Origin of the sequence: Bacillus nitratireducens (assembly GCF_001884135.1) — a bacterium.
Classification (GTDB): domain Bacteria; phylum Bacillota; class Bacilli; order Bacillales; family Bacillaceae_G; genus Bacillus_A; species Bacillus_A nitratireducens.
On record NZ_MAOC01000051.1, the window covers coordinates 113,441 to 171,111 of the forward strand.

At 36.5% G+C, this 57,671-nt stretch carries 62 protein-coding genes, 1 pseudogene and 2 other annotated features (2 of these 65 running past the window's edge); of the genes and pseudogenes, 13 read left to right on the plus strand and 50 right to left on the minus strand.

From position 1 onward, the window contains the following. The 17 genes from BAU23_RS16505 to gpr form a co-directional block, all read right to left on the minus strand. A protein-coding gene (locus BAU23_RS16505) for a PhoH family protein (RefSeq protein WP_000840505.1) crosses the window boundary here: on the minus strand, positions 1 to 598 show its 5' portion. It extends 362 nt beyond the left edge of the window; 598 of the gene's 960 nt are visible here — the first part of the coding sequence; its start codon is at positions 596 to 598; its stop codon lies beyond the left edge, outside the window. A 3-nt stretch (positions 599 to 601) separates the two neighbouring features. Continuing rightward, a complete protein-coding gene (yqfD, locus tag BAU23_RS16510) occupies positions 602 to 1,801 on the minus strand; it encodes a sporulation protein YqfD (RefSeq protein WP_000792482.1) in 1,200 nt (399 codons plus the stop codon). Between the two features lie 278 nt (positions 1,802 to 2,079). Beyond that, positions 2,080 to 2,373, minus strand: coding sequence for a sporulation protein YqfC (yqfC, locus tag BAU23_RS16515; protein ID WP_000732268.1), 294 nt, complete (start codon positions 2,371 to 2,373; stop codon positions 2,080 to 2,082). 107 nt (positions 2,374 to 2,480) lie between these two features. Then, positions 2,481 to 2,924, minus strand: coding sequence for a GatB/YqeY domain-containing protein (locus BAU23_RS16520; RefSeq protein ID WP_000054578.1), 444 nt, complete (start codon positions 2,922 to 2,924; stop codon positions 2,481 to 2,483). Between the two features lie 15 nt (positions 2,925 to 2,939). Next, a complete protein-coding gene (gene rpsU, locus BAU23_RS16525) occupies positions 2,940 to 3,113 on the minus strand; it encodes a 30S ribosomal protein S21 (RefSeq protein WP_000048061.1) in 174 nt (57 codons plus the stop codon). A 337-nt stretch (positions 3,114 to 3,450) separates the two neighbouring features. After that, the gene (gene mtaB / locus BAU23_RS16535; RefSeq protein WP_000246646.1) at positions 3,451 to 4,803 is read right to left on the minus strand and encodes a tRNA (N(6)-L-threonylcarbamoyladenosine(37)-C(2))-methylthiotransferase MtaB; all 1,353 of its coding nucleotides are present in this window, start codon (positions 4,801 to 4,803) and stop codon (positions 3,451 to 3,453) included. Between the two features lie 6 nt (positions 4,804 to 4,809). Continuing rightward, on the minus strand, positions 4,810 to 5,559 hold the full coding sequence (locus BAU23_RS16540; protein ID WP_001190146.1) for a 16S rRNA (uracil(1498)-N(3))-methyltransferase: 750 nt from the start codon (positions 5,557 to 5,559) through the stop codon (positions 4,810 to 4,812). Between the two features lie 144 nt (positions 5,560 to 5,703). After that, positions 5,704 to 6,642 (minus strand): 50S ribosomal protein L11 methyltransferase, encoded by a 939-nt coding sequence (gene prmA / locus BAU23_RS16545; protein ID WP_000872116.1) that lies wholly within the window; start codon positions 6,640 to 6,642, stop codon positions 5,704 to 5,706. A gap of 28 nt (positions 6,643 to 6,670) precedes the next feature. Continuing rightward, on the minus strand, positions 6,671 to 7,774 hold the full coding sequence (gene dnaJ / locus BAU23_RS16550) for a chaperone protein DnaJ (RefSeq protein WP_000043943.1): 1,104 nt from the start codon (positions 7,772 to 7,774) through the stop codon (positions 6,671 to 6,673). Between the two features lie 193 nt (positions 7,775 to 7,967). Beyond that, the gene (gene dnaK, locus BAU23_RS16555) at positions 7,968 to 9,803 is read right to left on the minus strand and encodes a chaperone protein DnaK (protein ID WP_000034705.1); all 1,836 of its coding nucleotides are present in this window, start codon (positions 9,801 to 9,803) and stop codon (positions 7,968 to 7,970) included. Positions 9,804 to 9,829: 26 nt separating this feature from the next. Next, positions 9,830 to 10,396, minus strand: a complete 567-nt coding sequence (grpE, locus tag BAU23_RS16560) for a nucleotide exchange factor GrpE (protein ID WP_071734833.1) — start codon at positions 10,394 to 10,396, stop codon at positions 9,830 to 9,832. 114 nt (positions 10,397 to 10,510) lie between these two features. Further along, positions 10,511 to 11,527 carry a heat-inducible transcriptional repressor HrcA gene (gene hrcA, locus BAU23_RS16565; protein WP_000954960.1) on the minus strand — a complete coding sequence of 339 codons (1,017 nt, stop codon included), beginning with the start codon at positions 11,525 to 11,527 and terminating at the stop codon, positions 10,511 to 10,513. A 133-nt stretch (positions 11,528 to 11,660) separates the two neighbouring features. Continuing rightward, positions 11,661 to 12,800, minus strand: a complete 1,140-nt coding sequence (gene hemW / locus BAU23_RS16570) for a radical SAM family heme chaperone HemW (RefSeq protein ID WP_000249443.1) — start codon at positions 12,798 to 12,800, stop codon at positions 11,661 to 11,663. A 51-nt stretch (positions 12,801 to 12,851) separates the two neighbouring features. Continuing rightward, on the minus strand, positions 12,852 to 13,226 hold the full coding sequence (locus tag BAU23_RS16575) for a winged helix-turn-helix transcriptional regulator (protein ID WP_001293537.1): 375 nt from the start codon (positions 13,224 to 13,226) through the stop codon (positions 12,852 to 12,854). A gap of 134 nt (positions 13,227 to 13,360) precedes the next feature. Then, entirely contained in the window at positions 13,361 to 15,184 is a 1,824-nt protein-coding gene (lepA, locus tag BAU23_RS16580; RefSeq protein ID WP_001030965.1) for an elongation factor 4, read from the minus strand. Between the two features lie 210 nt (positions 15,185 to 15,394). Then, positions 15,395 to 15,757, minus strand: coding sequence for a YqxA family protein (locus BAU23_RS16585; RefSeq protein ID WP_000373336.1), 363 nt, complete (start codon positions 15,755 to 15,757; stop codon positions 15,395 to 15,397). Then, positions 15,757 to 16,860, minus strand: a complete 1,104-nt coding sequence (gene gpr, locus BAU23_RS16590) for a GPR endopeptidase (RefSeq protein WP_000662633.1) — start codon at positions 16,858 to 16,860, stop codon at positions 15,757 to 15,759. The genes BAU23_RS16585 and gpr overlap by 1 nt, the downstream gene beginning before the upstream one ends. A gap of 180 nt (positions 16,861 to 17,040) precedes the next feature. On the opposite strand from gpr, the gene rpsT reads away from it, so the two are divergent. Next, the gene (gene rpsT, locus BAU23_RS16595; protein ID WP_001274011.1) at positions 17,041 to 17,298 is read left to right on the plus strand and encodes a 30S ribosomal protein S20; all 258 of its coding nucleotides are present in this window, start codon (positions 17,041 to 17,043) and stop codon (positions 17,296 to 17,298) included. An 84-nt stretch (positions 17,299 to 17,382) separates the two neighbouring features. Here rpsT and holA read toward each other — a convergent pair whose 3' ends face one another. Continuing rightward, complete coding sequence (holA, locus tag BAU23_RS16600; RefSeq protein WP_071734834.1) at positions 17,383 to 18,393, minus strand: DNA polymerase III subunit delta; 1,011 nt, start codon at positions 18,391 to 18,393, stop codon at positions 17,383 to 17,385. 346 nt (positions 18,394 to 18,739) lie between these two features. Here holA and BAU23_RS16605 point away from each other — a divergent pair, with 346 nt between their 5' ends. Then, positions 18,740 to 18,874, plus strand: coding sequence for a YqzM family protein (locus BAU23_RS16605; RefSeq protein ID WP_001058627.1), 135 nt, complete (start codon positions 18,740 to 18,742; stop codon positions 18,872 to 18,874). A gap of 29 nt (positions 18,875 to 18,903) precedes the next feature. Here BAU23_RS16605 and BAU23_RS16610 read toward each other — a convergent pair whose 3' ends face one another. The 3 genes from BAU23_RS16610 to BAU23_RS16620 form a co-directional block, all read right to left on the minus strand. Further along, entirely contained in the window at positions 18,904 to 21,225 is a 2,322-nt protein-coding gene (locus tag BAU23_RS16610; RefSeq protein ID WP_071734835.1) for a DNA internalization-related competence protein ComEC/Rec2, read from the minus strand. A gap of 14 nt (positions 21,226 to 21,239) precedes the next feature. Continuing rightward, entirely contained in the window at positions 21,240 to 21,797 is a 558-nt protein-coding gene (locus tag BAU23_RS16615) for a ComE operon protein 2 (protein WP_000439791.1), read from the minus strand. Between the two features lie 62 nt (positions 21,798 to 21,859). Further along, positions 21,860 to 22,459 (minus strand): helix-hairpin-helix domain-containing protein, encoded by a 600-nt coding sequence (locus BAU23_RS16620; protein ID WP_000989946.1) that lies wholly within the window; start codon positions 22,457 to 22,459, stop codon positions 21,860 to 21,862. Positions 22,460 to 22,536: 77 nt separating this feature from the next. Here BAU23_RS16620 and comER point away from each other — a divergent pair, with 77 nt between their 5' ends. Further along, positions 22,537 to 23,364 (plus strand): late competence protein ComER, encoded by an 828-nt coding sequence (gene comER, locus BAU23_RS16625; protein WP_001020557.1) that lies wholly within the window; start codon positions 22,537 to 22,539, stop codon positions 23,362 to 23,364. 171 nt (positions 23,365 to 23,535) lie between these two features. On the opposite strand, the gene BAU23_RS16630 is transcribed toward comER, so the two are convergent. The 8 genes from BAU23_RS16630 to BAU23_RS16665 all read right to left on the minus strand — a co-directional run bounded on the left by BAU23_RS16630 (position 23,536) and on the right by BAU23_RS16665 (position 28,668). Beyond that, a complete protein-coding gene (locus tag BAU23_RS16630; protein ID WP_000873079.1) occupies positions 23,536 to 24,285 on the minus strand; it encodes a class I SAM-dependent methyltransferase in 750 nt (249 codons plus the stop codon). Then, positions 24,282 to 24,638 carry a ribosome silencing factor gene (gene rsfS, locus BAU23_RS16635; protein WP_000653209.1) on the minus strand — a complete coding sequence of 119 codons (357 nt, stop codon included), beginning with the start codon at positions 24,636 to 24,638 and terminating at the stop codon, positions 24,282 to 24,284. Before rsfS ends, BAU23_RS16630 begins: the two co-directional genes overlap by 4 nt. Next, complete coding sequence (gene yqeK / locus BAU23_RS16640) at positions 24,635 to 25,204, minus strand: bis(5'-nucleosyl)-tetraphosphatase (symmetrical) YqeK (protein ID WP_001078255.1); 570 nt, start codon at positions 25,202 to 25,204, stop codon at positions 24,635 to 24,637. The genes rsfS and yqeK overlap by 4 nt, the downstream gene beginning before the upstream one ends. After that, positions 25,194 to 25,763 (minus strand): nicotinate-nucleotide adenylyltransferase, encoded by a 570-nt coding sequence (locus tag BAU23_RS16645; protein ID WP_071734836.1) that lies wholly within the window; start codon positions 25,761 to 25,763, stop codon positions 25,194 to 25,196. Before BAU23_RS16645 ends, yqeK begins: the two co-directional genes overlap by 11 nt. A gap of 135 nt (positions 25,764 to 25,898) precedes the next feature. After that, positions 25,899 to 26,192 carry a ribosome assembly RNA-binding protein YhbY gene (gene yhbY, locus BAU23_RS16650; protein WP_000955223.1) on the minus strand — a complete coding sequence of 98 codons (294 nt, stop codon included), beginning with the start codon at positions 26,190 to 26,192 and terminating at the stop codon, positions 25,899 to 25,901. A 4-nt stretch (positions 26,193 to 26,196) separates the two neighbouring features. Further along, positions 26,197 to 27,030 (minus strand): shikimate dehydrogenase, encoded by an 834-nt coding sequence (gene aroE, locus BAU23_RS16655; protein WP_000812068.1) that lies wholly within the window; start codon positions 27,028 to 27,030, stop codon positions 26,197 to 26,199. A gap of 15 nt (positions 27,031 to 27,045) precedes the next feature. After that, positions 27,046 to 28,152 (minus strand): ribosome biogenesis GTPase YqeH, encoded by a 1,107-nt coding sequence (gene yqeH / locus BAU23_RS16660; RefSeq protein ID WP_000140802.1) that lies wholly within the window; start codon positions 28,150 to 28,152, stop codon positions 27,046 to 27,048. A gap of 3 nt (positions 28,153 to 28,155) precedes the next feature. Further along, positions 28,156 to 28,668 carry a YqeG family HAD IIIA-type phosphatase gene (locus tag BAU23_RS16665; protein ID WP_000765303.1) on the minus strand — a complete coding sequence of 171 codons (513 nt, stop codon included), beginning with the start codon at positions 28,666 to 28,668 and terminating at the stop codon, positions 28,156 to 28,158. Positions 28,669 to 28,914: 246 nt separating this feature from the next. Between BAU23_RS16665 and sda the strand changes: the two genes are divergently transcribed. Continuing rightward, the gene (sda, locus tag BAU23_RS16670) at positions 28,915 to 29,070 is read left to right on the plus strand and encodes a sporulation histidine kinase inhibitor Sda (protein ID WP_000850095.1); all 156 of its coding nucleotides are present in this window, start codon (positions 28,915 to 28,917) and stop codon (positions 29,068 to 29,070) included. A gap of 152 nt (positions 29,071 to 29,222) precedes the next feature. Here the strand turns inward: sda and BAU23_RS16675 are convergent, their stop codons facing one another. Together BAU23_RS16675 and sigK are read right to left on the minus strand one after the other, a co-directional pair. Beyond that, positions 29,223 to 30,011, minus strand: coding sequence for a phosphatidylserine decarboxylase (locus tag BAU23_RS16675; RefSeq protein WP_001254985.1), 789 nt, complete (start codon positions 30,009 to 30,011; stop codon positions 29,223 to 29,225). Positions 30,012 to 30,302: 291 nt separating this feature from the next. Further along, complete coding sequence (gene sigK / locus BAU23_RS16680) at positions 30,303 to 31,016, minus strand: RNA polymerase sporulation sigma factor SigK (RefSeq protein WP_000051382.1); 714 nt, start codon at positions 31,014 to 31,016, stop codon at positions 30,303 to 30,305. A gap of 425 nt (positions 31,017 to 31,441) precedes the next feature. On the opposite strand from sigK, the gene BAU23_RS16685 reads away from it, so the two are divergent. Then, complete coding sequence (locus BAU23_RS16685; protein ID WP_000456231.1) at positions 31,442 to 32,092, plus strand: GTP pyrophosphokinase; 651 nt, start codon at positions 31,442 to 31,444, stop codon at positions 32,090 to 32,092. A gap of 96 nt (positions 32,093 to 32,188) precedes the next feature. Here BAU23_RS16685 and BAU23_RS16690 read toward each other — a convergent pair whose 3' ends face one another. Then, the gene (locus tag BAU23_RS16690; RefSeq protein WP_001217966.1) at positions 32,189 to 32,653 is read right to left on the minus strand and encodes a hypothetical protein; all 465 of its coding nucleotides are present in this window, start codon (positions 32,651 to 32,653) and stop codon (positions 32,189 to 32,191) included. Between the two features lie 54 nt (positions 32,654 to 32,707). Next, positions 32,708 to 34,093 carry an alkaline phosphatase gene (locus BAU23_RS16695; protein WP_000714902.1) on the minus strand — a complete coding sequence of 462 codons (1,386 nt, stop codon included), beginning with the start codon at positions 34,091 to 34,093 and terminating at the stop codon, positions 32,708 to 32,710. A gap of 269 nt (positions 34,094 to 34,362) precedes the next feature. Between BAU23_RS16695 and BAU23_RS16700 the strand changes: the two genes are divergently transcribed. Beyond that, entirely contained in the window at positions 34,363 to 35,202 is an 840-nt protein-coding gene (locus BAU23_RS16700) for a GNAT family N-acetyltransferase (protein WP_000859602.1), read from the plus strand. A gap of 15 nt (positions 35,203 to 35,217) precedes the next feature. Then, complete coding sequence (locus BAU23_RS16705) at positions 35,218 to 36,102, plus strand: alpha/beta fold hydrolase (RefSeq protein ID WP_000819823.1); 885 nt, start codon at positions 35,218 to 35,220, stop codon at positions 36,100 to 36,102. Positions 36,103 to 36,138: 36 nt separating this feature from the next. Here the strand turns inward: BAU23_RS16705 and BAU23_RS16710 are convergent, their stop codons facing one another. From BAU23_RS16710 to BAU23_RS16720, 3 genes and pseudogenes are all read right to left on the minus strand, one after another. Next, on the minus strand, positions 36,139 to 36,639 hold the full coding sequence (locus tag BAU23_RS16710) for a DoxX family protein (protein ID WP_000586624.1): 501 nt from the start codon (positions 36,637 to 36,639) through the stop codon (positions 36,139 to 36,141). Positions 36,640 to 36,854: 215 nt separating this feature from the next. Further along, positions 36,855 to 37,247 (minus strand): annotated as a pseudogene (locus BAU23_RS30625) (hypothetical protein); the annotation flags it as partial. Beyond that, positions 37,248 to 37,823 carry a histidine phosphatase family protein gene (locus BAU23_RS16720; RefSeq protein ID WP_071734837.1) on the minus strand — a complete coding sequence of 192 codons (576 nt, stop codon included), beginning with the start codon at positions 37,821 to 37,823 and terminating at the stop codon, positions 37,248 to 37,250. It abuts the pseudogene before it with no gap. 169 nt (positions 37,824 to 37,992) lie between these two features. Between BAU23_RS16720 and BAU23_RS16725 the strand changes: the two genes are divergently transcribed. Together BAU23_RS16725 and BAU23_RS16730 are read left to right on the plus strand one after the other, a co-directional pair. Continuing rightward, complete coding sequence (locus BAU23_RS16725; protein WP_000871134.1) at positions 37,993 to 38,331, plus strand: hypothetical protein; 339 nt, start codon at positions 37,993 to 37,995, stop codon at positions 38,329 to 38,331. Between the two features lie 72 nt (positions 38,332 to 38,403). Further along, positions 38,404 to 38,526 (plus strand): DUF4023 domain-containing protein, encoded by a 123-nt coding sequence (locus BAU23_RS16730; protein ID WP_000071861.1) that lies wholly within the window; start codon positions 38,404 to 38,406, stop codon positions 38,524 to 38,526. Positions 38,527 to 38,568: 42 nt separating this feature from the next. Here the strand turns inward: BAU23_RS16730 and BAU23_RS16735 are convergent, their stop codons facing one another. Further along, the gene (locus BAU23_RS16735) at positions 38,569 to 39,807 is read right to left on the minus strand and encodes a TolB family protein (protein WP_071734838.1); all 1,239 of its coding nucleotides are present in this window, start codon (positions 39,805 to 39,807) and stop codon (positions 38,569 to 38,571) included. 230 nt (positions 39,808 to 40,037) lie between these two features. Here BAU23_RS16735 and BAU23_RS16740 point away from each other — a divergent pair, with 230 nt between their 5' ends. The 3 genes from BAU23_RS16740 (at position 40,038) to BAU23_RS16755 (ending at position 45,574) form a co-directional block, all read left to right on the plus strand. Continuing rightward, positions 40,038 to 42,785, plus strand: a complete 2,748-nt coding sequence (locus BAU23_RS16740) for a S8 family peptidase (RefSeq protein WP_071734839.1) — start codon at positions 40,038 to 40,040, stop codon at positions 42,783 to 42,785. A 69-nt stretch (positions 42,786 to 42,854) separates the two neighbouring features. Continuing rightward, positions 42,855 to 43,084 (plus strand) — a binding site (T-box leader). A 51-nt stretch (positions 43,085 to 43,135) separates the two neighbouring features. Then, positions 43,136 to 43,363: a binding site (T-box leader), on the plus strand. A 161-nt stretch (positions 43,364 to 43,524) separates the two neighbouring features. Beyond that, complete coding sequence (locus tag BAU23_RS16750) at positions 43,525 to 45,279, plus strand: aromatic amino acid hydroxylase (RefSeq protein WP_000163178.1); 1,755 nt, start codon at positions 43,525 to 43,527, stop codon at positions 45,277 to 45,279. Beyond that, positions 45,260 to 45,574: a 4a-hydroxytetrahydrobiopterin dehydratase gene (locus BAU23_RS16755; protein WP_000979550.1), complete on the plus strand. Its 315-nt coding sequence runs from the start codon at positions 45,260 to 45,262 to the stop codon at positions 45,572 to 45,574. The genes BAU23_RS16750 and BAU23_RS16755 overlap by 20 nt, the downstream gene beginning before the upstream one ends. A gap of 16 nt (positions 45,575 to 45,590) precedes the next feature. Here the strand turns inward: BAU23_RS16755 and BAU23_RS16760 are convergent, their stop codons facing one another. After that, a complete protein-coding gene (locus BAU23_RS16760; RefSeq protein ID WP_000009855.1) occupies positions 45,591 to 46,448 on the minus strand; it encodes a VOC family protein in 858 nt (285 codons plus the stop codon). A 21-nt stretch (positions 46,449 to 46,469) separates the two neighbouring features. After that, the gene (locus BAU23_RS16765) at positions 46,470 to 46,874 is read right to left on the minus strand and encodes a DoxX family protein (protein WP_001071557.1); all 405 of its coding nucleotides are present in this window, start codon (positions 46,872 to 46,874) and stop codon (positions 46,470 to 46,472) included. 156 nt (positions 46,875 to 47,030) lie between these two features. Here BAU23_RS16765 and BAU23_RS16770 point away from each other — a divergent pair, with 156 nt between their 5' ends. Beyond that, positions 47,031 to 47,576, plus strand: a complete 546-nt coding sequence (locus BAU23_RS16770) for a helix-turn-helix domain-containing protein (protein WP_001020690.1) — start codon at positions 47,031 to 47,033, stop codon at positions 47,574 to 47,576. 39 nt (positions 47,577 to 47,615) lie between these two features. On the opposite strand, the gene BAU23_RS16775 is transcribed toward BAU23_RS16770, so the two are convergent. The 11 genes from BAU23_RS16775 to BAU23_RS16830 all read right to left on the minus strand — a co-directional run. Then, positions 47,616 to 47,993 (minus strand): hotdog family protein, encoded by a 378-nt coding sequence (locus tag BAU23_RS16775; protein ID WP_000025016.1) that lies wholly within the window; start codon positions 47,991 to 47,993, stop codon positions 47,616 to 47,618. 111 nt (positions 47,994 to 48,104) lie between these two features. Beyond that, positions 48,105 to 48,563, minus strand: a complete 459-nt coding sequence (locus BAU23_RS16780; RefSeq protein WP_000276110.1) for a GNAT family N-acetyltransferase — start codon at positions 48,561 to 48,563, stop codon at positions 48,105 to 48,107. 71 nt (positions 48,564 to 48,634) lie between these two features. Next, positions 48,635 to 49,183: a GNAT family N-acetyltransferase gene (locus BAU23_RS16785; RefSeq protein WP_002077284.1), complete on the minus strand. Its 549-nt coding sequence runs from the start codon at positions 49,181 to 49,183 to the stop codon at positions 48,635 to 48,637. Between the two features lie 260 nt (positions 49,184 to 49,443). Further along, positions 49,444 to 49,839 (minus strand): ankyrin repeat domain-containing protein, encoded by a 396-nt coding sequence (locus BAU23_RS16790; protein WP_001192768.1) that lies wholly within the window; start codon positions 49,837 to 49,839, stop codon positions 49,444 to 49,446. Then, entirely contained in the window at positions 49,806 to 50,624 is an 819-nt protein-coding gene (locus BAU23_RS16795; RefSeq protein WP_000626523.1) for an ABC transporter ATP-binding protein, read from the minus strand. Before BAU23_RS16795 ends, BAU23_RS16790 begins: the two co-directional genes overlap by 34 nt. Then, entirely contained in the window at positions 50,611 to 51,639 is a 1,029-nt protein-coding gene (locus tag BAU23_RS16800; RefSeq protein ID WP_002094405.1) for a FecCD family ABC transporter permease, read from the minus strand. Before BAU23_RS16800 ends, BAU23_RS16795 begins: the two co-directional genes overlap by 14 nt. Positions 51,640 to 51,644: 5 nt before the next feature. Further along, a complete protein-coding gene (locus BAU23_RS16805; protein WP_000748447.1) occupies positions 51,645 to 52,592 on the minus strand; it encodes a helical backbone metal receptor in 948 nt (315 codons plus the stop codon). Positions 52,593 to 52,740: 148 nt separating this feature from the next. Next, a complete protein-coding gene (locus tag BAU23_RS16815) occupies positions 52,741 to 52,977 on the minus strand; it encodes a YrhC family protein (protein WP_000661438.1) in 237 nt (78 codons plus the stop codon). A 126-nt stretch (positions 52,978 to 53,103) separates the two neighbouring features. After that, positions 53,104 to 55,707, minus strand: coding sequence for a bifunctional acetaldehyde-CoA/alcohol dehydrogenase (gene adhE / locus BAU23_RS16820; protein ID WP_071734842.1), 2,604 nt, complete (start codon positions 55,705 to 55,707; stop codon positions 53,104 to 53,106). A 260-nt stretch (positions 55,708 to 55,967) separates the two neighbouring features. Beyond that, on the minus strand, positions 55,968 to 57,101 hold the full coding sequence (locus BAU23_RS16825) for a bifunctional cystathionine gamma-lyase/homocysteine desulfhydrase (RefSeq protein ID WP_001201901.1): 1,134 nt from the start codon (positions 57,099 to 57,101) through the stop codon (positions 55,968 to 55,970). A 3-nt stretch (positions 57,102 to 57,104) separates the two neighbouring features. Further along, positions 57,105 to 57,671: the 3' portion of an O-acetylserine dependent cystathionine beta-synthase gene (locus BAU23_RS16830; RefSeq protein ID WP_071734843.1), read on the minus strand. The gene runs 357 nt beyond the window's last position; the window shows 567 of its 924 coding nt (coding positions 358–924); its start codon lies off the right edge, out of view — the gene reads right to left on this strand; it ends in the stop codon at positions 57,105 to 57,107.

Consider the following 57,671-nt stretch of genomic DNA (forward strand, 5'->3'; position numbering starts at 1 on the left):
CGTGCAACGCATCATACAACGGACGTAAATACGGATCTACTTTTTCTTTCAAATCACCTGGTAAAAAGCCTAAACTCTCTCCAGCCTCTACAGCAGGTCTTGTTAAAATAATTTTCTTCACATACCCTTGCTTTAAAGCTCTCACAGCCATTACTACAGCTAAATATGTCTTCCCTGTCCCAGCAGGTCCTATCCCAAATACAACATCATTCTTTTTCATTGCATGAATATATCTTCTTTGTCCCATCGTTTTCACACGAATGGATTTACCTTTTGCTGTTTTAAAAATTTCCTCTTCATATAACTCTTCGAATTGAGCAATTTTCCCTTGTTTCCCAAGCTGAATTGCATACGCAACATCTCTTTCCGAAATTGATACACCTTTACGGATAACAACAAGTAGCTGTTGTAAGATTTTTTCTACGAGCACTACAGCTTCATCTGCCCCAGATACACGAACAGACTCTCCTCTAGTTATAATCGATACACTAAGTTCTCGTTCAATTACTTTTAAATGAGCATCATTTACCCCAAATAGAGCGATTGCCTCGTTGGGATTTTCCAATTGTTGGTTCATTTCTACTAATTGTTCTGCCATCACTCAGTCTCCTTGAATATCGGATTCAGATATTGGTTGCGGCTCTGCAATATTTTCAATCACTGTGTAATGTAACGTGACCTTTAAGTGATCCGCCTCAATCTCTTTACTCAAAATCTTATCACTTACAATCATAGCATGTTCATCCAATTTTTTCTTCAGTTCTTTTTCTGCCATCTCTTTCGCTACTTTCATTGCTTGTTTTTCGGTATATTCTCGGTTCGCTTCTTCCTCTTCTCGTACAATATCTTTTTCATATGCAACTGGTAATGTGAATCCAAATAATTTCACATCATGTTTTACACTTTCAGTACGAGAGCGTTTATACTCATCCTGTTGAAATCCCCATATTTTTATTTTAGCACTCCCAAATTTAAGAAAATATTCATTGTATGAATTACCAGTATACACTTGAAATTGCGTCTTTAACGGAACATCCACCTCAGATTTGTACCACGTTTCTCCATATACAATCCCTTTAGCCGAAACAATTGTCGGATCCTCCTCATTACCATACATCCCCGAGACGAGAAGTTGCCCCTTTTCTACATGGTCATTTTTCATAACAACAGGCTTCCCAACTTCCACAAATGTTTTTGTAATAATCCCTTCTTTTTTTGCTACTAAGTTTTGTGGCTGTTGTTCACTTTCTTTTTTCGGTTCATTTTTTTCAACAATCTTAAAATGATATGTTGTCCCTCTTATTTCTAACCCCGCCCAAGTAATCGCATTAATATTGTCCGTTAAATGCCGCTGAACATCTTCTACACTAGGCATTTGAAACTGTAATTTCCCTTTTTTAATACCCATTTTGTCCAATTCTTTCATCAATATATATTCCGTTTCAGGTTTTGCTCCTGTAATTTCAATTTTCCAAACCATATTTGATAATGCAATCATTCCGAAAAAAAATATTAAAAACCCAATTAAAAATCCACTATTCTTAATTAAACGCTTATTCCAAAATGGAAAACCGTAACGTCCAATAAAATATAATTTACATTCATTCTTTCTATAAATTGGTTTTATCTTTTTCACATCTCGTAATAACATGCAAAAAACTAACGTTTCATCCGCTATCTTCTTTACATCCCAAACTAATAATTTCCTACGTACACATTCGTTAACGAAGCGTTCCGCTCCTCTACCTTCAATTCGCACTTTTACATACCCAAGCCATTTTATAAACCATTTATTTTTCATCGACTACCTTCACTACCTTTCTAAAAGTAGATACAACACTTTTCACTTTAAGCATCAAATAGCTCGTACTAATCGAAGCTTTAATCGGTGAGGTTTTTCTCCTCACTAATCGGGCATATGCATAAGATGAAAGTTTAATAAGTGGAGGTTTTGTCCATACCCACTGATTATTAACGCACACCCATCGAGCTTTCACGCGCAGTGAATGCGGGATAAAGTGAATATTAAGGTCAGATCACTAAAATAAAGAAGAAAAACTTCACAAACGGAAGTTTCCCTCACTCCTCTTTCTTTTCATTTTCTAAAAACATCACTTGTTCGATAATCCCTTCAAGCAAAAGTTCTTCCGGGAGGATTGTTTTAATAACAAAGGATTGCCCCTTAATTAATAGTTGACCTTGTTTTAATAACAACCTTACTTCTTTATCTGAAAATACTAATAAGCCTCGATGATTTTCTATATAGATATGCACTTGCCCAACAAGCGTAATCCGAGGTAGATCCATTAGCACATCCACTGGCAGGTCTATTTGCTTCGTCAACCAATTCTTCATTTGTTCTAATTTTTTCATCTCAAAAGACCCCCTCTCATCCCATATGTATGAAAAAAGAGCTTGTAATATCACGTCCAAACTGAAAAAAGCATAAAAAAACGTCTCATACGAAATGAGACGCTTTTTTATGCTAATAGCTGGATAACCAGCTTATTCACAAGTGATCCGTCTGTTTTACCTTTTACTTTCGGCATAACAGCAGTCATCACCTTACCCATATCTGCTTTAGATGTAGCACCAACTTCAGAAATAACTTGCTTAATTATATCCGCTAGTTCTTCTTCTGTTAATTGCTCCGGCAAATATGCGCTTAAAATCTGAATTTCACTTTGCAGTTTATCAACAAGGTCTTCACGACCAGCTTTTTTAAATTCAAGGAGGGAGTCCTTATACTGTTTTACTTCACGAGCTAAAACTGTTAATTCCTCTTCTTCAGTAAGAGTATGTTGCAGTTTAATACCTTCATTTTGTAAAGCAGCCTTAACCATACGAATAACGGTTAATTTTTCTTTTTGTTTATTCTTCATCGCTTGTTTCATATCATCGTTTAAACGACCGAGAAGACTCATCACTTACACCCTCTCTTAGAACTTACGCTTTCTTGCCGCTTCAGATTTCTTCTTACGTTTTACACTTGGCTTTTCATAAAACTCGCGCTTTCTTGCTTCAGCAAGTGTACCAGTTTTAGAAACCGATCTTTTAAAACGGCGAAGTGCATCCTCCAAAGACTCGTTTTTACGAACGACTGTTTTTGACATTCTCTTTCCCTCCCTCCGAAACATCACACTTACATACTAACTTCAGCATGCAAAAAGAAACACTTCTTCAGCATGTCTTTTACGATTATAATACATTTTATCACTTCAGGTCAACTATTTGGCAGAATAAAAGAAGAATAGATGCTCTTCCTTTTCCAAAAATCTATGTAAACAGCCGTTATCGCTCCCAACTAAAAAAAAATATATTTTTATCACGAAAACTTCCCCATACAAAATTTGCTAAATAACCACTTATTTAACGGGTACTCCATTTCAATACTTAACTTCTCCACGAAAGAAAAAAGCATGCAAACCATTTTCGGTTGCATGCTTTTTATTATGCGCTTGCCGATTCTTTTTTTACATCATCTTCAAGAACACGAACAAACTGCGCTTCGTTATATGGATAACCAGCTTTCGTAATTTTCACTTTCACCAGCTTACCAATTAAGTCTTCTGATCCTTCAAATACAATTTTTAAGTAGTTATCTGTATAACCTACATATAACCCTTCACGGTCGCCCTCTTTAAATTGCTCTTCTGGAATGATTTCAAGTACTTCGCCTTCAAACTGAGACGCATACTCTTTCGCTAATTGGTTAGATAGTTCAATTAGACGGTGAACACGATCGTTCTTCACATCTTCAGGAACTTGATCTTCCATACGCGCTGCAGGTGTTCCTGTACGTTTTGAATAAGGGAACACGTGTAGCTCAGAGAAGCGATTCTCTTTAATGAAATTGTATGTTTCCATGAATTCTTCTTCTGTTTCACCTGGGAATCCAACAATTACGTCTGATGTAATCGCAAGGCCTGGTAACGCCTCTTTCAAACGATCTAAACGCTCTTGGAAGAATTCCATCGTATACTTACGGCGCATACGTTTTAACACAGTATTAGATCCTGATTGCAACGGAATGTGCAAGTGGCGTACAACTACTTCTGACTTATCTAATACTTCAATTACTTCATCCGAAATTTGACTCGCTTCAATAGAAGAAATACGAAGACGTTTTAATCCGCCTACTTCCGCCTCCATATCACGAAGTAATCCAGCTAAGTTATAATCTTTAATATCTTCACCGTATCCACCTGTATGAATACCTGTTAATACGATTTCTTTATAACCTGCATCTACTAATTGCTGCGCTTGTTTAATAACTTCTTTCCCATCACGAGAACGCATTAAACCACGCGCCCAAGGAATTATACAGAATGTACAGAAGTTATTGCAACCCTCTTGTATTTTTAAAGATGCACGTGTACGATCCGTGAAATACGGCACATCAAGTTCTTCGTATACACGTGTTTTCATAATGTTGCGGACAGCATTAATCGGTTGGCGCTCTTTACGGAATTCTTCGATGTATCCTAACATCTTCTCACGATCCTGCGTACCAACAACAATATCTACACCTGGAATTGCCATGATTTCTGCTGGAGATGTTTGTGCATAACATCCAGTTACACATATTACTGCATCTGGATTTTGACGTACAGCACGTCTAATGACTTGACGGCTTTTCTTATCTCCAGTATTTGTTACTGTACATGTGTTAATAACATATACATCGGATTTCTTTTCATATTCAGTTCTTTCATAACCACCTTGTTTAAACAATTGCCAAATCGCTTCTGTTTCATAGTGGTTCACTTTACAACCTAACGTGTGGAACGCAACAGTTGCCATTGATTATCACCCCATCAATTCAAAATGATAAGAAGCGGCACTTAACGCATAAAGCGGAGCCGTTTCTGTTCTTAAAATTCTCGGTCCTAAACTACATGGTACAAATTTATGTTCACGAAGCGCAGTAATCTCTTCCTCCGCTAAACCGCCTTCTGGCCCAAATACAATCAGTAGCTTCTGACCTGGTTTAATCGTCGCCAAAGCTTTTGCAAAATTAGATTTCTCACCTTGCTTTGCTTCCTCTTCATACGCAACAAGACATACATCATACTCGTTACTCATTGCAAGCAATTGCTTAAACGATGCGGGAGCATGTACTTCTGGAATTTCGCTTCTATGCGATTGTTCCGCAGCTTCTTTCACAATTTTTTTTAAACGCTCAACTTTTTTATCAGCTTTTTTCGCATCCCATTTTACAATAGATCGAGATGCTTGAAATGGTAAAAATGCAGCTGCCCCAAGCTCAGTTCCCTTTTGAAAAATTAACTCAAGCTTGTCTCCTTTCGGCAGTCCACTCGCAATCGTCACGAACACAGGAAGTTCACTCGACGCCTCTACCCATTCTACAATAGCGGTATCTACAAATTCACTGGTAATTTCAGCAATCGAACATTCTGCTGTTTTACCATTTACACAACAATAAATGTGGTCACCAGCTGACATACGCATCACTCTTCCGATATGATGTACATCATCACCTACGATACGAATCTTTGTTTCACTTACATGTTTTTCTTCTACAAAATAACGTTGCATATAATCACCTTAGTAGAGTTTCGTTCCTTTCGTAAGTCAACACTTACGAAAAGAACGAAACGTTATCATTTTTCATATAACAAACGGCAAGTCCCTCACCTTATAGTGAGAGACTCCCCTTTTCATTATAAACTAAAATCTATATTACGCATTTCGTGCAATAATTGCTACCCAATCTTCCATTCGTAACACTTCTTCAATTGTAAATCCAGCTTTTTCTAGCGCCTCAGAAATCACTTTTTCCTTCGCTGCAATAATACCAGATGTAATAAATAATCCGCCTGACTTCACAACTCTTGCTGCATCTTCAGGGAATAGAAGAATAATTTCTGCTAATAAATTCGCTACGATTAAATCAACAGGACCTTCAATACCTTCTAATAGACTATTTTGTCCAACAGACACAACGTCATCTGTTTTATTTAAACGCACATTCATTTCTGCGCTTTCCACTGCAACTGGATCTAAATCATATGCTTGAACAGAAGATGCACCTAATTTTGCCGCTGCAATACTAAGCACACCAGAACCTGTTCCAACATCAATGACAGTATCACCTGGTTGAACTGTTTTTTCTAAAGCACGAATACACATCGTTGTTGTTGGATGAGTTCCTGTTCCAAACGCCATACCTGGATCTAATTCAATAATTTTTTCTTCTGGAGAAGATGGTGTATATTCTTCCCACGTCGGTACGATTGTGAATGTATCAGAAATTTGTACTGGATGGTAATATTTTTTCCAAGCAGTAGCCCAATCTTCTTCATTGACTTCGTTAATGGTAATATCTCCAGTACCAATTTCGATGTCGTAAGATGGAAGCACATCAATAGATGATTTTACACCTGCAATTGTTTCCTGTAAAGAATCCGTTTGCGGGAAATATGCTTTTATTAATACACCCTCTGCCGGGTATTCATCTGGATTCAATGCATAAATTTCACCATATTGTTGCTCGCGCTCTTTCGTCAATTCCGCTGGATCCTCAATCGCAACTCCACTAGCACCAGCTTCATGTAAAATATGAGAGACAGCTTCTACTGCTTCTACTGTTGTATGAATACTAATTTCTGACCATTTCACAATTTACCAACTCCATTTTTTATTTCCATTATTCCCCTTTGAAAGCACGTTTAAGCTTTCCAAACAAACTATCATCTTGCTCTTCTTGCCCTGCAAATTCACGCAATAAATCTTTTTGGTGTGAAGTTAATTTCGTCGGCACAACAACACGAACGACTACATATTGATCTCCTTGACCATATCCACGTACGTTCGGAGCACCTTTTCCTTTTAAGCGGAATTCTGTTCCTGTTTGTGTTCCTGCTGGAATTTTCAGCTTCACTTTGCCATGAACAGTAGGAACTTCTACTTCCGCACCAAGTGCCATTTGCGCAAATGTTAATGGCATTTCGCAAATAATGTGATCTCCTTCACGCTCAAAGAATTCATGGTTTCTTACATGAACAACAACATATAAATCTCCTGCCGGCCCACCATTTACGCCTGCTTCACCTTTTCCAGATACACGAATTTGTTGACCATTATCGATACCCGCTGGAATTTTAACATTAATTTTTTTACGTTTACGAACTTTACCAGAACCGTGACACGTCGTACATTTCTCTTTAATCATTTGACCAGTTCCTGAACAATGACCACAAGCTTGACGGTTAACAATACGACCAAACGGTGTATTTTGTTCTACACTTACTTGACCTGATCCTGAACAGTGTTTGCATGTTTCTTTTGAAGTTCCTGGCTTTGCCCCGCTACCTTTACAAGTATCACATGGGTCTTCCACTGGAATCTCAACGTTTAATTCTTTACCAAAAATAGCTTCTTCAAACTCTAAAGTAACTTGATATTGTAAATCAGCACCCTGACGCGGAGCATTTGGATCACGACGTCTGCCGCCACCACCGCCAAAGAATGAACTAAAGATATCTTCGAAACCGAAGCCACCGCCGAAGTCTCCTCCACCGAAACCTTGATTCGGACCAGCGTGACCAAATTGATCATACTGTGCGCGTTTTTGATCGTCACTTAATACTTCGTATGCTTCTTGTACTTCTTTAAACTTTTCAATTGCATTTTCTTCTTTACTTACGTCTGGATGGTACTTTTTAGCCAAACGACGATAGGCTTTTTTTATTTCATCTTTAGAAGCGCCCTTGCTAAGTCCAAGGACCTCGTAATAGTCTCGTTTACTCATAAATTTGCAACCCCCGAATCTTTCACATAAACGTAATTTTAACACCGAAAGAAAGTGCTTTGCAACAAAGTTTCCTCACTTACAGTATGCAAAGTAAAAAACTTAAGAACCTCACACTTTTCTTCTCATTCATGAAAAAAGCCAAAGCCAAGGCACGCTTGACTTTGACTTTTTGTCATCTTACTTATTTATATTACTTATCTTCTTTTACTTCTTCAAACTCAGCGTCTACTACATTGTCTTTCTTCGCGCCAGCGTCTTGTGCTCCTTGTGCACCTTCTGCTTGCCCTGCAGCTGCTTGAGCTTGCTCGTATAATTTAACAGTTAATTGTTGTACGATTTCTTGTAAAGCGTCTTTTTTCGCACGGATTTCCTCAAGCTCGTTCTTCTCGATCGCAGCTTGTAATGCTTCCTTCGCTTCTGTTGCTTTTGCAACTTCAGCCGCATCCACTTTACCTTCTAAATCTTTTACAACTTTATCCGTTTGGAATACAAGTTGGTCAGCTTCGTTGCGAAGTTCCACTTCTTCCTTACGTTTTTGGTCAGCGTCAGCATTTGCTTCTGCTTCTTGTACCATACGATCTACTTCGTCATCAGAAAGACCTGAAGAAGATTGGATTGTAATAGTTTGCTCTTTGCTTGTTCCTAAGTCTTTTGCACGTACGTTAACGATACCGTTCGCATCAATATCGAATGTTACTTCGATTTGTGGAATACCACGTGGTGCTGGCGGAAGGTCTGTTAATTGGAAACGACCTAATGTTTTGTTGTCAGCTGACATTGGACGCTCACCTTGTAGTACGTGAATGTCTACTGCTGGTTGGTTATCAGCAGCTGTTGAGAATACTTGTGACTTACTTGTTGGAATTGTAGTGTTACGCTCGATTAGTTTCGTGAACACACCACCCATAGTTTCGATACCTAAAGAAAGTGGAGTTACGTCTAATAATAGAACGCCTTCTACATCACCAGTTAGTACGCCACCTTGAACTGCAGCACCTAATGCTACAACTTCATCTGGGTTTACACCTTTATATGGCTCTTTACCAGTTTCACGTTTAATTGCTTCTTGTACAGCTGGGATACGTGTAGAACCACCAACAAGGATAACTTTATCTAATTCGCTTGGAGCAAAACCAGCGTCTTTTAATGCACGACGAGTTGGCTCTAACGTTCTTTCAACAAGACCTGCTGAAAGCTCTTCGAATTTCGCTCTTGTTAATGTTAATTCTAAATGTAATGGACCAGCAGCTCCAGCACTAATGAATGGTAATGAAATTTGTGTTTGTGTTACACCTGAAAGGTCTTTCTTAGCTTTTTCAGCTGCATCTTTCAGACGTTGAAGTGCCATTTTATCTTGGCTTAAATCAATGTTATTTTCTTTTTTGAATTCAGCTACTAAATGATCGATAACAACTTGGTCAAAGTCGTCTCCACCAAGACGGTTGTCACCAGCAGTTGAAATAACTTCGAATGTTCCGTCTGCTAACTCAAGGATAGATACATCAAATGTACCGCCACCTAAGTCATATACTAGAATTTTTTGTTCTTCATCTTGTTTTTCTAAACCGTAAGCAAGTGCTGCTGCTGTTGGTTCGTTAATGATACGCTCAACTTCTAAACCAGCGATACGACCAGCATCTTTTGTTGCTTGGCGTTCTGCATCGTTGAAGTATGCAGGTACTGTAATAACAGCTTTCGTTACTGTTTCACCTAAGTACGCTTCAGCAGAAGCTTTTAAGTTTTGTAAAATGATTGCAGAAATTTCTTGAGGTGTATAATCTTTACCTTCAACTTCTACTTTGTAGTCTGTACCCATATGACGTTTAACAGACATGATTGTATTTGGGTTTGTAATTGCTTGACGTTTCGCAACTTCCCCAACTTGACGCTCTTCATTTTTGAAAGCTACAACAGAAGGTGTTGTACGGTTTCCTTCTGGATTTGGGATAACCTTTGGTTCTCCACCTTCCATAACAGCTACACAAGAGTTCGTTGTACCTAAGTCAATACCGATAATTTTACTCATGGCGATTCCTCCTACTTTTATGTAAATTATTGATTTACTTTTACCATTGATGGGCGAATCACACGGTCTTTTAGTTTATAACCTTTTTGGAATTCCTCCACAACCGCGTTTGATTCAAATTCACTGTCTTCCACTTGCATAATAGCTTGGTGCTCATTAGGATCAAACTGTTTACCAACAGATTCAATCACTTCAACACCTTCTTTAGTCAACGCTTCTAGTAATTGACGATGCACCATTTCCATACCTTGTAACAAGGATTTCGTTTGCTCATCAATTGTTTCCACTTGCATCGCTCTTTCAAAATTATCAAGAGCTGGCAAAATATCTGAAACTAAACTTTGAGCTCTATATTTTTCAGCAGCCTGTTTATCCATTTGGACACGGCGCTTATGATTTTCAAAATCAGCTTGTAGACGTAATGTGCGACCTTCCGTTTCCGTTAGTTTCGCTTGTAACTCGTCTACTTTTTCTTGTAAAAGAGCAGCCTCACTTTTTTCTTCTACAGTTTCTTCACTGTTTTCTGGCGTGACAGCTTCTTCAACTTGCGCTTCTTTTACTTCTTCTACCACTTGTTCGTTACGCTCTTCCACAATTTTCACCTCCTTAAAAGGTATTAGGTATCATGTATAACATGATTACCTAAGCATTATATATTACACACAGCAATGAAAATTTCATCACTTGAGCGAATGTATTACTCTCATTTACTTTTTAAGTCCGTCTGTAAATTGTCTTGTAAATAACTGCAACAAACTAATTACACGAGAGTATTGCATTCTCGTCGGACCTAAAATCGCAATTGTTCCTAGTTGCTCTTCTCCAATCGAATATGTTGCAGAAATTAAACTACAATCTTCCATAGCTATTGAAGAATTTTCCCTACCAATTTTCACTTGAATACCAACTTGTTTATGACGCAAAATATCATAAAACTCAGCTTCGTTATCAATCATCGTCAGCAAGGACCTTACTTTTTGAATGTCATGGAACTCTGGTTGCGAAAGCATATTTGCTTTTCCTCCAAAGTATATCTTTTCCGATAAAGGAACTTGAAATGTACCATCTAACATTTTTATTGCACTATCGTAATTATGAACATACCCACGCAATACTGTAACAATCTCTTTAAAGATCTTATTATGAAGTTCCAACATAGGTACACCCGATAGCTTTTCATTTAAAATATTAACCATTTTTTCTAAATCTGATAAATCAACAGATTCCGGAACGGTAATCGTTTTACTTTGTACATGCCCTGTATCCGTTACAATAATAGCGACTGCTGTTTGACGATCAAGCGGTACAATTTGCACGTTTTTAAGTTTATTTGTGCTTAACTTAGGCCCAAGAACAATAGCCGTATAGTTCGTAAGCTCTGATAAAATTTGAGCAGATTGCTGTGCAACTTTTTCTGCTTCAAAAATTCTTTCAGCAAACAAATCTTTAATTTGTACAATCTCATCGTTCGGTAAGTTTTGTGGTGCTAAAAGATGGTCTACATAAAATCGGTATCCTTTCTCAGAAGGAACACGTCCAGAAGAACTATGCGTTTTTTCAATAAAACCTAATTCTTCTAAATCAGCCATTTCATTTCGAATAGTAGCTGAACTAAATGTAATTTCCTCTTTTTTAGCCAACGTTCTAGACCCAACGGGCTGCGCTGATCCAATAAAGTCATCAATAATTGTTTGTAAAATTAAGAGCTGACGTTCCGTAAGCATCTCATCATCACCTCTGTTAGCACTCTTTGTCTTTGAGTGCTAAATCTATTAATAACTTACCAAAATTGACATTCAATTGTCAACGGAAACGTCACGAAATAATGAAACTTTTTCACGTTTATGGAACATTTAATTAGTCAATCAAAAATGACTGGAACACTTCATTCCCCAATAATTTTCCTTTTCGTGTTAAACGCACATATCCATCTCTCTCTTCAAGCAATCCTTGTTCTTGATTGCTTTGTAACTGCTTCGCGAAAACTTGATCCATCTCCATATTAAATTTCTTTTGGAACTCTATCTTGGAAACACCTTTTGTTTTTCGAAGCCCTAAGAACAACTCTTCTTCCATTTTTTCTTTCTCCGTCACTACGTGAACGTCTAAATATGGAAATCCGGTTTCATCAATTTTATTGAAATATTGCTTGAGCGGCCCTACATTTTGGATACGTTCTCCATTTACATAACTATGCGCGCCAGCTCCAAATCCATAATACTCTTCATTATTCCAGTATGTGAGATTATGTCTACTTTCATTATCACCTTTTGAGAAATTACTAATTTCATACTGTTTATAGCCATGTTTCTCCATTTCATCCATTACCATTTCATACATTTTCGCTTCATGGTCTTCACCTGGAAGTCTCAACTTCCCTTTATTCATTAAGTTATAAAATACAGTCTTCGGTTCCACAATTAATGAATATGCTGAAAAATGTTGTACACCAAGCGTAAAGGCAATGTCTAATGTTTCTTTTACATCTTCTATCGTCTGTCCTGGCAAAGCATAAATAATATCTACATTTATATTTTTAAAGCCCACTTCCTGCGCTTCTCTAATTGCTAAAAATGCATCTTCCCTCGTATGCTTACGCCCAATCTTCTCAAGTAGCTCATCACGAAACGTTTGCACACCAAAACTAATTCGGTTTACTCCACCTTCTAACAATAAGTTTAACTTCTCTTTCGGTAAGTCGCCTGGATTCGCTTCAAACGTTAATTCACAATTCGGCGCAAATGGACGCAAACGACGGTTAATGATATCGAGTAGTTTTTTTGTCTGTTCCATATTTAATGCTGTCGGCGTTCCTCCACCAACAAAAATCGTTTTCATACTATCAAACGGTACTTTTTGAACCGTGTTTATTATTTCTTTCTCTAGATACTCTAAGTATTGATCGACCGGCTGGCGTTCAATAAACACTTTATTAAAATCACAATAGTGACAAATATGCTGACAAAATGGAATATGAATATATGCAGCTTGTACCAAATATAACTCCTACCTTTCTAAAAAGAAAACCTCCGCGCTCCGGAGGATTCTCTACTTCTCTAATGTATTACGAATTTGTTCCATTCGCATTTTTCCCCAATCATACATCATTTCAACGATTGGTAAAAGTGACATACCTAGTTCTGTCATATAGTACTCAACACGCGGAGGAATTTCCGGATATACTGTTCGATCAACAATCCCGTCCTCCATTAATTCTTTTAATTGATTCGACAACACTTTATGAGAAATACTCGGGAACAGTCGTTGCAATTCACTAAAACGATGTGGACCTTCCACACCTAAGTGCCACAATATCACAACTTTCCACTTCCCACTAATAATAGAAAGTGTCAATTCCTTTTCACAATTAAAATTCCCTTTTTCTATTTTATCTTGAATATCTTTTCGAATATTTTCGGACATTAATAGTCTCCTAACTCTAGATCAATCACTAAAAAGCTCTCTCATCATTGTAAATGAGAGAAGCTAAGATGTCTAAAAAGTAATTATACAGAAAAAAAGAAGCCGCATAAACGACTCCTTTTTTATTTTAATTATTAGTTGTCATCCATTTTCAGTACAGCCATGAATGCCTCTTGTGGTACTTCTACAGAACCAACAGACTTCATACGTTTTTTACCTTCTTTTTGCTTATCAAGAAGTTTACGCTTACGAGAAATGTCACCACCGTAACATTTTGCAAGTACGTTTTTACGCATCGCCTTAATTGTAGAACGCGCTACAACTTTGTTTCCGATAGTCGCCTGAATTGGCACTTCAAACTGTTGTCTTGGAATTAATTCTTTTAATTTCTCTACAATTACTTTACCACGGTCATACGCTGAATCACGGTGCACGATGAATGATAAAGCATCCACTTGTTCATTATTTAAAAGAATATCCATTTTCACAAGTTTAGATGGTTTATAACCAATTAACTCGTAGTCAAATGATGCATATCCTTTCGTATTTGATTTCAATTGATCGAAGAAATCATATACGATTTCTGATAACGGGATATCATATGTCAATGTAACACGTGTTTCATCTAAATATTGCATATCAATAAACGTTCCACGTTTACCTTGGCAAATTTCCATTACAGCTCCAACATAGTCATTAGGAACCATAATTGCAGCCTTCACAAATGGCTCTTCTACACGATCGATAGACTGTGGATCTGGCATATTAGATGGATTATCAACAATAACATCTTCACCGTTTGTTAAATAAACTTTATAAATAACGCTTGGCGCTGTTGTAATTAAGTCAATCTTAAATTCACGTTCAATACGTTCTTGAATAATTTCCATGTGAAGAAGTCCTAAGAAACCACAACGGAAACCAAATCCTAGCGCTTGAGATGTTTCTGGTTCAAACTCAAGAGCAGAATCATTCAATTCTAGTTTTTCTAATGCATCACGTAGGTCGTTATAACGAGCAGAATCAATCGGATATAAACCACAGAATACCATTGGGTTTAGCTTACGATATCCCGCTAACGCCTCTGCAGCTGGACGTTTCGCATGTGTAATCGTATCACCAACGCGTGTATCACCAACGTTTTTAATAGATGCTGCTAAGAAACCTACATCACCTACTGTTAACTCGTCACGTTGCGTTGTTTTCGGTGTAAACACGCCTACTTCTGTTACTTCAAATTCTTTTCCAGTTGCCATCATACGTACTTTATCGCCAACTTTTACCGTTCCATTTACAACACGGATATAAGCAATTACACCACGATACGGATCATATAAAGAGTCGAAAATCATACATTGTAACGGCCCTTCTGAATCACCTGTTGGAGCTGGTACTTTTTCAACGATTTGTTCTAAAATTTCTTCAATACCAATTCCAGCTTTTGCTGAAGCAAGTACTGCTTCTGATGCATCTAAACCAATTACATCTTCTACCTCTTGACGTACACGTTCTGGGTCCGCACTTGGTAAGTCGATTTTATTAATAACTGGTAAAATTTCTAAATTGTTATCAAGCGCTAAATATACGTTTGCTAACGTTTGCGCTTCAATACCTTGCGCTGCATCCACAACAAGAATTGCACCTTCACAAGCCGCTAAACTACGAGATACTTCGTACGTAAAGTCGACGTGTCCTGGTGTATCGATCAAGTGAAGAATATACTCTTCACCGTCTTTCGCTTTATACGTTAATTGTACTGCATTTAATTTAATTGTAATACCGCGCTCACGCTCTAACTCCATAGAGTCAAGTAATTGCGCCTTCATTTCACGCTGTGTTAACGCGTTTGTTTTCTCCAAAATACGGTCTGCCAACGTTGATTTCCCGTGGTCAATGTGAGCAATGATGGAGAAGTTACGAATTTTGGACTGTCTTTTTGCTCTTTCTTCTTTATTCATCTATGTTCTCAACTCCTAATAGTCTCGCCAATATACACTAGCACTGATTATATCAATAGAGCAGCAAAGATTCAATGAAAACTCGTGCTGCTTACAAGACAAATCATTCTATCTATATCTTATGCGAACAAACCATAAGAGACAAACTTTTTTCAAATTTAAAAACGGTTGTCTTTCAAATCTAACAGACAACCGTCCTTCCCACTCTCCTTAACTAAAAATCCCTTTTAGCTTCCCAACAACTATATCCGTTCCGAACTTAGTTATATCGTAAGTAACACTTGCTATCGCCATACCAATACCTTCTACGACATTGAAACTCCTTAAGTTTTCTAACTGTTTTTGTTTTTCAACAGCTGAAAATGCCTCGCCCAAAATTTCCGATTCAACTCCTGCACCTTCTGTTCCTGTCATATGAGCAATTTGTTCATATGACAACTGACGGTATCCCTTCATACTTTTCAAACCATGATTAGCAAGTCCTACTCCTGCTATCATCATAAGTAAACATACGACTGTACCGCACATACACAAGAGCGCAAATCGACTCCAACTATTGTCATCTCTATCCATCAATGTGTATATGCCCCTGTATTATCCTGATCAATTTGATGATGCAACGCTGCATTTAAACCACTTGCTATTACATTTGCCATATCCTCTATAAAAGCATCTACTTCTTTTGGGGTCACCATTAAATTATGACCGAGAGGAGATAACACTTCATAAATTAATTTCCTCTTCTCTTCATCCTCCAACGTACCGACAGCACCTAAAAACATATTTCGGCTCTTTTCATCCGGCATATCTTCTTCTGTTAACTTTTTCTTTTCTCCAAATGAAAATCCCGCTGGTAATAAAGACCGTGACGGCTTATGTCCCTCTTTCATCTCTCTTCCAAAGTGCTTCAAAATAAAATCGATTGTATCACTCGTAATAGAAACTGCGTCTACTACAGTTGGAACACCAATCGCAATAACAGGAATCCCTAATGTTTCTTTACTTAGTTCCTTACGTTTATTCCCAACACCTGATCCAGGATGAATTCCTGTATCAGAAATTTGTATCGTGCTATTTACTCGTTCAATAGAACGGGCGGCTAATGCATCAATTGCAATTACAAAGTCTGGCTTTGTTTTCTCAATGATTCCATAAATCACATCGCTCGTTTCAATTCCTGTAATTCCCATTACTCCTGGCCGGATTGCACTAACAGGTCTAAATCCTTCTTCTACACTTTCAGGCTGTAATTGAAATAAATGTCTCGTTACCAGTACGTTTTCTACAACGATCGGTCCGAGCGCATCTGGCGTTACATTCCAATTCCCAAGACCAACAATTAAACAACTTGCTTCTTTTGAAACTCCAACATCCTCGAGGAAATAAGAAAATTCCTTCGCAAAAATACGCTCTACTTTTTGTTGAAGTTCCGTATCTTGTTGACGTATACCTTGCACTTCAAGAGTTAAATAATTTCCAGGTTTTTTCCCCATCGATTCAGATGCAATTTCATCAATAGTTACTTTTGTAATTGTAACTCCCTCTTCTTCCCTCTCTTTTACAATAACTCCTTGTATCCCTTTTTGTTCTTCTTGGCGCTCTTGCAGCATTTGATGCGCCTCCACAGCCAGGTCAGTTCTAACACTATATTTACTTAAATCTAATGGTTCTTTCATCGTATCTCCTCCGTAATTCATAGTAAATATCGTTAGATTTCCCCAAGTTATATTAGGTCATTCTTTCCTTTACGTGAAATTTCATTGATATACTATTGCAATTCTCTTCACCGTTTGATAGAATATCACTTGTTCTATGTAAGAATCGAGTCATTCGATTGCACCAGGGAGGTGAAAAGTATGGCAAACATCAAATCTGCTATCAAACGCGCTAAACTTAGCGAAGAGCGTCGTGCACATAACGCTTCTATCAAGTCTGACATGCGTTCTGCTGTTAAAACTGTAGAAGCTTTAGTTACTAATAACGATCTTGAAAATGCTAAAGAAGCTTTCAAAACTGCTTCTAAAAAACTTGACAAAGCAGCTCGTAAAGGTCTTATCCACCAAAACGCTGCAGCTCGTCAAAAATCTCGCTTAGCGAAACAAGTAAACGCGTAAGGCGTTTAAAAAACGATCCATTCGGATCGTTTTTTTATATACAAAAAAAGCTCACGTAACAAGTACATGAACTTTTTCGTATCATTACAGATGATTTAACCGCATTAAGAAAAACTCGAGCACAAGTTTCTTATCCATTTTTCCAGTCTTCATACTGTAATCAGCTTCCGCTAATTCTAAAATAACTCTTTTTAATTCTTCAAAAGAGAAAAATTTCGTTTGATTCATCGCCAACTTTACACGATACGGATGTACACCAATATGGGAAGCAATTTGATTTTGTCCATAACCGCGTTGTTGTAACTCCTTTACTTGATTCAGCAAACGGAATTGACTTACTAATAATGCGAGTAACTTAATTGGTTCTTCCTGCTGTGTGAATAATCCATCCAAAATTTGCATCGCACCTGCGATATCTTTTTTTACCACTTTTTCTGTCAAAGCAAACACATTTTGCTCAACGGATTTTGGTACAAGTTCCGTCACAAGTTTCGATGTAATTTCCCCGCCCATACCGACGTATAACGTTAGCTTGTCCATTTCCTTCGCTAACATTGTGACATTACTTCCCACAAGCTCTAATAACAAACTAACAGCCGGGTTATCAATATATACATGTGCCTCTTCCGCACGAGAAACAACCCACTTCTGAACATCTTGCACTTGCATCGCATTCGCTTCTACTACATCCGCTGTTTTCTTTAATAGTTTCGTAATTTTTTTTCGTTCATCTAATTTTTCATAAGGCGCAACGAAAACAAGAATAGAAAAAGGAGAAGGTTCTCCGATATATTCTTCTAAAATTTTTATATTTTGTTCTAATTTTTCTTTTTGTGCCGTTAAAAATAATGGTGATTTTATTAATATAACTTTACGATCTCCAAAGAATGGAAGGGTACGTGCATCCTCAACCACGTCTTCTAAATACGCTTCTTCTAAATCATATGTCACAACATTAAACTCTCGATCTTCCTCTTCAAGTGCTTCCGTTGTAATCAGTTTTATCGTTTCATTTATAAAATACGCTTCCGTTCCATACAGTAAATACAACGGAGCAAACTGTTTCTTTTTAATTTTCTTATGTATATCACTCATACTTTTTCCTACTCCCTAACTTGGCAATATATATTTATACTAATGCCCTAGCTTTTGTTTTACAAGTACAAAGGAACAGGCTTTATAACCCGTCCCTTTATTTATATAAAACGCCACGCAATAAGTCCCGGGTTTCTTATTGGTGTGCGGTAATCACCTTCCCTTTATTATTCACAATAAAAATCCAAGTATAAGTGCCAACTGTTAACATGATTGGAAACGAAAAAATCACGTTACTTAACGAGCTCAAAGTAGGAAAAATACTCGATTTCTCTTCATATATAAATTGTAGATTTTTTTCTGACAATATTTTATACTAAAGTGGAATGTTGGGGAGGGATTCTAAATGAATAATTTTGAACAAAACGTTCAAAGTAAACGCAATGACGCTATTGATTCAGGGGTAGGATTTATCGTCTCATTTGGTTTTTTCGCAACACTTTTCATCATTGCAACTGTTATTAAATTTATCGGTTCTTAAAGGCTGCCGCTTAATGGCAGTCTTCTTTTTTATCTATTATGTGTTTCATCATATGTGATTTTACTGCGAAAGGTTCCTTTTTCCCCTTTAAAAACATAAGAAATAGCACCTTGCTTATCCGTGCGCCATATTTCAATACCATCCTTCTTAAAACCTTCTATAACTTCCTTATGCGGGTGCCCATACCTATTGCGCTCTCCAACTGAAATAATCGCTACACCCGGCTGTACAAGGCTCAAAAAAGGTTCGGTAGATGACGTTTTACTCCCATGATGCGCAACCTTCAAAATGTCAGCCCGCAACTCCGGATATGTTGATACTACAAGCCGTTCACCTTCTTCTTCTAAGTCACCCGTGAATAACCATGTTAACCCTCCTAATTTCGCCCATATTACAACCGAAGAATCATTTTCTCCTTTTTCTTTTCCTTTTGGAGCTAATACAAAAAATTCTGCTTCATTTACTCTCCAGCTCTCACTCTCTCCTACTACACTTACCTTCACTCCCTTTGCTAACGCTTGTTTCTTTAACGCTTTTTCTAATACAGCATCTTGGTCCTTTCTCCCAAATACAACTTCTTTTATAGTAATAGATGATAATAAATCCTGTGCAGCACCTATATGATCCGCATCTCCATGCGTTACAATTAATTTATCAATTGTTTTAATACCTTCCTTTTGTAAAAAAGGAATCAGAATATCATGCCCAACAGAAAATTCATGCTTTTTTTCTTGCCATGCCTCCTTCTTGATATGAAGCGCTCCACCTGTATCAATAAGATAAACCCCTTTATCGTACGGGAGACGAATTAATATCGCATCTCCCTGTCCAACATCAAGAAATGTAATACTCCCACTTTCGCGAAAATATGGTGATACATAATGACACGTACAAATAAAAAGAAATACGCCTACAACCATGAAAAAAATCCTTTGGGATATTCTCTTTTCCCAAAACACCAATATGCTAATAATGCTAAAACAATATATAATCACAAGAATTAAGGGTGTTTGACCGAAAGTAAGGCGGATAAACGGGAAATTTTCACAGTAGCTTAAAAAGTTATTAGAAACTGTTAAACATATCGATAATACATATGCAATTCCTTTCGCAAGAAATGGAATGATCGGCATACATAGAAGGATAACAATGCTACAGGGTAATACAAGAATAGATAGAAACGGAACATACAAAAGATTGAGGAAAATACTATAAGGAGAAAAATAACCAAAATGATATAGCAAAATCGGGGTGCTAACGAGCTGTGAAACAACAGAAATATAAATCGTATTTCGGATTGCTCCGTTACTACGCGCTAGTAATATCGGAGCAGATAACAGTAAGGCAAAGCTACCTACAAATGAAAACTGGAATCCAATATTGAAAATAAGATACGGATCGTATATAAGCATACATATAGCCGTTATACTTAATGCATCTAAGCTAGATAAGCGAACAGAACATATGAAAGCTACTAGCAACAATACTCCTGTTATAGAAGCCCTTACGACAGACGGTGATGCACCTGCTATGATCATATACAGAGGAATACAAACTATAAGACATACTGTTGCTCTCTCCTTCGTTACACCACTTCTTAGTAAAACAAAATACATTATAACTATCAGCAATACGATATGCGAACCTGAAATTGCCAACAAATGTATAAGACCAAATTGTTGATATTGTTCTTCTACTTCAAACGACATTTGTTGTCGATCTCCAAATAATAATGCGTTCATAAAAGCACCTGACTGTCCCGGAAATATTTCTGTAACTTTCGAGATTGCTTGTTGCCTAAAAAAGAAAATCCACTGCACGAGAGACAACGATGTTTTATGGCATTCAGAAATATCGCTCACATTGAATATAAAATGTATTTTTTGCTGGTATAAATAATCACGATAATCAAAAGCATGAAAATTCCTGGCAGTTTGCGGTTCTTGCTTCTCCCCTTTAAATGTACATGCTATTCCTGCAAATAATTGGCGCAATTGCTCCTTTCCTGATGCAGATTGAATTTTATAGTTCAATTGCACTATATTCTCATTTTGATCTTTAATTTGAAAAGAAAGGCGATCCCCATTAATAAAAGGTGTATTTTGTATAACACCTCGTGTAACTTCGTAGGACTCTCCTAGAGGCTTATTTTGACTTTGAACATACGTGGTATACATAGCGCCACTAAAACACGCTAACATACAAATGATGAAGGTTATATGAGAGGTACGATACAAATAAAATAAAACATAACTAACGAAACAACAAGCAGTCAACAAATACGACGAGGAAAAGGTAATTGCAATCCCCATTATAAACGAGATTGCAACATAGCCCCATTGTCCCTGCAACTCATATCCACTCCTTATAGCATCATTTTTGCTTTCGTGAATACATGCTGTAATTCTTCCATTGACAAACTATTTTTTTCGAAAGATGAGAATAGTTCTTTTAACTGCAAATGACGCTCTTGCTCCTCTAGCGAGGCAATATCGTATTCTAGCGGAACGTGTTTCACTGTCACATTTGCTTGTTCAAACAACTCTATGGCATACGGATGGTTTTTATAATCCTGTGCATAATAAACTGCTGTAATACCACTTTGAATAATCGCCTTGCAACATTGCAAACAAGGGAAATGCGTAACGTATATTTCCGATTCCTCTGTTTTCACACCAAACTTCGCACATTGCAATAAAGCATTCATTTCAGCATGAATTGTACGAACACAATGATTGTCAATGACATAGCAACCATCGTCTATACAATGCACACCACCTTTAATTGAACCGTTATATCCGCCAGCAATAATTCGTTTATCACGAACGATTGTCGCTCCTACCGCAAGCCTTGTGCATGTACTACGCAAAGATAATAAATGGCTTTGCGTCATAAAATATTGATCCCATGAAATTCGTTCCATATCTTCACCTACTTTTTTGTCTACTTGTAGTGTAGCGAAAAAAGAAAAACTTCGTCAATCTTTTACGGAATAATTATTTGATCTTTTATTTTCTCAAGTGACTTCGTTCCAATCCCGTCAATCTCCAATAAATCTTCTATTTTCTGAAACGGTCCGTGTTCTTCTCGATATTTCAAAATACTTTCCGCTTTCCGGGAACCAATACCTGTTATTTTTTCAAGTTGTTCTTTAGAAGCTGTATTTATTTGTACTTTCCCCTCTTTCTTTGAAGAAGCAGCCCCCTCTTGCACTGGTTCATTTTTGTTAGGAATATAAAGAAGCATTTGATCTTGTACAACTTGTGCCAAATTCACTTTCTTTATCTCTGCATCCGGTAAAAAACCACCTGCTTTTTCAACCGCATCCTTCACCCGCTCCCCTTCCTTCATTTCATACACACCCTCTTTAAAAACAGCTCCTTTTACATCAATTACAATTGTTCTTTTCTGCTCCTTTGTGCCCAATTCTTTCGGTTTCCTTTTCTTCTCCACATCTTTCACTTGAACATCTGTTGTCATAATTGTTTGCTCTGCATGCTGGTTCGTTTTCCAGAAAAAAAGAAAAATTACAGTTCCAATAATAACCACTAATCCCAACCATTTTTTCGGAAAATCCCACATCATTTTACACCTCTAATCATAAATTCATAACATCATTCATATTGTTTAGGAGAAAGCCGTTACGAAGGAGGGATGAAACATTGAACATAGGAATTATAGGGACAGGGAACATGGGGAATATACTAATCGATGCATTTTTAGAAACCCGTGCTGTCAAACCTTCGTGCCTTACTATTATTAATCGGACGCCTGCCAAAGCATATCATATAAAGGAAAAATACCCTTCTGTTCATATAGCCAAAACAATCCAAGAAGTAATCGAACACTCCCAGCTTATTTTCATTTGCGTAAAACCGATAGACATATACCCTATCCTACAAAAATACGCTGAACATTTTTCAGATGAAAAGTGCTTAGTTTCTATTACAAGCCCAATATCTCCATCACAATTAGAAACGCTTATACCTTGCCATATCGCACGAATTATTCCAAGTATTACAAACCGTGCTTTATCTGGCGCATCACTATTTACATTTGGAAATAACTGCTCTGAAGAATGGAAACAAAAACTACATCATCTATTCAAAAAAATTTCTACTCCCCTTGTTATAGACGAAGATATAACGCGCGTTTCATCTGATATAGCAAGCTGTGGCCCTGCTTTTTTTAGTTATTTATTACAATGTTTTATTAACGCTGCTGTAGATAAAACGAATATTACACATGAAGAAGCCACTACTTTAGTAAGTGAAATGGTCATTGGAATGGGGAAATTACTTGAAAAAGAAATTTTTACATTACCTACTTTACAAGAAAAGGTATGCGTTAAAGGCGGTGTTACAGGAGAAGGTATTCGCATTTTAGAAGAGCACGTTGGGGATATGTTTCATAAATTAATCGAACGGACACATGAGAAATTTGATGAAGATTTAAAGTGCGTTGAGCAGCAATTCAATAAACACACATAATAAATACGCCATCGTCATTCCAAATCCTTTAATTAATACTTATCTTTTTCATGCTACATTTTCACTAAAACTAGCATTTTTACACTTTACACATATCACCTTCTCATTATTCTAGAACTAAAATTACATCTTTTTTACAAAACAAAAGCAACCTTCTCGGTTGCTTTTGTTTTATCTATTTTTCTTCGCCATGAAGAAAATACGCTCTGTTTGTTCTGTAACTTCAAGTCGCTCAAAGTCACCAGTCACGCGAAGCACTGTAAAACCAGCTTCTTCAAGCCATTTCGTTAGCTCTTCAACCTGATATGCACGTTGCACGTGACATTCGTCAAAACGATGATACACTTCTTCTTCTGGATCTTGAACAAAGAATGTTAAATCATGTTCCACACTATTTGATTCTTCTCCAGGGAAGCAGTTCCAAATAAGTGATATTTCTTCGCCATTCACTGTGTACGTTTCATTTTGAAATACATGATGTATTTTATATAAAGAATGTACATCGAATAAAAACAAGCCATCTTGACGTAAATGGTGGAAAACTCTTCTAAATGTTTCTTGTACTCCATCTTCTTGCAATACATAATTTAATGAGTCACAAAAGATTGTCACACAATCGAATTCACCAGGAACATCAAGTTCTCTCATGTCTTGTTGGTAAAAAGGAATAAAGTAACCTTCTCCCCCCAATTTTTGCTGTGCGACAGTTAACATTTCTTCCGAAAGATCTACACCAATCAAATCATAACCTTTTCGCACAAGCGGAAGTGTTACGTTACCAGTTCCACATGCTACGTCAAGAATTTTTGCCTCTTTCATAGATGCCTGTTGCAAACTTTCCTCTGTGAATTCCACCCATTTATCATAAGGGACATCATTCATCAGTTCGTCATACAGCAAAGCAAATTGTTCGTATTTCATTGATCTAGCTCATCTGCAATATCTTCACGCGGCACATCGCCCCATAGACGCTCTAAATTATAGTGATTACGCTCGTCTTTATGGAATACATGAGCAACCACATCACCAAGGTCTACTAAAACCCAACGCGCTTCATCAAAGCCTTCCATACGTTGTACGTTAATTTCGAACTCATGTGCCTTCGCTTTAATTTCACGTGCAATTGCTTGCACTTGCTTGTCTGAATTTCCGTGACAAATAATAAAATAGTCTGCAATCGGTGAAATACCTTGCATATTTAGTACAACCATATCTTCTGCTCTCTTATCATCAGCTGCTTTTGCCGCTAATACTAATAACTCTTTATCTTTCATTTATTAATTTCCTCCTTGATAACTGCATTGTATGTTTGGAATGTTAATGGATAAATCGTTTGATCTTTTTCCATTAAAAATTGAATTGTCCGCTTTAAAGCAAACAGTAAAGCTTGATTTATATCTTTATATGCGAGTTTCCTCGCTTCTTCCACACCAGGAAACTTACGTCCTGGTTCAATGTAATCTGCTACATAAATAACTTTATCTAACATTGTCATTTTTTCATGACCACTTGTATGATATGTAATAGCTTGTAGAATTTCAGGATCAGTAATGCCTACTTCTTTTTCTACTAAGTATGCCCCAACAGGTGCATGCCATAACTCTTTGTTATAGTGCAGTAGATCCTTCGGCAAATCTTCTCTCTTGATAATCTCTTCCATTTCTGGAATCGCTCTACATTTTGCATAATCGTGAAATATAGCAGCCATCTCTGCCTTTTTTTCATCTACATCATATAACCTAGCAAGTTCAATCGCTGTTTCCATTACACCAACCGTGTGTATATAACGTTTTTCATGCATTTGTTGTTTGACAATGCTAAGTGCTTCCTCACGATTCATACAACCCATTCCTCTCGATATATACCTGTACTTTTTCGGGGAGTAAATATTTGCACGTTTTCTTCGTCATATATCTCTCACGTAACAAAGAAGAAGAAACTGCAAACTCCGGAATTTCCACTTTCACGATATCATAAGGCGTATGTAATGTATAACCTGGTCTTGCAACTCCAACGAAAGTCACAAGCTTAAGTAACTTTTCAATGTTATACCACTTCGGCAAATACTCAACCATGTCTCCGCCAATAATAAAGTGAAACTGCACATCCGGATACTTTTCCGTTAATTGTACCATAGTGTCGTACGTATAAGATGGGCCTTCTCTGTCTAGCTCTTCTAAACAAATTGAAAAGTATGCTTCTTCCTCAGTCGCTATTTGCAGCATGTTTAATCGACTTTTCATACTCGTAATGTTACGTCCTTGCTTGTGCGGTGGAATTTGATTCGGTAAAAACCATACCTCTTCCAACCCTAAAGCATGATACACTTCATTTGCAATTAACAAATGCCCATTATGAGGTGGATCAAACGTGCCACCAATAATGCCAATTTTTCTCAAAAGAAACGCTCCTTCCTTTTACATACAGCAACTCTCCCCATAAATTTTCGAAGAGAGTCTACTGTTAATAAAAGTTCAATTGGTTTCACTTTCTACATATCAAGCGTCCACTACGAAATAACTCACGTATACCTTTTATCGTGGAAGCTTAATTTGCTTATTTTCTCTAGATTCTTTATATAAAACAATTGTGCTTCCGATTACTTGAACGATTTCAGCTCGCGCACCTTGTGCAAGCTCTTCTGCAACTTCACGACGATCAAATTCACAGTTTTGTAATACGCTCACTTTAAATAGTTCACGAACTTCTAATGCTTCTCCAATTTGTTTCACCATATTTTCATTTACGCCGCCTTTTCCAACTTGAAAAATCGGTGTTAAATGATGTGCCTTTGCACGTAAAAATCTTTTTTGTTTTCCTGTTAACATATAATTAGCCTCCAAGCTCTCTCATTACTAATTGTTTCATTCTATCAATATTCGGCACACACCCTGTCCACATTTCAAACGCAAGTGCTCCTTGATAAACGAACATATCGATTCCATTTTGAATTATTGCCCCTTGCTCTTTCGCACCGCCTAAAATTTTCGTCTCAAATGGATTATAAATAATATCAGAAACAATCGCTCCTTTTTTCAATGAACGAATTTCGAGCGGCGTATGCTCAACATGTGGATGCATACCTATCGTTGTTGTTTGAATGATAATATCATATTCCCCTTGAGCTTTTGCTGCGTGTTCTAGCGATAGAGCATGTGAATTAACATTTGCCAAACATCCAGCGACAAGATTCTCCGCCTTATCTCTCGTACGATTAGCAATATCAATTGCTTTCACACCTACATCTGCAAGTGAGAAATAAATAGCTCGACTAGCACCGCCTGCACCGAGCAATAAAATACGTTTCTCTTGAAGCGGCTCTTTACTAATTGACTGTAAGGCACGAACAAAACCAATTCCATCCGTATTATACCCAATCAATTTTCCATCTCGATGAACGACCGTATTTACTGCACCGATTTGCTCTGCTAGCGGGGCAACTTCATCTAGATACTCCATAATTGCAACTTTGTGCGGAGTTGTTACATTAAACCCTGAAATTCCTAATGCTTTTAAACCTTTTACTGCTTCCCCTAACGCCGCTTCTTCTACAAGAAACGCGTGATAGTGGGCATCCATATTCAAGTGTTCAAATGCATCGTTATGCATAACAGGTGATAATGAATGTCCAATTGGATTTCCGATTACACCATATAATTGTTTCATAAATCCCTCTCCATATTAAATTAAAGATTTACGTAATGAAACACTTACTCCTTTTGGTACATGAGCAACAATTTTCGCTCCTGATTCATTTACAGTAACCCAGCCCAACCCAGAGAATACAACGTCCGTTTTCGGCTCACGAATATTAAATTCATATTTCACAAACTCAGGCATATTTTCTAATTCTTCTGGTGTCGGTGGATTCAATAATTCTCCAGCGTGTCTTTCGTACAATTCATCAGCCTTTTCAAGCTTTGTACGATGGATTGTTAAACGGTTTGAGAAATGACAAGTGAATGCACGACGGCCCCCACTTACATAATCAAATCGTGCTAATCCACCAAAGAATAATGTTTGCTCTTCATTTAATTGGAATACCATTGGCTTAATTTCTGTAGTCGGTGTAATAAGCTTTAAGCTTTGTTTCCCAACATAATGTGCCATTTGATGATGATTAATAATACCTGGCGTATCAAATAAAGAAGATTCTTCGTCTAATGGAATATCAATTAAATCAAGTGTTGTTCCTGGGAAATGTGATGTTGTAATTACATTCTCAGTCTCATCACTAAACTCTTTAATCATACGATTAATAAATGTTGATTTACCAACATTCGTACATCCAACAACATAAACATCTTTACCTTCGCGGTAATACTCAATTGCATCCGCAAGTTCAGTGATTCCTTGCCCTTTAGCTGCACTGATCAAAAAGACATCTTCTGGTTTTAAACCAAGTTGCTTTGCACTATAGCGCATCCAATGTTTTACTTTATCATGTTTAACTGACTTTGGAATTAAGTCAGCCTTATTCCCAACAAGTAATACTTTATTATTCCCTACAAAACGATGTAAGCCCGGTAACCAGCTACCATTGAAATCGAAAATATCTACGATCTTGACCACTAGTGCGTCCGATTGTCCAATTCCGTTCAAAATACGAAGGAAATCATCATCTGTTAAAGATACATCTTGAATTTCGTTATAATGTTTCAAACGAAAACAGCGTTGGCAAATTACTTGTTCTTTTTCTAAAGATGATGCAGGAGCGTATCCTACTTCATTTTTATTTTCTGTTTGAATTTCTACACCGCAACCAATACATTTAATTGTTTCAGTCAAACTTTATTCCTCCCAATTAATTAAGCCTTTTTTCTTCATGTTTCTCATAATTCTTCGTTCAATTTTTCGATTAAAGCGTGTTACCAATCCGTCTGTTTGCGCTACTGGTACAACTAAAATTGTATGAAGTCCCACACGATTCCCACCGAGCACATCCGTTAGTAACTGATCTCCAATTACTACAACTTCATCTGGTTGTAAGTGCATCTCGTTTATTGCGCGCTTAAAGGCACGAACAAACGGTTTACGTGCACTATGAATAAACGGAATACCTAATGGGTCAGCGAAGTCTTTAACGCGTTGCTCGTTATTATTTGAAACGACCGTTACTTGAATATCATTTTCTTTCATTTTCAAAAACCACTCTTCAAGCTGTGGTGTTGCGTTTGGACGATCCCATTCAATTAAAGTGTTATCTAAATCAGTGATAACTCCTTTAATTCCACGCTTTTTCAAATCTTCTGGTTGAACATGATATACATTTTTCACATATTCATTTGGTAAAAATAACTTCAATTTCTTTCACCTCTTTGAGGATTTTTCATAAAATTTTTCGACAACATTTTTCGATAGATAACCTGTGGATAAACTTGTACACACTTTCCACATTAATTTTTCAGTTAATTTGGAATTTACTAACAATCTATACACATTTTATCCACTGAGGTATGTGGATAACCTCTTGTTTGTGACTGTCATATTTTTTTGGTACATTAAATGCAACAACGAATCAATCCTTATATTATTAGGAGGTGACTCACCTTGAAAACAAAACATATGGAACAGTTATCTACTGAGTTACTCACTGAGTCTTATTATAAAGCAAAAGAACTAAAATTAAATCCCGACTTCATTTTACTTATAAAACAAGAAATTATTCGGCGCTCGTTAGAGGACAAGCTCGTCAGATCTTCTTGAGTACATATAGATTGCTGATTGACCTGTAAAAAGAGCCATCCTGCGATGGCTCTCGAATAAACAAGTACTCCCATCTAGGGGATTTCTTCATTAAGCATCTTTGTCCATATTTCTTAATTAGAGCTTCATAAGTATATTATAAAATCTTTTCTTTACTTATGAGATAATCGTGTTGCAATTTTTTCGCCCAGACGCAACTCTTGTCCACTTGTCAATTCCTGCACTACTTCAATCATATCTTTTTCAAATAATAAAACAACTGTTGAACCAAATGTAAAGTATGCCATCTCTTCACCTTTTTGAACAGTACTTCTTTCATGAAGGAGCTCAATACTATTAACAAACATGGCACCTACTTTTACAAGCGCCATATGTTCACCTTCACTATTTACTTCTGTAACAGAGCGATAATTTTTTGACAATGGTTCTTTCCCATACTCCATACCCGCTGCATTTACCGGATATGATTTTCTGCCAAGTACAAATCTTTCAGTGACAGAGCCAGAGAGCGGACTATGAATACGATGATAATGACTTGGACTCAAATAAATTACCATGTATGTACCGCCTGCATATCGCTTTGCACGCTCTTCATTACCTAGCATATCCACAATTGAATAACGCTTTCCTTTTATATCAAATGTTTTTGTATCCTCAATAGGACCTTGATCAGCAAAAACACCATCAACAGGACTAACGATACTCGATGCATCTGCATCAATACTACGCTTTCCTTCTTTTAACCTACGCGTAAATAAATCATGCAATGTTTGATATTCCTTTAAACCCTTTTCCATCTCATCTTGATTAATTTGAAAAACTTTCGCATACGATGGAATAATGATAGAGCTCAAACGAGATTGTGCAAATTTACGTAATATATAAGAAGTAAAACGACCATTTGTAAGTTCAATCATAAGTCGATATAATGTACGTCGCAAATTACGAAACCTCCTAACCAGTCTATAACTTAAGTTTCTCCTTCTTTTCTCTCTATATCATATGTAGAATTGGTTCTTATTCCCATATATAGCATGGAGCCGTCTCGTTATACATGAAGAAAAACTAAGTATAATTTTTATTCTTAAATTGTTTAGCACCTTCTAATATTACAGATAGAACCCGCCATTTTCAACAGTGAACATGTATTTCTTCTTAGAGCAGCTCGTTTTCTTTCCTTTTTACAGAAGAAAAGACAGCCGCTTTTGAAATACGGTTGCCTTTCCTATACTCTATTCTTTCGCTTTCTTCTCTTTCTCAGCCCGCACAAATTCATGGAACATTTTCATTAAAGCACGCTTTTCAATTCGCGATACGTAGCTTCTTGAAATACCGAGTGCCTTCGCAATCTCCCTCTGTGTTTTCTCTTTATCAAGCCCTAGTCCAAAACGCTTCACAATTACTTCTTTCTCTCGTTCGTCTAAAATATCGATATACTCTTTAATCTTTTCTAACTCCATACTAAGCTGAATCATATCAATTACATCTTCAGATTCTGACTTTAATATATCAATAAGCGATATTTCATTGCCCTCTTTATCTTGCCCGATTGGATCATGAAGTGAAACATCTTTTTTCGTCTTCTTCAGCACACGTAAATGCATCAAAATTTCATTTTCGATACAGCGTGCTGCATACGTCGCAAGCTTAGTTCCTTTCCCTGCAGAATAACTCTCGATCGCTTTAATGAGCCCAATTGTACCAATTGAAATTAAATCTTCTGCATCTTCACCGGTGTTTTCAAATTTCTTAACGATATGAGCTACAAGCCGTAAATTATGTTCAATTAAAAGATTTCTCGCTTGAGCATCACCTTGCTCCATTAACTCTAAGTACTTTCTCTCATCGTCTGATGATAACGGCTGCGGAAACGCATTGTTCTTCACATAAGAAACAAAGACAAACACTTCTCGAACCATATATCCAATTGCGGCGAATAGACTCAAACCTTTCACCTCCGCCAAAATAGTGGTCTTTATTATGTGTATGTGGGCGTGAGGTTGTTTGTGTCTGTACGATATAAATATGGAATCCTTAGCTTTTTGTCGAACGAAATAAATCTTTCATACCTTGAATGACTTTTCCAATGCATTACAAATTGTAGCAATAATTTTTATTTACAAAAAAAAGACAAAAAACTGAAACAATTAGTTCATACGAATTTCACATGAATCTATTACTATAGGAATTGTACATAGTGAACTTACTAACAACTGCGTTTATTAATATATAAAATTTCATTTGAAAGGAGTTGAAAAGATGAAAACTAAATATCGCTTTATGATCTCATCATTTGCTGCTTGCGCCTACATGATTTGGTGTTTAGTATAATAACAACTTCACTTGTAAATAAGAAAAGGTGTGTATAGAAATGGAATATAACCAATCAACAGTTAACTACTGGAAAGCTTTTGTATTACCTTATACATTCGCTTTAGAAGAGTTAAAAACTAAATTTGAAATTATGAACCGGGAAGCTCAATTTTTAGAAGACTACAACCCGTTTGAACATATAAAAACAAGACTTAAACAACCCGAAAGTATCATTAGGAAGCTTGAGCGTAAAAACTTATCACCAACAGTTGAAAATGCTCAAACACAATTACAAGATATTATTGGCATCCGTATTACATGTTGCTTTGTAGAAGATATTTACCATTTAAAAGAAGTTATTGAAAATCGTGGAGATATGGAAATTGTAGAAGTAAAAGATTATATTGCTAATCCAAAAGGAAATGGCTATAAAAGTTTACACATGATAATAAAATATCCATTGTCACTAAATTCTGGTACGAAAGATGTCTTTGCAGAAATTCAATTACGTACTCTTGCCATGGACTTTTGGGCAAGTTTAGAACATAAACTTTACTACAAATATGAAGGAAACATACCTGACTATTTGAGGGATGAACTACACGATGCTGCTATGAAAGCTGAAGATCTTGATAATAAGATGGCAACAATCCGTCAAGATATTGATGACATTGAAGCATGTTCAAATCAAATTTTATTACCACTATAAAAAGGTTCTCTTTTATGAGAACCTTTTTTATCCCGATTGGTGAAGGCTAATAATCAGTGGGGTATGGACAATTCCCCCACTGATTAAAGTTTCACTTTATTTCTTCTCTATCGTACGAACCTCTTCAATCTTCCACCCTTCTTCTTCTTTTCCAAGTGCGTACTGTACTCTTTTCTGAAGAGTAACTCCTCCATCTACTTCTTTTTCCTCCGTTTCAACAATAACAAGCCCCTCCTTAAGAACTTTCATATTCATATGTTCCAATTCAATTTTCTTACTCCCTTTTTGAAAAGCTGCTTCTTTTTGTGTTCTTAAGTCTTCAGCACTAGGCATCTTCTTTGAAAACAACTCCATATGTTCAGCAAGATTTTTTTCATTCGTCGTCCGTACAAATGCCTCAATAACATCTTGAATGGATTTCTCTTCTTCTTTCGTTATATGTACCTTTTCCTCAGTTTTTTTAGCAGATTTTTGTTCTATATTATTCCCTTGAGATTGACATCCAACTAGCAATAATACGAATACTAGAAGGAATCTTAATTTCCCTAAAAAAATTCTCATCTTTCCATCTCCTAAAAAGAAAAGTGAGGCATTTCGCCTCACTTTAGTTTATAATTAGCGTCTTCCTTTATTTGGATCGCCGCCGCCAACAATGTCAAAGACACGTTTCGCTATATTTGTATTCTCTTGAACGCCAGAGAATAAGTATTTACCTGGTCCGAATGCATATACGTTCACATCTTCACCTGTATGTCCACCTGTTGTCCAACCTGTAACTGAACGCTTATTGAAGATATCTTCAATTGCATTATCAATCTTTGTTACATCTTTTGATGGAGCGATATCATTTACAGCTTTAATTTCTTCTGGTGTTAATTGTAGATCAATATACTTTTTCAATGTTTCTTCTACATTTGCACCTTTTACAATCTCATTTGCCATAAAGTCTGGCGTACGTTTCGCAGCTTTAATCGGATCTACTTTAAAGTTATACTCACCATTCGCACCTAAAGATAATCCGCCAGTAGCATGGTCTGCAGTTGCAACAACTAATGTGTTCTTATCTTTTTTTGCAAACTCAATTGCTGCTTTAAACGCTTTTTCGAAGTCTTCCATTTCACTCATTGCACCGACAATATCATTATCATGTCCAGCCCAATCAATTTGACTACCTTCGACCATTAAGAAGAAACCATTTTTATTTTTGTTCAAGCGTTCAATTGCTGTATTTGTCATCTCTTCTAATGAAGGTGTTTTATCAGTACGGTCAATCATTTTGTCTAAACCACCTGGTGCAAATAAACCAAGAACTTGATCACTTTTATCATTTAATAATTGATTACGATCTGTTACATAACTATAACCAGACTTCTTAAATTCTTCTGTAAGATTGCGGTCTTTTCTAACAAAGTTATTTACGCCACCGCCAAGCATCACATCTATTTTATGCTTACCTTTAATTTTCTCATCAAAGTAATCATTTGCAATTGCGTCCATATTTTTACGACTAATATCATGTGCACCGAATGCAGCTGGTGTTGCATGCGTAATTTCAGAAGTTGCAACGAGTCCCGTTGACTTCCCTTTTTCTTTCGCTTGCTCAAGCACTGTTTTCACTTCAGCTTTATCATTATCTACTGCAATAGCTGCATTATATGTTTTTATACCTGCTGACATCGCAGTAGCTGCCGATGCAGAGTCTGTAATATTTTCATGTTCATCTTCTGGATATGTTTTTTGTGTTCCTACAAGATGCTTATCGAATTCTGTAGATTCCATTTCAAATGTTTTTGGATTATCTTTCATATAACGATGAGCTGTCATATATGAAGGCCCCATACCGTCCCCAATTAATACAATGACATTTTTAATTTTTGCATTGTTTCCGTTCTCATCTGCATTAACCTCACTAGAACGCGTAAAATTCCATGTTGCTACCGAAGTAACTGCTAACGACGCCACAACTGCAAATGGCCATGCTTTTTTTACAAACTTTTTCACTGTCTTGTCCCCCTAATTAGGTTATTCATTTCCCACTATTAAATTTAATAGAAGACTGTTAAGAGAAAATGAGTTATATGTAAATTTTTTGTTAACTTATGTAAATTTCAGTTATAATTTGTATAAGTTTGTCTTTTCATATCAAGCATACTCCCCTTTACAAAGATAAATATAAACATGTTGGATTTCTTTTAATACGAACCTATTATTTTACATTTCGTAATATTATTCTTATTTTTTCTAATTTAAATAGAAATATGGTGAACTTTATGAAAACAGTAAAACTAGACGAATCTTTCATTCCATCCTTACTCTCTCTTTGCGAATCAGTTGGGTGGTTACAGCATGCGAGTTTTATGAAAGAGCAATTCCATATGTACCTTTCCATTGGCACAGTTTTTGGCTATGTGCATGAGAATAAACTTATTGCAGCGGGCGGGGTCTTTTCATTTGCCCCTGGATTTTCTTCTATCGGTATGTTAATCGTGCATCCTGATTTTCAAAGAAAAGGAATTGGCCGTATTTTGTTAAACAATAGCTTAAAAGTAATTCACCCATCGCTCCCTATTACGCTCATTGCAACAAAAGCTGGCGAACCCTTATATGAATCTTATGGATTTCAATCAATAACAACCATTCATCGTTTCGAAAAACAAGCGACTTACAAAAATACAAATTTTGTTCCCATAAAACAAATTCAGCAGACTGATGCTCAATCTCTAATTTCTCTTGATCAAACTGCGACTGGTGCAGATCGTTCTAAGCTTTATTTATCACTACTATCGAGAGCAACTTACTCCTTTAAAATAGAGCGGGATAATCAAATAGATGCTTTTGCTTTATGCATACAAAAAGGAGATGTACTATGTATCACTCCACTTATTTCAAAAAAAGAAAAAGACGCTATTCAATTATTAGAAATGATTTGTAAATCCTGGAATGGGACGATACGCATTGATGTTCCCCATTCACAATTTATTTTTCGCCAATTTCTTCAAACAGCAAATTTCCATGAAACACTTCTTTCACCTCTTATGATAAAAAATGGGGATCAACTTCCTGGAAATCGTAATATGCTATTTGCTATGATAGATGCAGCGTTATGTTAGAAAGGGGACACCTAATTGAAGCGATTTAGCTATTTTATGGTAGGTTGTCTTACTCTTACACTATTAGTAGGATGTAGTGCAGCAGAAAAGCCAGTAGAACAAGTAAAACAAGTTAAAAATACACTTACAGCGAAACTAGCTACCGAGGAAAAAATGGTAGAGATAGATGGTCAAACGATTTACTTTAAAAAGATTGGTGATAAAAAACCACCTTTACTTATGATCCATGGATTTGGAGGATCATCCGATGGTTTTCAAAAAATTTACTCCGATTTAGCAAAAGATCATACGATTATTTCTGTTGATGCTTTAGGATTCGGACGTTCCTCTAAGCCGATGGATTTTTATTATTCTTTCCCAACTCATGCAAATTTGTATTATAAGCTAATGAAAAAACTAGGATATGAATCATTCGCAATACTGGGACATTCGATGGGGGGAGAAATTTCTCTTAATTTAACATATTTATACCCTGAAGCGGTTACCCACCTTATTTTAACTGATGCTACAGGCGGCCCTCATACGCTCGTTAATAAACAAGGTTCACAAAAACCAAAGTTGTCGACTGATTTAAGTACCGTTTCTTCTATTGCAGATTATGATGAGAGCAAAGTTAAATTCAAGCGTAATGATGAAGAGCACTATAATAAAATGAAATTATGGCCTAGACGTCTTCAAATCAATGCAAATGAAATTAAACAACCAACTTTAATTATATGGGGAAGAAATGATAGTAGCGTTTCTTGGAAAGAGGGAGAAACTTATCATCAATTCTTAAAAAATAGTACTTTCCATATTATCGAAAAAGGTTATCACGCACCATTTCGTCAAGAGCCACAAGAATTTGTAGGGTATGTAAAAGATTTCTTCGAGAAAAATCCTATAAGTGCTGAAAAATAAACGGGTATCTCATGTTGAGATACCCGTTTTCATATATTAAGCAGCTTGCTTTTGGCGTTTTTGAGTTTTTGATCCTAGTACTTTTGGAATAATGAAGCCATCAACTCCAATTTTCCCAGCATTCATACCAGAAACAAGAACGAACATCGATAAAATAACCATTTCAGGGTTCACACCAATTGACCCACTAAACATATAGGAAAAGTTCATTAGAAGGCCGAAAAAGACCGCTGTTTTTGTTAAACAGCCTACAATTAAACCAATTCCGACTAAAATTTCTCCCCACGTCACAAGTGTATTAAATAAATCAACGTTTGGAATTGCAAAATCTTGTAAAAATGATGCCCACCAAGATTGAACAGCTGGTTGTGCTCCTTTAGATTTTTCAATTGCACCTTGTAAATAACCAGTTGCATCGAATCCTTTTCCTTGTAGTTTACCGATTCCAGCCATTACCCATGTGTAACCAAGATACACTCGAACTATCGCTAATACAAAAGAAACTGCTTTGTTTTCTCTTAAAAATTGAATAATCATATCTTCCTCCTAAAGTTGTAATTAAGTCAGTTACAGATAATATAATAACATTAGTTACTTACTTTTGAAATGTTAATTATGAATAATTTGTGACATACATAAAAACATTAAATACTAACGTTTATATAGTAACTTTTATTACCCGTAAAAACTTGAACATATCATACCACAAGTGATAATCATTTTCATTGAAGAAAATGTAAAAAAAATGTGAGTTAAATGTGAAACGCATTCATTCGAATATAGAACAAATGCGTTTCATGTTGCTTATATACTCGAAATGTACATGTCTCCTCATCGATTAATCTCGCTTCTCGAACAGCTTCTCATAACGTTTTGTTATGGTTAATAAGCCTGTAAAATAAGCGTATTGTAAACATAAGTGCTAAATTTCCACCTACATAATCTATCGATCTAACATACGATTTTGCATCATTATGCAAAATCGATTCTACTAGCTTCAGCTCCCCAAACTTACACCAATCGTTTACAATATGTATAATATGCAATTCTGCATATTACTTAATTTTCGCTACGCCAAAGTATACCCTCTGCTCATTTAAGTCGTACACATTTCTCCCTAACTCTTCCATTACAAATCCCCCCTCCTATAAGTCCATTTCATATATACCCGTTTCTTGTAAAAAATCAGCTCTAGTTAAAGCGACTTTCTGTAAATATTGCCTATACGCTGTAATTGTTCCATCATGTGAAACGATACAAATTTTTTCTGCTTTTAACTGATAGCACCAGTGCAGAAATTCATCTACTATTTGCTGAAATTCCTTCTCCGAGGTGATATTGACCCCCTCATTCCATAACAATTCATTTGTACTTTTTTCTAACAAAAAATGCGGAAATAAATTTTTTATTATCTTTCGATCTAACAATTGATCGCATGGCAATGTTTTGGCGGATTCCCGATAAGGAAAAATACGCGGGGATATATATGGATGAACAATTTTTTGACAAGCAACTTCCGCACTCCATATTGTCGCAGTTTGTAAAGTTCGAAGTGTAGGACTAACGATTAATATATCCTTTTCTTGTAATGGTACATCGCACTGAAGCAATTTTGCCTGCTTCTTTCCCACACCCGTCAATGACGGATTCACCGCTTGTAAACTTAATGGTAAATCTTTCGTATGCTCGCCTTCACCATGCCGAACAAAGACAAGTTTCATTCTCCTCTTCCTCTCACTAGAAAATGGTCTCACATATCTCTTCCCTATTTTTTTCTTTACTCCTGTTATTTTAAAAAGCAGAATGTAAAAAGTATTTGACATCAACATTTGGAAAACATTACAATTATATATGTAAAAAACTTTTTACAACAAGGGGAGGAATACAAATATGAAATGGATTATCATCTTTATCGGAATAATCATATGGGGATACATAAATGGCTTTTTTATTAGTGATAAGACTGCTAATCCTTGGATTACAGATGATGAACGTAAAACGAAAATTAAGCAAAAAGCAATTATCGCAAGCTGGTCCGGTGTTTTCATATTTTGTATCATGAACCTCTTAAACAAATGGTTAGGTTTAGGAACGAGCGATACATCACCTTATTTACCAGATCCTGTCGCAACTATTTTTAAAGAAAATGTAGAGTTACAAATTTTACTCATGTTATTCATTACGTATGGACTATTTTACTTATACTACCGAAGAAAACTAAGCGCTTAACTTTTATCTCATGATTATCCTCCTAAATGGTTATAGTAATTAGGACGCAATGAAAAAAGGAGAGATATAAAAATGAGTAACTCAAATGACTTTTTAGATACATTACATGAAAAACAAGCAAAAGATGAACAAAATAGAAAGCGCCAAGGGAACGGAAACCCTGCGAAAAAAAAGCCAAATAAAACACATAAATAACATTCAAAAACCTGCCTAAAAATTATATTTTAGGCAGGTTTTTTACTCATCTTTAACCGAAAGGACATCTTCCCAATTCCATTTCTCATAATACCACTCTGGCACATCTATATTTTCAATCCACTTCTTTTCATATTTCCCATTGCTATGAGCAAGCCATGCATCAGCTTTCTTACGATTCGAACGGATCCACATTAATTGGTTACTCTTCTTAATAAAAATAGGATTATAATCACCTTGGCTATTAGGTGGCTTTGTAATTTGATGTTGTTCATCATTTATACTATTTATCTCATATAAAGATGGCAGTGGTCTTTTTTCTAGAGGTAAAGATAAATCTGCTTCCTTTACCCTTGAAATGATAATTACATTATCGTTCTTCCATGTGAAATCCCAATCAACATATCCTTTTGGAGTAAATGTGTTCTGCTGTAATGCCGGCAGTTCTTTTACTTTTAAATGTTTATTCTCTAATGCAACTCTCCCGCTTCCTTCAATATAGGCTAATATATTTTTTGATGGCGCCCATTTGAACCATTGTGTGTTTAACAACATTTGATCTATATTTTCAAAACGACTGCCATCTGCTCGTATTAAACACAGTGTATTACTATCAGCTGACCACGAAGCTGTTGGCACCGCTAAAAATGAGATCCATTTTTGGTCTGGTGACCACTTAAATCCACTTGCGACTAACGCTAAAAAATCATCGTGCTCATTTGGTAATGCATATATATGTTTCATTTTGTGCGGATTCATATTTGCATCCTTTTGTATTTCATATAACTGAGCACCTGTCCATCCTGTTGGAAGCAAGTACGCTTCAGAGGAAACAAAAAACCTCTGTCCGTCTGGGTACCAAGCATAATCCCCTACACCATTGGCTACATTTTCAAAATCGGCAATCTTTTTTTCTGCATCAAATGTATTTAATGTACCTGTAAATATAAATGCAATTATATTCTCTGTTGGTGACCATTGATAATTCGATGCTTCTGATTGAGATGGTGTAACTTTCTTTCCATCTTTCAGCCGATACAGTTCAAAATGATTTCGCTTCTTTCCTTTTGCATATGCAAGCCATTCTCCATTATGTGACCATTTCGGCCCTGTTATGTACTCTCCTTTTGTAATTTGTTTTTCTTTCTCACCGACTTTAATCCATAGATTATGATTACGAATAAAGGCAACTTTCACTTCATTATTTTCTGCGCCTTTAATCGAACTGGAACAGAAAAAAAGGCACAAGATCATGATTACACTTACTATAAACCTTTTCATATAGCACCCCCATTTTCCATCTTTAGCATTCCTCATATTCCGCTTACTATATACAAATTTTACCCATTCGACATAATCCCCAAAAATTTCCCAAGAAATTTTCAATTCAAAGAGGATTGGTATGAATTATGTCGAAAATATAGTTTAGCCAACATTCGTCTTTGTATTTAATGATAAAAATGTAAGATGACTTTTCGGAATATTGGCACTTTTTATCAGGGGGAGTTTCAATGAAAAAAACTACATCTACACTATTAAGTATGGCGCTCGTCTTTTCGAGTTTTGGAGCTTTAAGCGCCCATGCTGAGTCACTGCAACAAGAGAAGCAATTTAGTCCACAGTTAAAAGCGAATATTGAACAATGGGGCGAAAATAAAATCGCGCAAAATGTTGAAACAAAAACATCAAAAGAAATTTCAGTCATTGTAGAATTGCAACATGCTCCACTCGCTTCACAAAGTAACATTCAGCATGCTCCGGACCTAAAAAATAGCAATGTGCAATCATACCATGCACAACTAAAAAAGGCACAAGAGGATACAACAAAAAAAATTAAAGAAAAAGCACCGAAGGCAACGATAAAAGAAACATATAGTACATTATTTTCTGGGTTTTCTATTTCTATCCCAGGAGATCAAATTGCTGCTTTAGCTTCTTTACCTGAAGTAAAAGCAATTTATCCGAACCTAACATATAAATTACATGAGACATCAAAAAGCGCTACTAACGAAGAAGCACCAAATATCGGCGGACCGACAATTGGTGCACCTGAAGCATGGAATTTAAAAGATCCAACTGGCAAACCCCTTGATGGAAAAGGAATGAAAGTTGCTATTATCGATTCAGGTGTAGACTATACCCATCCTGATTTACAAGCAAATTATATTGGTGGCTACGATACAGTTGATGAAGATAATGATCCGATGGATGGAAACGTCCACGGTACCCATGTTGCTGGAATTATTGCTGGTAACGGAAAAATAAAGGGAGTTGCTCCTAATGCTTCTATACTCGCTTACCGCGTCATGAATGATGGTGGTACTGGTACGACCGAAGATATTATTCAAGGTATTGAGCGCGCTATTCAAGATGGTGCCGATGTTTTAAATCTATCTCTCGGTCAAGATTTGAATGTACCTGATCAACCTGTAACAATGACGTTAGAGCGCGCAGCAAAACTTGGTGTTACTGCGGTCGTCTCAAATGGAAATGATGGACCAAAACCTTGGTCTGTTGACGCTCCTGGTAACGCAAGTAGTGTCATCTCTGTTGGAGCATCCACTGTTTCTATTCCATTTCCAACATTCCAAGTAGCTGGTTCCAATAAATCTTACCAAGGATTACCGTTATCAAAAGCAGACTTCCAAGTAGGAAACGATGCTCAGCTTGTCTATGTTGGCTACGGTAATTCAAGCGATTACGCTAAACAAGATGTGAAAGGGAAGTTTGCCCTTGTTTTACAAGGAACTTCGAGCGCATTAGTAAAAGCAGAACAAGCGAAACAAGCTGGCGCTCTCGGCGTGCTACTCATTTCTAACGAAAAAGAAATTGATCTTATGCCCGAATATTTTGGACGTGCAGATATAGCTCTCCCAGTTATGCAACTATCCAATACAAATGGCGAAGAGTTGAAAAATTTAATTACAAAACGAAAGAAAAATATAAAAATTGGGCAACCAAAGCAAACAGAACTTATTGGTGACTTTAGTTCAAGAGGACCGTCACAAGGAAGTTGGCTCATAAAACCTGATGTTGTTGCACCTGGAGTACAAATTACTAGTACTGTACCAAGAGGTGGCTATGAATCTCACAACGGAACAAGTATGGCTGCGCCGCAAGTAGCAGGAGCTGTTGCCCTGCTACGTCAAATGCATCCTGATTGGACGACAGAACAATTGAAATCTGCTCTTGCCAACACTGCAAAAACATTAAAGGATGTCAATGAAAATACATATCCTGTCATGGCACAAGGATCTGGTTTAATTAACATTCCAAAAGCTGCCCAAACAGATGCATTAGTGAAACCGAACAACGTAAGTTTCGGTCTTATTAAACCAAATAGCGGTAAAGTGAAGTTAACACAAAATATTACGTTACAAAATCTTTCTAACAAAAAGAAAAACTTTTCAACTCGTATTGAATTACTAGATACAAAAACAAAAGTCCAGACTTCTTTCCCTTCTTCGATTAGTATGAAACCTAATAGTAACATCGAAAAACCTTTTACAATTACTGTTGATAGCTCCTTACCACAAGGTATATATACAGGAAATCTATATGTAAAAGAGCAAGGGAAGACTGAAGAAATGCGTATTCCATTTACATTTAGCATCGATCCGAAAGAATACAAGCGTATTGATGGCCTTGAAATCGTTAATTCTACTTTCAGTCCAAATAATGACAAAATACTAGATGACAACCTGATCAATTACTATTTAGTTACACCAGTTGAGGATGTAACATTTCACGCTAATTTAATTACGAAAGACCGTGTAGCATATCAAGGCATGATACATCAAGGGAAAAATGAAACACCTGGTTATAAATCTTTCAAATGGAATGGTACGAAAACTGACGGATCTCCTCTACCTGATGGCTTATACCAAATCGAAGCTGTTGCTTCTAACTCTGGTGGAGAAACAAAGCAAACAGGAGCTGTATTTGTCGATCGCACTGCACCGAAGTTATCGTCTGAAGTAGATCAAGAAAACCTCGTAATTAGAGGGAAAGTAGATGATATACTTTTAGATTGGATGACAGAATCCGGATGGGTTGCTCCAGGACATCCAGTAACGATACAATATGAAATTAACGGAAATGGTGTGTGGGAAAGTGCGTTCCTGAACCCTTGGGAGAAAAGTTACGACATTTATTTCGATCGTAACCAATTACAACAAGGAAAGAATACCATTCATATTGTAGCAACCGATGCAGCTGGAAATACATCTAATTTAAATGTTGATTTAGAAGTAAAATAATATTTTTTTGTTGACAAGCTTTCAAATATAGTTTTATAATACAAAACATAGTTTAGTTGAACAAATTATATATCGGCTTTGAAGGAATACTAGTAGCGACTTATATCCCTGTCTCAGAGAACTGATGGTTGGTGCAAATCAGTACATATACAAGCGTGAATTACAATTCTGGAGCTTCTTTCCCGTAGTGCACATAATGCATGAAGAGGAAGACGGATCTTTCCGTTATCTTAAAGTGAGTGGTAAACAATTTTTATGTTTACAATTAGGGTGGTACCGCGATTTTTATCGTCCCTATCGGATTTTCCGATAGGGACTTTTTTGCGTCCTTCCCTTTTATACAACTTCATATATACGCATTGAAAGAATCGCAGTAGTATATTATATCCCTGTTACAGAGAGCTAGTGGTCGGTGGAAATTAGCACATATATAAGTATGAATTACAATTCTGGAGCTTCTTTTTCGTAGTGCTTTTATGCATGAAGGAAAAGACGGAGTTTTTCCGTTATCATGAATTGAGATGTAAGTGTATTTTCACTTACAAATAGGGTGGTACCGCGATTTTTTCGCCCCTATCGGATGTTCCGATAGGGGCTTTTTCTATTTCTCAAAGAAACAAATGTTAAATAATTCCGAATCTTATGATAAAATTTTATAAGCGCTTACAATTTTAAGGGAGGTGATATAAGCTATACAAAACTCATATTCAATTTTATAGAAAACAAGGAGGATGTCTAAATGACAAAGAAAACAGAAATCCCATCGCATTTAAAACCATTCGTATCCACACAACATTATGATCAATACACACCGGTGAATCACGCTGTGTGGCGTTACATTATGAGACAAAATCATAGCTTCTTAAAAGACGTTGCCCATCCAGCCTATGTGAATGGACTACAATCATCTGGTATTAATATAGATGCAATTCCAAAGGTAGAAGAAATGAACGACTGTTTAGCACCAAGCGGCTGGGGAGCCGTAACGATTGACGGACTTATTCCTGGCGTCGCATTCTTCGATTTTCAGGGGCACGGATTACTACCAATTGCAACAGATATTCGTAAAGTAGAAAATATCGAGTACACACCAGCTCCAGATATTGTACACGAAGCGGCAGGACACGCACCGATTTTACTTGATTCTACATATGCAAAATATGTGAAACGTTTTGGCCAAATTGGTGCGAAAGCTTTCTCAACAAAAGAAGAACATGATGCATTTGAAGCTGTTCGTACATTAACGATTGTCAAAGAAAGCCCTACTTCTACTCCTGATGAAGTTAAAGCTGCTGAAAATGCTGTAATTGAAAAACAAAACTTAGTTTCTGGTTTATCAGAAGCTGAACAAATTTCACGTCTTTTCTGGTGGACAGTGGAGTACGGATTAATTGGAAATATTGAAGATCCAAAAATTTACGGTGCTGGCCTTCTTTCTTCTGTCGGTGAAAGCAAACATTGCTTAACAGATGCTGTAGAAAAAGTTCCTTTTTCCATCGAAGCATGTACAGGGACAACTTATGATGTAACAAAAATGCAGCCACAGCTATTTGTTTGTGAATCATTTGAAGAGTTGACTGAGGCACTTGAGCAGTTCTCTACAACGATGGCGTTTAAAACAGGTGGCTCAGAAGGATTAGAAAAAGCAATCCGCTCCGAAAATCATGCTACAACTGAGCTAAGTAGCGGATTACAAATTACAGGTACCTTTACAGAAACAATTAAAAATGATGCTGGTGAAGTCATTTACATGAGAACAAGCTCTCCAACTGCATTAGCAATGCATAATAAACAGTTGGCAAATCATTCTACATCTGTACATAGTGATGGATTCGGGACACCGATCGGATTACTAGATGGAGATATTGCATTAGAAAATTGTGCAGAAGAACAGTTACAATCTTTAGGTATTACAATTGGAAATAATGTAGAACTTACTTTTGCAAGTGGCATACATGTAAAAGGAACAGTAACAGACATTATAAAGAATGATAAAAAGATTGCTCTTATCTCCTTTATGGATTGCACAGTTACTCATAAAGATCGCATATTATTTGATGCTTCGTGGGGAGCATTTGATATGGCTGTTGGCTCACAGATCACTTCGGTATTCCCAGGAGCAGCAGATGCAGCCGCATTCTTCCCGATGGATGAAGAAGTTCAAGAAACTCCTGGTCCTCTTGTACTGACTGAGCTTGAACGTATGTATCAAACAGTTCGGGATATTCGTAATGAAAATATTTTACACGATGCTCACACTGATCAATTAGCAGCAATTCAAGAGGTATTAAATAAATTTTATCCGAAAGAATGGCTGCTTCGCCTTGAAATATTAGAATTACTTTTAGAGCATAACAAAGGGCACGAAACATCAGCAGCATTATTACAACAACTTTCTACTTTCACAACTGACGAAGCTGTAACACGCCTTATTAACAATGGTCTTGCGCTACTGCAGGTAAAGGATGTGAAAAATGATGCTACGATTAACTGAAGAAGAAGTTCAAGGGGAATTATTAAAGGTAGATAAATGGATGGTAAAAGATGAAAAATGGATTGAACGAAAATATATGTTTTCCGACTACTTAAAAGGAGTCGAATTTGTCTCTGAAGCCGCCAAACTATCAGAAGAACATAATCACCATCCATTTATCCTTATCCAGTATAAAGCAGTCATTATTACTTTGTCATCTTGGAATGCAAAAGGTTTAACGAAACTAGATTTTGACCTTGCAAAGCAATTTGACCAACTATTTTTACAAAACGAAAAAGCAATTATAAGAAAGTAAAAAAGAGAAGCCTTTTTTAGGCTTCTCCTTTTATTTTGAAATATATACAATGTCCAAATGGATCCTTGGCCTGTAATATTCCATCTTTGTACGTAGCAATTTTGCCAATATTTTTTAAGCTTTCACATACTTGCTCTTTTTGTTTTTCATCCGCTAGTACAATTGTGAAATATTTCAAACCAACGGAATTTGGCATTTGTGGTGGTATTCCTTCACCTTGCCACGTATTTAAACCGATATGATGATGATAACCACCTGCGGATACGAACAACGCTCCATTGCGAGCTGGGATTGTTACTTCAAAGCCAAGACCATCAACGTAGAAACGTTTCGCTTCTTCTAAGTCAGCTACATGTAAATGAATATGCCCCATCACAGTACCAGCCGGGAACCCATTCCATGCACTTCCTTGCTGCAATAATCCTTCGCCGTCTAACGGGTTACTAACAAATGGTAGCTCTCCATTCTCATCACGCCAAACTTCTTTTTGGCGATCATGATAAATTTCAATCCCGTTTCCATCTGGATCAGCTAAATAAAGAGCTTCACTAAAGTAATGGTCAGCCCCACCATGTAATGGGTGCACTCTCTCAACAAAATGGCGAAGAATATTGGCTAAGTCTTGTCTGTTTGGTAATAAAATTGCATAGTGATATAAACCAGTTCGACCTCTTTGCTTCGGAAGAGCGTCTTCCTTTTCTTCTATTATGAGAAGTGGCTCATTTTCCTCATTACCAAACGTAACGATTGTACTTGTTTCTTCCAATACCTTCATACGCAATACTTCTGTATAAAACTCTAGCGATTTCTTTAAATTTGATACATATAAATGAACAACCCCAAGTGTTGTTTCGGGATGAAGTTGAAAGCTCATCTTGTTATACCCCCATTTAAATTAGTTCTTCTTTGACATTTTCTCTTTTAAGAAATTATCTACAAAACCATCAGCTTTCGCAACAAATAAGTACGCACCCATTGCTAACAATGCAAGTTCTAATTCGAAGCCAGGATTTTTTCCATCTCCTAATAAACCAGCTGACCATTTCACTTTTACAATCGCTCCAACCATAACAAGTGCAAATAATAATCCAATATATCTTACACCTAAACCTAGAATTAACAATAGACCTCCAACTAATTCAACTGTTGCTACACCGTACGCAAGTCCTCCTGGTAAACCAATGCTTGTAAACCACCCTGCAATATTGTCAATTCCTGATTGGAATTTTGTTAAACCGTGCATAAAGAACGTTACCCCTAACACGATACGAATAATTAAGTTACCAATATGTTGATTCATTTCTTTCTCTCCTTTATAGTTTTCTTATACAAAACTTTTATTCACATTACAAAACATACACTAATTATTTTTATTCGTCAATTCATTTTTCATGAGAAAAAATATATTTTTTTTGCTATGATACAAATAGTTGTTTACAAAAAGGAGCTTGATTTTATGAATATTGGTTCTGCAATACGTGAAATTCGTCAACGTAGAGGCATAACAATTGCACAAATTTGTGAAGGAACAGGGCTTTCTAAAGGCTTTATGAGTCAGGTTGAAAATAATAAAACATCACCGTCTATCTCAACTTTAGATACAATCTCCAATTTTTTAAACGTTCCCCTTCCTTATTTATTGTTAGAACAAAAAGATCGATTGAAAATTGTCAAAAAAGACGAACGGAAATACAGTGTATACGGCAAAGATGAGCAAAGAATTGAACATGTTGCGGAGCAAGGTGGACTTCGCCTAAATCTCGTGGAAATTCCTGCCGGGTTTCCGAAAGAAAACTCACCAAACGCCCATGAAGGTGAAGAGTGTCATCTTGTATTACGCGGAAAGCTAGAAGTTCAACATGGTGAAGATATTGCAATTGTAGAAGAAGGTGATTCTTTCTCTTGGAATGCGTGCGTTCCACATATTGTTCGTAATATAGGGGAAGAAACTGCATTATTACTTATCTCTAGCCATGCAGAAAATCGAAAACGTGTTTACTAAAAAATAAAAAGAAGCCTGTCTCATAACAGGCTTCTTTTTTCATTCCCTTATAATTCCATAACTCGTCCCAACTAGCACAGTCTTTTCATGTTGGTTGCGATAAACTGACTCGATTGAAACTTTTTTATACCCTTCCATTTGCTCAATATTTGTTAAAGTTAATTCACAAGTAATCGTATCCCCTGTAAAAACTGGTCTAATAAACTCACTTACTAATTCTCTTGCTATGTAATGTAACTCTTCGCCTACTTTCGTTCCAATGCTAGCAGTCAATAAACCATGAACCATTAATCGTCCATTCTCATCATATTCCATATGATGTCTCCCTTTATCACCTGTAATATTTGCAAATTCGAAAACTTCTTCCTCAGTAAATCTTCTTTCGTATTTAAATACTTCCCCAACTTTTATACTCATTTTTATCCCCCGTTTAATAAACTGAATTTTCTTTTATTTTATCATAAAATGAGTCTCAATTCAGTTTATATTATTAAAATAGCAATCCTTTTTCTTCACTACCTTATAAGTTTATCGGTGTCCATCCTTTTTTGCTACTTGATACCCGTAGTACGCACATGTCCCATTTCTTGATAACTCTCTTACTTCAAAACCACAACTTCTATAAAAATCAAAATTGGTAGCGGCTGTATGTGCAAACCAATCACCATGAGGAAGCTTTTGCAAACAAAGAGCTACCAGTTTCTTACCTAATCCTTTCCCTCTATACTCATACTTCACAACTAAATTTACTATGTTAGCAACCATGATTTGATCAGAAATCACTCTAACCATCGCGACCATCTCTTCTTCATCCCAAATTGTGAAAGCCCATGTTGAATTTTCAAATGCTATCGAAAATTTTTCAATTTGCCAAGAAGGGATATTATCATTACTCCAACCAGCATCTTCAAATAATGTTTTAATTGCATAGGCTGGCACTCCATTCGTTCCTTCACGAATAATTAGTCCATTATGATAAATATACACGTAATCCCTCCTTTTATTTTTATATACCATTCTTCAAAAAGTATATTTTACCTTTAAAAAATTGAACTTTTTCATCCAACTCTCTTAATAGAATAAACTAAGACATCAATCCCATGAAATGCAGTTGTTTTTTCATAGCTAAGTCCTGTTTTTCTAGCTACAAATATTGAAGCTGGGTGGTTCGGATTAATAAGTGAAATTAATTTATTCATTTGTAATGCTTGAAAACCATAGTCTCGAAATGCCGCCGCTGCCTCTTTCGCATACCCTTTCCCCCAGTACTTAGGAAGTAGCCAATAGCCAATCTCAATTTCCTCTTTTCCATCTACCTTCTGCTTGACAAGCCCTGCATGACCAATTCGTATCCCTGTTTCCTTTTCAATCATTACAAATAAACCAAGACCATTTTTATAATTCGGAAGCACCCACTCCTCCAAACTTTTTTTACATTGCATATATGTTTTTAACGTCCCATTTCCAATATAGCGCATTACCTTCTCATTCCCCCATAAAGACGCATAAAACGATAAATCATCCCTTGTATATTTACGAAATTGTAAGCGATCTGTATGGAACACTTTTAACTCACTCCCATCATTTTGAACCTTATTACATATCAATATATTTCAAACTATATAAATGTTAACTAATTTGTAAAAGAAAGAAAATTCAGTCTTATAAAGGTGTATTATATCAAAAAAAAGCAGTAGACAAAAGAGTGTCTACTGCATCCATATCATAACTAGCAAAAAGAAAACTACAACTGAGGGGGGTGTAGGATTTTCAAATATACTAGATACTTATCCCGTTCTAACGGGCGGTAAACTTTCCAATTATATGAAAGTGAAAAGTTTACCGCACATAAGAACTTTAACGGTTATTAAGAGAGCACCGTTAAGTACTCAAATACACGCTGTGCTTTTTCTCCACCCATTCGAGCATGTTGAAGAAGGGAAATACCATGTGGGCCAGATGCACGTAATGCTTCTGGTTGTGCCACTAAAATAGCTTGTACGACTTCTAACTCTCCAAGCATAGCCGCTGCGAAAATATCCATCCGAGCACCCTTTTCTAGTAAATAAAGAGCAATGTCTTTACGACCTACATGTGCTGCTGCTCCTAACGCACTTTCCCAATCTGAACCGCCCCAATTATAAGAAGCATGAAGTAAGCTAGGTGATTCGAACAAAAGCTCCTGTACCCTTTCTAGATCTCCATGAGCTGCCATAACAAATTCTCTTACTAATTCAGTGGTAATACGTTCTTCTGTTTGCATCGCTCTGCTCCTTTTTTAGAAATTCGTTTCGGTGTAAAAAATGGCTTGTCGCTTCCTTGAAAAATATCTACTTCTATGCCAAATACATGTTGGAACATTTCATGACATAACACTTCTTCTGGTATACCGTCATACTGAAGCTTCCCTCGCTTTAATACGAGTAAACGATCACTATATTGAGCCGCTTGGTTAATGTCATGTAAAACCATTATAATTGTCATACCAAACTCCTCGTTTAATCGTTTCACAAGTTCCATTACTTCCAACTGGTGAACGATATCCAAAAAGGTTGTTGGTTCATCTAATAATAAGACATTTGTACGTTGTGCTAGCGTCATCGCAATCCAAGCACGTTGTCTTTCTCCTCCTGATAAAGATTGCAAAAGGCGATATTCATACCCTGCAAGATTTGTAACAGACAATGCCCAATCAACAATTTCTTCATCTTCTTCATTTAAGCGACCACTCCATGATTTATGGGGGCCTCTTCCGAACTGTATTAACTCTTTCACTGTTAAATCTAATTGATGATCATGCATTTGTGGTAACATCGCTAATTGCTTCGCTACATCCACACTCTTCATCGTATGAATATTTTCCCCATCTAAAATGATATCTCCTTCGCTTTGTTTAAGTAGCCTTGCTATTAAACGAAGCAAAGTAGATTTCCCCGATCCATTCGGACCGATTAAACTAACGATTTCTCCAGCTTTAATATGTACATTCATATTTTGCATTTGAAATCTTTCAGAATGTGCGTAAAACACTTTATTAACGGAAATCACGTTGTTTTCCTCCTCTATGAATTAAATATAAGAAGAACGGACCACCCAAGAAGGACAATAAAATACCAACAGGCAATTCGATTGGATCGAACCAACTTCGAGCTATCGCATCCGCGAAAACAAGTAATATCCCTCCGCCAAGGCATGATAATGGCAGTAAATATTTATAGTCATTTCCAACTAATAAACGTAACATATGTGGTACAACAAGACCGACAAATCCAATAAGTCCGGAAACACTAACCGCAATTCCAGCTAACAATGTACTTACTACTATTAAATAAAACCGACTTCTCTCCACGTTATGCCCTAATAATTTTGCCATTTCATCTCCTAGCATTAATACTCGAATATGCTTAATGCCAAAGAGAGCCAATATAATAGCGAATATTGCATAATAAATAATCATGTTTAAATGCGCCCAACTTACACCACCAATGCCACCAGCTAACCACGGTAACACAGATTGTACTTTATCACTATGTAATAACATTAATGCTGACGTTGCTGCACCAATTAATGCATTGATTGATACACCTACTAAGACGATTCTTGAAGGTGGTGCCCCTTTTTGCCATGATAAAGCATAAATAACCATCGCTGTTATGAACGCACCTAAAAATGCTCCTAGCGGTAAAAAAGCCATATGCTGAGGAAATAGAATCATAATTACAATTGCTACAAGACCTGCTCCGGATGAAACCCCGATAATGCCAGGGTCTGCAAGAGGGTTTCTCATAACCCCTTGCAGTAATGCTCCCGAGGCTGCTAAACATGTTCCTACAATAAACCCAACGAGCACTCTGGGTATACGAAGATCCCATACAATTCGATGAACTGTCGAACCTTCATCTTGTATCCCTGTTAGAATGTCTCCTAAAGAAAAGGATAAACTTCCTGCGAAAAGACCATAAAAAAGACCTAGAATCGTTAATACAACTAAAGTAACTGCTGTTACCCATCTTTTTTTCGCAAAAGGATGTTCCTTTTCTCTTACTGCTTCACTACTCTCCATACTCATCATTTCCTTACATCTTGTATACTTTTATACATAAAGTCCATTGCTTCTGTTACTTTTGTTCCAGGATTTGATCCAAATAAATCTGGCGGCAAAATAACAACACGATTTTGTTTGACTGCATCTAAATTTTTCCACGCTTCATTTTTCATCATTTCGCCTTCAAATGCTTTTTTCACACTATTTGGATCTCCATGTGTAATTAAATAAATTACATCTGGGTTCGCCTCAATAATGCGTTCTACACTTAGCTGTGCATATTGCGGATATTCTTTCATTTCTGGAAAACCAGCTGCAATATTTTTACCGCCCGTTTTTTCTAAAATATCACCTGACAGAGATGTTGGTAACGCTGCTAAATAAGTGCCTGGTGCTCCATATACCAGCAATGCTTTAACGTCACTCTTTTTCTCATATTGCTTCATTTGATCATTAATTTTTTGATTAAGTTCTTTTGCTTTATCTTCTTTCTTCATTACTGTTCCATACATTTCAATACTCTTTTGAATATCTTTTACAGAATTTGCTGAAGAAATGATTACTTTTGTTCCTTGTCCTTCGACCGTTGGAATGTTCTTTTGGAATCCATTATTAGCAACAAGTACATCCGGTTTTAAACTAGCAATTTGCTCAAAATTCGGTTGATGTGCATTTCCGATTACTTGTGCTTTCTTTAATTCCTCTGGGAGAGTTAATTTTGTATCAGGACGACCTACTATTTTCCCACCTAAAGCGTGAATAATATCCAAGTCCCCCATACTCAACGTTGCAAAACTTTCAGGAACTTTATTGAATGTTACCTTTCTTTTTGAGAGATCGGTAATTTCGATTTTGTCTGTTCCTTTTTCTGTTTTTGTTGCAGATGCTTTTTCGTTTTCCTTTGCACTGCAACCTATTAACAAGAAAAAAATAGATAAGATCGCTGTGAACAGCGTAATAGATTTTTTCATTCTTCCACCTCTAATTGATAATGATAATCATTGACTACTATTCTACTTTAATTGATAAGGATTATCATTGTCAACATGAAACGCATACATTTTCTACAAAAAACAAAAAAACGCTACAAAAAGATTTCTTCTTTTCGTAGCGCCCTATTTAACAATTTTCTTCATATTCGCTCTCCTCTAATTGGTCACGCATCGCTTTAACACGCTTAAAGAAGAAAAAAGCAAGAACTAAAAATACAATAATACTTCCCATCATAACAAAAGACTGTACCATACTTTTAATTCCACTTGGAATTAATAAACCGATCATTAAAAATGTACTTATAGCTAAAAGTACTTGTGCAAACCGGGTATAATCTGCTATTTTTTCTTGTAATTCTTTCATCTGCTTATCACTCCCATCCTCACTTTATCACATTCTATCAAGCTTAAAGACAAGTAAATAGAACCAATCTGGGAGATGTTTTCCAAAGTAAAAAAGAGCCGCTTACTCGCGGCTCTTTTTTATCTATTATACGCCTTTATATGCTTCCATATAGATTTCTTTCAGCTCTGAAATGAGCGGTAATTTTGGATTAGCTGTTGTACATTGATCTTCAAAAGCTCTTTCTGCTAATAATGCAACAACTTCTTCAAATTGGTCTTTAGCAACTCCTTGTCCTGCAATACTCATATTTATATTTAAGCTTTTTCCAAGCTCAATAATTGCTTGGACGAGTGATTCCACACCTTCCGCTTTTGAGCTTGCTGGAAGCCCGAGCATTCTCGCAATATGTGCATAGCGTTCATCAGCCACAAAATGCTCATATTTTGGGAACAATGCGTGTTTTCTTGGCTTAATAGCATTATAACGAACTACATGCGGCATAAGAATTGCATTCGCACGCCCATGCGGAATATGGAATTCTGGCCCAATTTTATGTGCTAAACTGTGATTAATACCTAGGAATGCATTTGCAAATGCCATTCCTGCGATTGCGGAAGCGTTATGCATTTTTTCTCGTGCTTCTGCGTCATTTCCGTCTTTATACGCTCTTGGTAAATATTTAAAGACGAGATCAATTGCTTTTAATGCTAATCCATCTGTATAGTCATTTGCCAGAACAGACACATACGCCTCGATTGCATGCGTTAATACGTCCATACCAGTGTCTGCTGTTACATGAGGTGGTACTGTCATTACAAATTGCGGATCAACAATCGCTACATCTGGTGTTAATTCATAATCTGCGAGCGGATACTTTATATTATTTTTCTTATCTGTAATAACCGCAAATGGTGTCACTTCTGACCCTGTTCCTGATGTTGTTGGAATAGCAACAAACTGCGCTTTATTTCCTAATTCCGGATATTTACATGTACGTTTTCTTATATCTAAAAACTTTTGTTTAATGCCATAGAATGTTGTTTCTGGATGCTCATAGAAAAGCCACATCCCTTTCGCTGCATCCATAGCAGAACCACCACCAAGTGCGATAATTACATCTGGCTTAAAACTTCTCATCATTTCCGCACCTTTAAACACAGTTTCATCTGATGGATCTGGCTCAACTTCAAAGAAAACTTCAACTTTCACATCATTTGCATGCTTACGTAAATAGTGTGTAACTGTATCTACATAACCGTGCTCAACCATCCCTGGATCCGTTACAATAAATGCGCGGGAAATGTTAGGCATGTTTGCTAAATATGCTGTCGCATGTTTTTCAAAATAAATTTTGGGTGGTAATTTGAACCACTGCATATTCTTTTTTCTATTTGCCAACCTTTTTATATTTAATAAATGAGTCGCCGTTACGTTTTGGGAAACTGAGTTTTTCCCGTAGGAGCCACAACCAAGCGTAAGTGATGGAATAAATCCATTATATATATCACCGATTCCACCTTGTGATGAAGGTGCATTTACAATGAGACGACAGGCTTTCATACGTAACCCAAATTGTTTTTGTACTTCTTTATTTGTAGAATGGATAACCGCTGAATGCCCTAGGCCACCAAGCTCTAACATTTCTTCGCAATATGTAAATCCTTCTTCTAATGAATTTGCTTTTACACAAGCTAACACTGGGCTCAGTTTCTCACGAGATAGTGGATATGCTGCCCCGATACCTTTAATTTCAGCTACAAGCATTTTTGTATGTTCAGGTACAGTAATTCCTACTAATTCAGCAATATACTGTGCTGATTTCCCAACAATATCACTATTTACTGCACATGTATTTTCATTAATAACAAGCTTTTCTAATTTCTTTCTCTCTTCCTCTGTTACAAAGTAACAATTATTTGCAATCATTTCTATTTTAACATCATCATAAATTTCTTTATCGATAATGATTGCCTGTTCCGATGCACAAATCATACCGTTATCAAATGTTTTCGATAAAATTAAATCATTAACAGCTCGTTTTACATGTGCTGATTTTTCTATATAACACGGTACATTACCAGGACCTACACCAAGTGCTGGTTTACCAGTAGAATAAGCCGATTTCACCATACCAGCCCCTCCAGTTGCTAGAACGAGCGCGACACCATCATGGTTCATTAATTGTTTCGTTGCTTCCACAGAAGGTCTTTCAATCCATTGAATACAATGCTTTGGTGCACCGGCCTTCACTGCTGCATCATATACTGTTTTCGCCGCTGCAACGGAACAATTTTGTGCAGAAGGATGAAATGCGAAAATAATTGGATTTCTCGTTTTTATCGCGATTAACGCTTTAAACATTGTTGTCGACGTTGGGTTCGTTACAGGCGTTACCCCAGCTACTACACCGACAGGTTCTGCAATTTCTATTACTTCTTCATGAGGATCTTCATGAATAATTCCTACCGTTTTATCTTTCTTTATACTATGCCAAATATATTCAGTGGCAAAAATATTTTTTATACATTTGTCTTCATAGACACCACGGCCCGTTTCTTCAACAGCCAATTTCGCAAGCGGCATATGTTGATCAACACCTGCTAGTGCCATTTCATGAACAATGTTGTCAATCTGCTCTTGTGTAAAACTTTCTAATGCTTGTAAAGCTTCTTGACCGTTATTTACTAACGTATCAATCATCTCTTTTACCTCTTGCATTTCATTTACAACTTTCTCTTTGACTACCATGTAAATTTCCTCCTATTCTGTTATCACGGTCTTTATAAGTCCCTATAGGTCATAATAAGTCCCGATTAGCGAAAAAAAATAGAGTTACCGTCCTACATGAATCCCATTGTTTGTGAAATATTTCACAAGTTTGTTCGTGAATAACATTTCATGAATTCAATATACATGAAATCATTTCATTTGTGTATGTCTAATTTGTGAAATATTTCACAAATTAACATAATAAAAATGCACTGCTCTATATTAGCAGTGCATTTTTATTATGCTAGTGCTTGTGCCAAATCTTCAATTAAATCTTCTCCATCTTCAATACCAACAGAGATTCGAATTAATGTATCTGTAATTCCTAATTCTTTACGGCGATCTGCTGGGATTGATGCATGTGTCATTTGAGACGGGATAGAAATTAAACTTTCTACTGCTCCTAAACTTTCAGCAAGTGTGAAATACTGTAACTTCTCAAGTACTCTATTTAACGTTTCCTCACTGTCTACATCAAATGAGATGATTGCACCAAATCCATTCGCCTGTTCTGTTGCTAATTCGTGATTTTGATGTGATTCAAGACCTGGATAATATACTTTATTTACTTTTGGATGGTTATTTAAAAACTCAGCAATTGCGCGTGAATTTATTTCATGCTCTTCCATACGAATCCCTAACGTTTTTAAACCGCGAAGTAGTAGGAAGCTATCTTGTGGTCCAAGAATACCTCCTGTTGAGTTTTGTACGAAATGAAGATCTTCTGCTAGTTGTGGGCTATTTACAACGACTAGGCCTGCAACTACGTCACTATGACCTCCTAAATATTTCGTTGCACTATGAAGTACAATGTCTGCTCCTAAAGAAATTGGCGACTGCCAATATGGCGTCATGAATGTGTTATCAATAATTGTTAATAAATCGTTTTCTTTAGCAAGAGTAGATATTTTCTTAATATCAGTAATTTTTAGTAATGGATTCGTTGGTGTTTCTACATAAATTGCTTTCGTATTTGGGCGAATTGCTTCTACAACTTCCTCTAGGTTTGTTGTATCTACAAATGTATGCTCAATGCCGAAACGATTTAGTATTTTTGTAATCACGCGGTATGTTCCGCCATAAACATCATCTGTTAAAATAACGTGGTCACCTTTTGAGAATAGCATAATAGTTGCTGTAATAGCAGCCATTCCTGAGCCAAATGCAAATCCAGCATGACCGTTTTCTAATACAGCAATCATTTCTTCTAAAGCTGCACGTGTTGGGTTGCCTGTACGTGAATATTCATATCCTTGATGCTTACCAACTGCTTCTTGTTTGTACGTACTTGTTTGATAGATCGGTACGTTTACAGATCCAGTTGAAGGTTCTCCTATGCGAATACCATGAATTAACTTTGTCTTTGCTCTCATTTTCTATTCCCATCCTTTGTATATGTCTTTGCTTAAATAGCGCTCACTACTATCAGGAAAAATCGTTACAATATTTGTACCTGGTGTTGCTTTCTCTGCCTCAAGTAAGCTCGCATGAAATGCTGCTCCTGAAGAGCTTCCAACAAGAAGGCCTTCCTTTTGCGCCAATTCTTTCACTCGTAAAAATGCATGTCGATCAGAAATCGTATGAATTCCATCAAAATAAGATGTTTTTAAAAATGGTGGAATGAATTCAAGACCAATTCCTTCTGTTTCATGTGAACCAGCTTTACCGCCATTTAAAATAGAGCCTTCTGGTTCTACAATAACCGTTTTAATATCAATGTTTTTCTCTTTCAAATAAGATGCAGTTCCCATAAACGTACCGCCAGTTCCTGCCCCTGCAACAAATATGTTAATCTCTCCATTCAGTGCCGACCAAAGTTCAGGTCCTAGCGTTTTAAAATAAGCACGAGGGTTTGCTTCATTCGCAAACTGACTTGGAGAGTATGAATTTGGTATTTCCTTTACTAATTCTTTTGCCTTTGCAATTGCGCCGGTCATTCCTTG

Excerpts from the sequence above, each read along its gene's own strand:
- yqfD (WP_000792482.1), bottom strand. The coding sequence starts at position 1,801 with ATGAAAAATAAATGGTTTATAAAATGGCTTGGGTATGTAAAAGTGCGA.
- yqfC (WP_000732268.1), bottom strand. The coding sequence starts at position 2,373 with ATGAAAAAATTAGAACAAATGAAGAATTGGTTGACGAAGCAAATAGAC.
- BAU23_RS16520 (WP_000054578.1), bottom strand. The coding sequence starts at position 2,924 with ATGAGTCTTCTCGGTCGTTTAAACGATGATATGAAACAAGCGATGAAG.
- rpsU (WP_000048061.1), bottom strand. The coding sequence starts at position 3,113 with ATGTCAAAAACAGTCGTTCGTAAAAACGAGTCTTTGGAGGATGCACTT.
- mtaB (WP_000246646.1), bottom strand. The coding sequence starts at position 4,803 with ATGGCAACTGTTGCGTTCCACACGTTAGGTTGTAAAGTGAACCACTAT.
- BAU23_RS16540 (WP_001190146.1), bottom strand. The coding sequence starts at position 5,559 with ATGCAACGTTATTTTGTAGAAGAAAAACATGTAAGTGAAACAAAGATT.
- dnaJ (WP_000043943.1), bottom strand. The coding sequence starts at position 7,774 with ATGAGTAAACGAGACTATTACGAGGTCCTTGGACTTAGCAAGGGCGCT.
- dnaK (WP_000034705.1), bottom strand. The coding sequence starts at position 9,803 with ATGAGTAAAATTATCGGTATTGACTTAGGTACAACGAACTCTTGTGTA.
- hrcA (WP_000954960.1), bottom strand. The coding sequence starts at position 11,527 with ATGCTTACGGAACGTCAGCTCTTAATTTTACAAACAATTATTGATGAC.
- BAU23_RS16575 (WP_001293537.1), bottom strand. The coding sequence starts at position 13,226 with ATGTCCGAAAATATTCGAAAAGATATTCAAGATAAAATAGAAAAAGGG.
- lepA (WP_001030965.1), bottom strand. The coding sequence starts at position 15,184 with ATGAATAAAGAAGAAAGAGCAAAAAGACAGTCCAAAATTCGTAACTTC.
- BAU23_RS16585 (WP_000373336.1), bottom strand. The coding sequence starts at position 15,757 with ATGGATAGAGATGACAATAGTTGGAGTCGATTTGCGCTCTTGTGTATG.
- gpr (WP_000662633.1), bottom strand. The coding sequence starts at position 16,860 with ATGAAAGAACCATTAGATTTAAGTAAATATAGTGTTAGAACTGACCTG.
- rpsT (WP_001274011.1), top strand. The coding sequence starts at position 17,041 with ATGGCAAACATCAAATCTGCTATCAAACGCGCTAAACTTAGCGAAGAG.
- holA (WP_071734834.1), bottom strand. The coding sequence starts at position 18,393 with ATGAGTGATATACATAAGAAAATTAAAAAGAAACAGTTTGCTCCGTTG.
- BAU23_RS16605 (WP_001058627.1), top strand. The coding sequence starts at position 18,740 with ATGAATAATTTTGAACAAAACGTTCAAAGTAAACGCAATGACGCTATT.
- BAU23_RS16615 (WP_000439791.1), bottom strand. The coding sequence starts at position 21,797 with ATGGAACGAATTTCATGGGATCAATATTTTATGACGCAAAGCCATTTA.
- BAU23_RS16620 (WP_000989946.1), bottom strand. The coding sequence starts at position 22,459 with ATGATGTGGGATTTTCCGAAAAAATGGTTGGGATTAGTGGTTATTATT.
- BAU23_RS16630 (WP_000873079.1), bottom strand. The coding sequence starts at position 24,285 with ATGAAATACGAACAATTTGCTTTGCTGTATGACGAACTGATGAATGAT.
- rsfS (WP_000653209.1), bottom strand. The coding sequence starts at position 24,638 with ATGAAAGATAAAGAGTTATTAGTATTAGCGGCAAAAGCAGCTGATGAT.
- yqeK (WP_001078255.1), bottom strand. The coding sequence starts at position 25,204 with ATGAATCGTGAGGAAGCACTTAGCATTGTCAAACAACAAATGCATGAA.
- yhbY (WP_000955223.1), bottom strand. The coding sequence starts at position 26,192 with ATGTTAACAGGAAAACAAAAAAGATTTTTACGTGCAAAGGCACATCAT.
- aroE (WP_000812068.1), bottom strand. The coding sequence starts at position 27,030 with ATGAAACAATTATATGGTGTAATCGGAAATCCAATTGGACATTCATTA.
- BAU23_RS16685 (WP_000456231.1), top strand. The coding sequence starts at position 31,442 with ATGGAATATAACCAATCAACAGTTAACTACTGGAAAGCTTTTGTATTA.
- BAU23_RS16690 (WP_001217966.1), bottom strand. The coding sequence starts at position 32,653 with ATGAGAATTTTTTTAGGGAAATTAAGATTCCTTCTAGTATTCGTATTA.
- BAU23_RS16700 (WP_000859602.1), top strand. The coding sequence starts at position 34,363 with ATGAAAACAGTAAAACTAGACGAATCTTTCATTCCATCCTTACTCTCT.
- BAU23_RS16710 (WP_000586624.1), bottom strand. The coding sequence starts at position 36,639 with ATGATTATTCAATTTTTAAGAGAAAACAAAGCAGTTTCTTTTGTATTA.
- BAU23_RS16720 (WP_071734837.1), bottom strand. The coding sequence starts at position 37,823 with ATGAAACTTGTCTTTGTTCGGCATGGTGAAGGCGAGCATACGAAAGAT.
- BAU23_RS16725 (WP_000871134.1), top strand. The coding sequence starts at position 37,993 with ATGAAATGGATTATCATCTTTATCGGAATAATCATATGGGGATACATA.
- BAU23_RS16730 (WP_000071861.1), top strand. The coding sequence starts at position 38,404 with ATGAGTAACTCAAATGACTTTTTAGATACATTACATGAAAAACAAGCA.
- BAU23_RS16735 (WP_071734838.1), bottom strand. The coding sequence starts at position 39,807 with ATGAAAAGGTTTATAGTAAGTGTAATCATGATCTTGTGCCTTTTTTTC.
- BAU23_RS16740 (WP_071734839.1), top strand. The coding sequence starts at position 40,038 with ATGAAAAAAACTACATCTACACTATTAAGTATGGCGCTCGTCTTTTCG.
- BAU23_RS16750 (WP_000163178.1), top strand. The coding sequence starts at position 43,525 with ATGACAAAGAAAACAGAAATCCCATCGCATTTAAAACCATTCGTATCC.
- BAU23_RS16755 (WP_000979550.1), top strand. The coding sequence starts at position 45,260 with ATGATGCTACGATTAACTGAAGAAGAAGTTCAAGGGGAATTATTAAAG.
- BAU23_RS16760 (WP_000009855.1), bottom strand. The coding sequence starts at position 46,448 with ATGAGCTTTCAACTTCATCCCGAAACAACACTTGGGGTTGTTCATTTA.
- BAU23_RS16765 (WP_001071557.1), bottom strand. The coding sequence starts at position 46,874 with ATGAATCAACATATTGGTAACTTAATTATTCGTATCGTGTTAGGGGTA.
- BAU23_RS16770 (WP_001020690.1), top strand. The coding sequence starts at position 47,031 with ATGAATATTGGTTCTGCAATACGTGAAATTCGTCAACGTAGAGGCATA.
- BAU23_RS16775 (WP_000025016.1), bottom strand. The coding sequence starts at position 47,993 with ATGAGTATAAAAGTTGGGGAAGTATTTAAATACGAAAGAAGATTTACT.
- BAU23_RS16790 (WP_001192768.1), bottom strand. The coding sequence starts at position 49,839 with ATGCAAACAGAAGAACGTATTACCACTGAATTAGTAAGAGAATTTGTT.
- BAU23_RS16800 (WP_002094405.1), bottom strand. The coding sequence starts at position 51,639 with ATGGAGAGTAGTGAAGCAGTAAGAGAAAAGGAACATCCTTTTGCGAAA.
- BAU23_RS16805 (WP_000748447.1), bottom strand. The coding sequence starts at position 52,592 with ATGAAAAAATCTATTACGCTGTTCACAGCGATCTTATCTATTTTTTTC.
- BAU23_RS16815 (WP_000661438.1), bottom strand. The coding sequence starts at position 52,977 with ATGAAAGAATTACAAGAAAAAATAGCAGATTATACCCGGTTTGCACAA.
- adhE (WP_071734842.1), bottom strand. The coding sequence starts at position 55,707 with ATGGTAGTCAAAGAGAAAGTTGTAAATGAAATGCAAGAGGTAAAAGAG.
- BAU23_RS16825 (WP_001201901.1), bottom strand. The coding sequence starts at position 57,101 with ATGAGAGCAAAGACAAAGTTAATTCATGGTATTCGCATAGGAGAACCT.